Origin of the sequence: Pseudoalteromonas sp. P1-30 (genome assembly GCF_001400005.1) — a bacterium.
GTDB lineage: Bacteria > Pseudomonadota > Gammaproteobacteria > Enterobacterales > Alteromonadaceae > Pseudoalteromonas > Pseudoalteromonas atlantica.
Window position 1 is genome coordinate 57,672 of the sequence record NZ_LKBC01000012.1, and the last position, 48,273, is coordinate 105,944.

At 41.1% G+C, this 48,273-nt stretch carries 48 protein-coding genes, 2 tRNA genes and 1 pseudogene (1 of these 51 cut by a window edge); 19 read left to right on the forward strand and 32 right to left on the reverse strand.

Annotated elements, in window-relative coordinates:
- The 3 genes from AN395_RS15430 to AN395_RS15440 form a co-directional block, all read right to left on the reverse strand.
- Positions 1-707: the 5' portion of an endonuclease/exonuclease/phosphatase family protein gene (locus AN395_RS15430; RefSeq protein WP_054983512.1), read on the reverse strand. It extends 373 nt beyond the left edge of the window; 707 of the gene's 1,080 nt are visible here — the first part of the coding sequence; it begins with the start codon at positions 705-707; the stop codon falls past the left edge of the window.
- Positions 708-730: 23 nt separating this feature from the next.
- Positions 731-1,093 carry a hypothetical protein gene (locus AN395_RS15435; protein ID WP_054983513.1) on the reverse strand — a complete coding sequence of 121 codons (363 nt, stop codon included), beginning with the start codon at positions 1,091-1,093 and terminating at the stop codon, positions 731-733.
- Between the two features lie 76 nt (positions 1,094-1,169).
- Positions 1,170-1,418 carry a TIGR03643 family protein gene (locus tag AN395_RS15440; protein WP_054983514.1) on the reverse strand — a complete coding sequence of 83 codons (249 nt, stop codon included), beginning with the start codon at positions 1,416-1,418 and terminating at the stop codon, positions 1,170-1,172.
- Between the two features lie 117 nt (positions 1,419-1,535).
- Here AN395_RS15440 and AN395_RS15445 point away from each other — a divergent pair, with 117 nt between their 5' ends.
- From AN395_RS15445 to AN395_RS15455, 3 genes are all read left to right on the forward strand, one after another.
- Complete coding sequence (locus tag AN395_RS15445) at positions 1,536-2,228, forward strand: ABC transporter substrate-binding protein (protein WP_054983515.1); 693 nt, start codon at positions 1,536-1,538, stop codon at positions 2,226-2,228.
- Positions 2,229-2,239: 11 nt separating this feature from the next.
- The gene (locus tag AN395_RS15450; protein ID WP_054983516.1) at positions 2,240-2,896 is read left to right on the forward strand and encodes a YoaK family protein; all 657 of its coding nucleotides are present in this window, start codon (positions 2,240-2,242) and stop codon (positions 2,894-2,896) included.
- Between the two features lie 74 nt (positions 2,897-2,970).
- On the forward strand, positions 2,971-5,031 hold the full coding sequence (locus tag AN395_RS15455; protein WP_054983517.1) for a TonB-dependent receptor: 2,061 nt from the start codon (positions 2,971-2,973) through the stop codon (positions 5,029-5,031).
- A 15-nt stretch (positions 5,032-5,046) separates the two neighbouring features.
- Here AN395_RS15455 and AN395_RS15460 read toward each other — a convergent pair whose 3' ends face one another.
- The gene (locus tag AN395_RS15460) at positions 5,047-5,829 is read right to left on the reverse strand and encodes a helix-turn-helix domain-containing protein (protein WP_054983518.1); all 783 of its coding nucleotides are present in this window, start codon (positions 5,827-5,829) and stop codon (positions 5,047-5,049) included.
- A 101-nt stretch (positions 5,830-5,930) separates the two neighbouring features.
- Here AN395_RS15460 and AN395_RS15465 point away from each other — a divergent pair, with 101 nt between their 5' ends.
- Positions 5,931-7,133, forward strand: coding sequence for an MFS transporter (locus AN395_RS15465; protein WP_054983519.1), 1,203 nt, complete (start codon positions 5,931-5,933; stop codon positions 7,131-7,133).
- Here the strand turns inward: AN395_RS15465 and AN395_RS15470 are convergent.
- The 11 genes from AN395_RS15470 to AN395_RS15515 all read right to left on the reverse strand — a co-directional run bounded on the left by AN395_RS15470 (position 7,130) and on the right by AN395_RS15515 (position 16,500).
- Complete coding sequence (locus AN395_RS15470) at positions 7,130-7,354, reverse strand: hypothetical protein (protein WP_054983520.1); 225 nt, start codon at positions 7,352-7,354, stop codon at positions 7,130-7,132. The genes AN395_RS15465 and AN395_RS15470 overlap by 4 nt on opposite strands.
- Positions 7,355-7,471: 117 nt before the next feature.
- Positions 7,472-8,314, reverse strand: coding sequence for a glycosyltransferase family 2 protein (locus AN395_RS15475; protein WP_054983521.1), 843 nt, complete (start codon positions 8,312-8,314; stop codon positions 7,472-7,474).
- The gene (locus AN395_RS15480; protein ID WP_054983522.1) at positions 8,304-9,374 is read right to left on the reverse strand and encodes a glycosyltransferase; all 1,071 of its coding nucleotides are present in this window, start codon (positions 9,372-9,374) and stop codon (positions 8,304-8,306) included. The genes AN395_RS15475 and AN395_RS15480 overlap by 11 nt, the downstream gene beginning before the upstream one ends.
- Entirely contained in the window at positions 9,358-10,392 is a 1,035-nt protein-coding gene (locus AN395_RS15485; protein ID WP_054983523.1) for a glycosyltransferase, read from the reverse strand. The genes AN395_RS15480 and AN395_RS15485 overlap by 17 nt, the downstream gene beginning before the upstream one ends.
- Complete coding sequence (locus AN395_RS15490) at positions 10,389-11,408, reverse strand: glycosyltransferase (RefSeq protein ID WP_054983524.1); 1,020 nt, start codon at positions 11,406-11,408, stop codon at positions 10,389-10,391. Before AN395_RS15490 ends, AN395_RS15485 begins: the two co-directional genes overlap by 4 nt.
- Positions 11,405-11,989: a glycosyltransferase gene (locus AN395_RS15495; protein WP_054983525.1), complete on the reverse strand. Its 585-nt coding sequence runs from the start codon at positions 11,987-11,989 to the stop codon at positions 11,405-11,407. The genes AN395_RS15490 and AN395_RS15495 overlap by 4 nt, the downstream gene beginning before the upstream one ends.
- Positions 11,990-12,074: 85 nt before the next feature.
- On the reverse strand, positions 12,075-12,227 hold the full coding sequence (locus AN395_RS19490) for a hypothetical protein (RefSeq protein ID WP_024031649.1): 153 nt from the start codon (positions 12,225-12,227) through the stop codon (positions 12,075-12,077).
- A gap of 371 nt (positions 12,228-12,598) precedes the next feature.
- Positions 12,599-13,012 carry a GFA family protein gene (locus AN395_RS15500; protein WP_004588484.1) on the reverse strand — a complete coding sequence of 138 codons (414 nt, stop codon included), beginning with the start codon at positions 13,010-13,012 and terminating at the stop codon, positions 12,599-12,601.
- Between the two features lie 30 nt (positions 13,013-13,042).
- A complete protein-coding gene (locus AN395_RS15505; RefSeq protein WP_095206673.1) occupies positions 13,043-13,684 on the reverse strand; it encodes a TetR/AcrR family transcriptional regulator in 642 nt (213 codons plus the stop codon).
- A gap of 73 nt (positions 13,685-13,757) precedes the next feature.
- Positions 13,758-15,047, reverse strand: a complete 1,290-nt coding sequence (locus AN395_RS15510; protein ID WP_054983526.1) for a M20 family metallopeptidase — start codon at positions 15,045-15,047, stop codon at positions 13,758-13,760.
- Between the two features lie 19 nt (positions 15,048-15,066).
- On the reverse strand, positions 15,067-16,500 hold the full coding sequence (locus AN395_RS15515) for an amidohydrolase family protein (protein ID WP_054983527.1): 1,434 nt from the start codon (positions 16,498-16,500) through the stop codon (positions 15,067-15,069).
- A 135-nt stretch (positions 16,501-16,635) separates the two neighbouring features.
- On the opposite strand from AN395_RS15515, the gene AN395_RS15520 reads away from it, so the two are divergent.
- Positions 16,636-18,705: a bifunctional 2',3'-cyclic-nucleotide 2'-phosphodiesterase/3'-nucleotidase gene (locus AN395_RS15520; RefSeq protein WP_095206674.1), complete on the forward strand. Its 2,070-nt coding sequence runs from the start codon at positions 16,636-16,638 to the stop codon at positions 18,703-18,705.
- Between the two features lie 59 nt (positions 18,706-18,764).
- On the opposite strand, the gene AN395_RS15525 is transcribed toward AN395_RS15520, so the two are convergent.
- Both AN395_RS15525 and AN395_RS15530 read right to left on the reverse strand, forming a co-directional pair.
- Positions 18,765-20,504, reverse strand: coding sequence for an alpha-amylase family glycosyl hydrolase (locus tag AN395_RS15525; protein ID WP_054983528.1), 1,740 nt, complete (start codon positions 20,502-20,504; stop codon positions 18,765-18,767).
- 20 nt (positions 20,505-20,524) lie between these two features.
- A complete protein-coding gene (locus tag AN395_RS15530; protein ID WP_054983529.1) occupies positions 20,525-21,493 on the reverse strand; it encodes an aldo/keto reductase family oxidoreductase in 969 nt (322 codons plus the stop codon).
- A gap of 119 nt (positions 21,494-21,612) precedes the next feature.
- Here AN395_RS15530 and AN395_RS15535 point away from each other — a divergent pair, with 119 nt between their 5' ends.
- Entirely contained in the window at positions 21,613-22,488 is an 876-nt protein-coding gene (locus AN395_RS15535; RefSeq protein ID WP_054983530.1) for a LysR family transcriptional regulator, read from the forward strand.
- A 1-nt stretch (position 22,489) separates the two neighbouring features.
- Here AN395_RS15535 and AN395_RS15540 read toward each other — a convergent pair.
- Positions 22,490-22,831 (reverse strand): annotated as a pseudogene (locus AN395_RS15540) (LysR substrate-binding domain-containing protein); the annotation flags it as partial.
- 125 nt (positions 22,832-22,956) lie between these two features.
- On the opposite strand from AN395_RS15540, the gene AN395_RS15545 reads away from it, so the two are divergent.
- The 6 genes from AN395_RS15545 to AN395_RS15570 all read left to right on the forward strand — a co-directional run bounded on the left by AN395_RS15545 (position 22,957) and on the right by AN395_RS15570 (position 28,586).
- Positions 22,957-23,871 (forward strand): LysR family transcriptional regulator, encoded by a 915-nt coding sequence (locus AN395_RS15545; RefSeq protein ID WP_024031645.1) that lies wholly within the window; start codon positions 22,957-22,959, stop codon positions 23,869-23,871.
- Positions 23,872-23,979: 108 nt separating this feature from the next.
- Positions 23,980-25,935, forward strand: coding sequence for a TonB-dependent receptor domain-containing protein (locus AN395_RS15550; protein ID WP_054983531.1), 1,956 nt, complete (start codon positions 23,980-23,982; stop codon positions 25,933-25,935).
- 322 nt (positions 25,936-26,257) lie between these two features.
- A complete protein-coding gene (locus AN395_RS15555) occupies positions 26,258-26,725 on the forward strand; it encodes a DUF4405 domain-containing protein (RefSeq protein WP_054983532.1) in 468 nt (155 codons plus the stop codon).
- Positions 26,725-27,018: a hypothetical protein gene (locus AN395_RS15560; RefSeq protein WP_054983533.1), complete on the forward strand. Its 294-nt coding sequence runs from the start codon at positions 26,725-26,727 to the stop codon at positions 27,016-27,018. Before AN395_RS15555 ends, AN395_RS15560 begins: the two co-directional genes overlap by 1 nt.
- A gap of 78 nt (positions 27,019-27,096) precedes the next feature.
- Complete coding sequence (locus AN395_RS15565; protein WP_054983534.1) at positions 27,097-27,816, forward strand: GDSL-type esterase/lipase family protein; 720 nt, start codon at positions 27,097-27,099, stop codon at positions 27,814-27,816.
- Positions 27,813-28,586, forward strand: coding sequence for a polysaccharide deacetylase family protein (locus tag AN395_RS15570; RefSeq protein ID WP_054983535.1), 774 nt, complete (start codon positions 27,813-27,815; stop codon positions 28,584-28,586). Before AN395_RS15565 ends, AN395_RS15570 begins: the two co-directional genes overlap by 4 nt.
- Positions 28,587-28,841: 255 nt before the next feature.
- Here the strand turns inward: AN395_RS15570 and AN395_RS15575 are convergent.
- Positions 28,842-28,926, reverse strand: a tRNA-Leu gene (locus AN395_RS15575).
- Positions 28,927-29,232: 306 nt separating this feature from the next.
- On the opposite strand from AN395_RS15575, the gene AN395_RS15580 reads away from it, so the two are divergent.
- Complete coding sequence (locus AN395_RS15580; RefSeq protein ID WP_054983536.1) at positions 29,233-29,733, forward strand: RDD family protein; 501 nt, start codon at positions 29,233-29,235, stop codon at positions 29,731-29,733.
- A 298-nt stretch (positions 29,734-30,031) separates the two neighbouring features.
- Here the strand turns inward: AN395_RS15580 and lptG are convergent, their stop codons facing one another.
- Together lptG and lptF are read right to left on the reverse strand one after the other, a co-directional pair.
- Positions 30,032-31,099, reverse strand: coding sequence for an LPS export ABC transporter permease LptG (lptG, locus tag AN395_RS15585; protein WP_031289389.1), 1,068 nt, complete (start codon positions 31,097-31,099; stop codon positions 30,032-30,034).
- Positions 31,096-32,208, reverse strand: coding sequence for an LPS export ABC transporter permease LptF (gene lptF, locus AN395_RS15590; protein WP_024031637.1), 1,113 nt, complete (start codon positions 32,206-32,208; stop codon positions 31,096-31,098). The genes lptG and lptF overlap by 4 nt, the downstream gene beginning before the upstream one ends.
- Before the next feature lie 308 nt (positions 32,209-32,516).
- Between lptF and pepA the strand changes: the two genes are divergently transcribed.
- From pepA to AN395_RS15605, 3 genes are all read left to right on the forward strand, one after another.
- A complete protein-coding gene (pepA, locus tag AN395_RS15595) occupies positions 32,517-34,028 on the forward strand; it encodes a leucyl aminopeptidase (RefSeq protein WP_029772475.1) in 1,512 nt (503 codons plus the stop codon).
- 267 nt (positions 34,029-34,295) lie between these two features.
- Positions 34,296-34,742: a DNA polymerase III subunit chi gene (locus AN395_RS15600; protein WP_004588472.1), complete on the forward strand. Its 447-nt coding sequence runs from the start codon at positions 34,296-34,298 to the stop codon at positions 34,740-34,742.
- 55 nt (positions 34,743-34,797) lie between these two features.
- Positions 34,798-37,650, forward strand: a complete 2,853-nt coding sequence (locus tag AN395_RS15605; RefSeq protein WP_054983537.1) for a valine--tRNA ligase — start codon at positions 34,798-34,800, stop codon at positions 37,648-37,650.
- Between the two features lie 105 nt (positions 37,651-37,755).
- Here AN395_RS15605 and AN395_RS15610 read toward each other — a convergent pair whose 3' ends face one another.
- Positions 37,756-38,997 (reverse strand): outer membrane protein transport protein, encoded by a 1,242-nt coding sequence (locus AN395_RS15610; protein WP_054983538.1) that lies wholly within the window; start codon positions 38,995-38,997, stop codon positions 37,756-37,758.
- A gap of 281 nt (positions 38,998-39,278) precedes the next feature.
- Here AN395_RS15610 and AN395_RS15615 point away from each other — a divergent pair, with 281 nt between their 5' ends.
- Positions 39,279-39,602 (forward strand): hypothetical protein, encoded by a 324-nt coding sequence (locus AN395_RS15615; RefSeq protein WP_029772472.1) that lies wholly within the window; start codon positions 39,279-39,281, stop codon positions 39,600-39,602.
- Here the strand turns inward: AN395_RS15615 and AN395_RS15620 are convergent.
- Both AN395_RS15620 and AN395_RS15625 read right to left on the reverse strand, forming a co-directional pair.
- A complete protein-coding gene (locus AN395_RS15620) occupies positions 39,562-40,788 on the reverse strand; it encodes an HD-GYP domain-containing protein (protein WP_029772471.1) in 1,227 nt (408 codons plus the stop codon). The two genes, AN395_RS15615 and AN395_RS15620, sit on opposite strands and share 41 nt — an antisense overlap.
- 150 nt (positions 40,789-40,938) lie before the next feature.
- A tRNA-Arg gene (locus AN395_RS15625) sits at positions 40,939-41,013 on the reverse strand.
- Positions 41,014-41,247: 234 nt separating this feature from the next.
- Between AN395_RS15625 and AN395_RS15630 the strand changes: the two genes are divergently transcribed.
- Positions 41,248-41,430, forward strand: coding sequence for a hypothetical protein (locus AN395_RS15630; protein ID WP_024031630.1), 183 nt, complete (start codon positions 41,248-41,250; stop codon positions 41,428-41,430).
- Here the strand turns inward: AN395_RS15630 and AN395_RS15635 are convergent.
- From AN395_RS15635 to AN395_RS15645, 3 genes are read right to left on the reverse strand one after another with little or no spacing between them, the layout of a single operon-like run.
- Complete coding sequence (locus AN395_RS15635) at positions 41,427-42,233, reverse strand: phosphotransferase (protein ID WP_054983539.1); 807 nt, start codon at positions 42,231-42,233, stop codon at positions 41,427-41,429. The two genes, AN395_RS15630 and AN395_RS15635, sit on opposite strands and share 4 nt — an antisense overlap.
- A 3-nt stretch (positions 42,234-42,236) precedes the next feature.
- Positions 42,237-42,854: a nicotinamide riboside transporter PnuC gene (pnuC, locus tag AN395_RS15640; protein WP_004588465.1), complete on the reverse strand. Its 618-nt coding sequence runs from the start codon at positions 42,852-42,854 to the stop codon at positions 42,237-42,239.
- A gap of 41 nt (positions 42,855-42,895) precedes the next feature.
- Entirely contained in the window at positions 42,896-43,147 is a 252-nt protein-coding gene (locus AN395_RS15645) for a hypothetical protein (protein ID WP_004588464.1), read from the reverse strand.
- 98 nt (positions 43,148-43,245) lie between these two features.
- Between AN395_RS15645 and AN395_RS15650 the strand changes: the two genes are divergently transcribed.
- Entirely contained in the window at positions 43,246-43,485 is a 240-nt protein-coding gene (locus AN395_RS15650; protein WP_004588463.1) for a DUF2960 domain-containing protein, read from the forward strand.
- Positions 43,486-43,499: 14 nt separating this feature from the next.
- Here the strand turns inward: AN395_RS15650 and alr are convergent, their stop codons facing one another.
- The 5 genes from alr to AN395_RS15675 all read right to left on the reverse strand — a co-directional run bounded on the left by alr (position 43,500) and on the right by AN395_RS15675 (position 48,037).
- Positions 43,500-44,579: an alanine racemase gene (gene alr, locus AN395_RS15655; RefSeq protein WP_054983540.1), complete on the reverse strand. Its 1,080-nt coding sequence runs from the start codon at positions 44,577-44,579 to the stop codon at positions 43,500-43,502.
- Complete coding sequence (dnaB, locus tag AN395_RS15660; RefSeq protein ID WP_004588461.1) at positions 44,579-45,958, reverse strand: replicative DNA helicase; 1,380 nt, start codon at positions 45,956-45,958, stop codon at positions 44,579-44,581. Before dnaB ends, alr begins: the two co-directional genes overlap by 1 nt.
- 113 nt (positions 45,959-46,071) lie before the next feature.
- Positions 46,072-47,010 carry a DUF4097 family beta strand repeat-containing protein gene (locus AN395_RS15665; protein WP_054983541.1) on the reverse strand — a complete coding sequence of 313 codons (939 nt, stop codon included), beginning with the start codon at positions 47,008-47,010 and terminating at the stop codon, positions 46,072-46,074.
- A 9-nt stretch (positions 47,011-47,019) separates the two neighbouring features.
- A complete protein-coding gene (locus tag AN395_RS15670) occupies positions 47,020-47,496 on the reverse strand; it encodes a hypothetical protein (RefSeq protein WP_054983542.1) in 477 nt (158 codons plus the stop codon).
- On the reverse strand, positions 47,489-48,037 hold the full coding sequence (locus AN395_RS15675; protein ID WP_004588458.1) for an RNA polymerase sigma factor: 549 nt from the start codon (positions 48,035-48,037) through the stop codon (positions 47,489-47,491). The genes AN395_RS15670 and AN395_RS15675 overlap by 8 nt, the downstream gene beginning before the upstream one ends.
- Positions 48,038-48,273 lie beyond the last annotated feature (236 nt).

A 48,273-nucleotide genomic window follows, 5' to 3' on the forward strand; every position in this document is an offset into this window, starting at 1 on the left:
GTTGGCTTTTTAAGTGCTTTAGCGACCATTATTAGCTCTGAGTCGCGTGGGCGCGATGAGTCTTCTTCAGTGGGACTTGGTGGCGCGGGGTGTATAAAGTGCCCTTGCATTTCAAGGCCTTCATTGTTTTCGAACAGGATATGAATTGAAGGAATATCATCTTCAATGAGCTCACATATTTGCGCATCAAGAATTTTAAATTTACTGTATAAATGCATGCCGTAGCGGTTGTCTTTAGGGCATTCAATATAATAGGGGTAGTTTTTTTTAAGAACAGCTAATTTATTTTCCCACCAGCTGTCGCTTTCAAGGGTAATTAATAAGTCGGGCTGGTGTTTATCAACCAGTGAGATTAATTGCTCACTATTGTGGTTTGACATAAGCACATTAGCCGACATGATTCTAACACTGTGATCTTCGCTCACTGAGGCCGTTTTAACTTCTTTTTTAGCAAGCCAAGTGTATGGAAATATCCACTTACCTTGTAATGCCATGGTTAGTAATGCGGTTAAAGCAGTATACAAATACCCGCTATTGCCGCTTTGCCACAGTAAATAAAACGATATAATTGCAACAGCGCTGGCTATATAAAATACCTGTAGTCGAACAAAGTCGCAGCTGCGCACTAAGTAGTGCTGACTGTATGACATAGGTAACAAGGTCACTAATAAAAAAAAGCCAATGATTATAGCCAGTGCAATGAGCATTTAAATATCCTTATAAATTGTACTTAACGAGTTAAAATTGAAAGTATTTCTCGGGTATCGTGCACCATGTGTATAACTGTACTGTCTATTTTTATACTTACTGTACCATTATCTCTAGAACGTTCAATAACGCGGCCTTGTTTATATACATTGCGGTCTAGGTAATCGCCTCTATGGTAACGCTTACTTAACCCTGGTGGCGTCCACCCAGCACGCACTAACTTTTTTTGCTGCTTTTTAGATAGTTTCTTACTGCTTTTATAGTTGTGCTGCTGATGTTTATGGTGGCCATTTTTATGGCCGTGATTGTTTTTGTCGGGCTTTGCCTGTGCATTAACGCTAACCAAGGCACCCGCTAAAAAAACCGTATATAAAAACGCTTTCATAAATAATCTCTAATAATGTTAATAGCTAAAGATTATCAAACACGCCTGAACATCATATGAAACTGCAAGCAGCTATTTATCTCGGCTTGTACTGTGTTTTGCAATGGCTGCGCATTATGGCTGGGTCTCGCAGTTTTAAATGCTTGGTTTTACGCCCTGCGTGGCGTTTGCGCCACACTTTAAAACTACCCTTTGAAATATGCTCTCGCATAAACACGACCAGCTGTGAATAATTAAGCCCGTATAACTGCTCTATAGCCTCAAAGGGGGTTCTGTCTTCCCACGCCATTTCTATAATTCGCGATTGCTGCTCTGCGTTAAACATGGTTATCTCTTAAAATTTAAACTTATACGAGAAGAAAAAATACATAGATCATCACTCAAAACCGAATATCGCTGTATAATAAACACACTACCATAAGAAAAAATCGGATTTACATTTATGCGCACATTACTGCTGCTTTTAGCTTTTAGTTTTTCTTCGCTATTATTAGCCGCGCCTAATAAAACGCTGCGCTGTGCAACTACCCATTACCCGCCTTTTACAATTTATGACGATAAAACACATACCTTTACAGGCATAGACATAGACTATTTAGCTTTTATAGAGCGTAATTTGGAAGTAACCATTGAGCTGGTGCATTTACCGTGGGCACGCATTAAAAAAGAAATGAAGTTAGGTTACTACGATTGTTACTTTGCGCTGGCTAATAATACCGAGCGTGCGCAATATTTAGAATTTACCACTGAGCCGCTACACACCACTCAATTTGGTTTATTTAGCACAGAAAAAGCAACCCTTAATAATGACTTATCAAATTCACGTATTGCTATGCTAAGAGGCGTTAAATTACCCAATGTACTGGCAAAAGAATACAATATTAAACAAAGCAACTTTATGCATTCACTCTCCACTAAAGCCACGTTTGATTTGCTTGATAAACAGCGTGTTGACTACGCAATAACTAATTATCAAGCCGGCTTATGGTACTCAAAAGGTTATAAAAACATACATGCTAAGCAGCTTGAAGGCTACGCCCTACCTGTTTATATTGCTTTTAAGCACGGCGTGGTCAACATCGCACTCGTTGATGAGCAAATAAAACGCTATAAAGCGCAATTCGGTGTGCATTAATAAGGTAGGCAATGTTAACTAAATTACCAAAATGGGTTGAATACGGCGCGTTTGCGCTCGCTTTTATTGCTGGCATTGTGAATGCCGTAGGGTTATTAGGGTTTGAGCATCAGGCTATTTCACACCTTTCGGGCAGTGTTACTTTACTTGGTATAAAACTAATGAGCAGTACCTCTGCTGCGCTACTACTAATGAGTATAGTTTTAAGCTTTATGCTGGGCTCTGCCCTTTCTGGTTTTTTACTTACTGGCGGCTCGTTAAAGCTTGGCCGCCATTACGACACCCTATTATTTATTGAAGGCCTATTACTGCTTTTAAGCGCCTATTTACTCAGCCGCGCCCATGTTTATGGTATTACGCTTGCTTCTGCTGCCTGTGGTTTACAAAACGCCCTTGCCACTAACTACAGCGGCGCAGTAGTGCGCACCACTCATTTAACCGGTATTTTTACCGACCTAGGTTTAATGATAGGCAAAGCGCTAAAAGGTGAACCCTTTGATACCCGCAAAGGCGTTATGTTTTTACTTATTATTATTGGTTTTTTACTTGGCGGTATTACTGGGTTTATTTTATTTGAGTATTACTCAATACTCGCCTTAGCGGTGCCTGCACTAGCGTGCTTTGTATTATCAGTAACATATAGGTTATATAGAGTACGCGCACTTTAACGCAAGCAGTTTAAAAACTGTTTAAAACACCTTACCATGGCGTTAATAAAGCGTTACTCACCTTAAAGGAATGTATGAAACCTTATATTTTGCCGCTGTTATTACCACTCAGCCACGTTGCACTTGCTGATAATAAAAACGATGATGCAATAGAAACCATAACAACAACCGCATCACGTACAGAAGCACTGGCTACCCCCTATCCGCTCACTATTAGTACCTTATCTGAAGCGCAGTTAAATAGCATTGCACCTACTCATGTTGAAGAGTCGTTACAACGTATTGCAGGTGCTAACGTACAGCGCGGAAATGGGCAAGAATACCTACCGGCTCTTCGCTCGCCGGTGCTCTCGGGCGCGGCAGCCTGTGGCGGCATACTAACCCTTGAAGATGGCATTCCACTGCGTGCTGCAGGCTTTTGTAATATTAACGAGCTTTTTGAAGCGCATAGTGAAATGGCAAAGCGTATTGAAGTATTAAAAGGGCCGGGCTCTGCACTGTATGGCTCAAACTCCGTACACGGTGTAATTAACGTAATAACACCTGATACAACCCAAGGCGGTGGATTAGTCGGGCTTGATTATGGCTCATACGGGTATGCCCGTTATAAGCTTCGCGCTGGGCAAGACTACGGCAACAGTGGTATTGGCATAAACGCAAGTGTTACCGACGATACCGGTTACCGCGATGATGAAAGCGTTAAACAGCAAAAAATAAATATTCGTCATCGTTTTGAGCACTCAAACCTATTGCTTACCTCTGGCCTTACATACACAAATTTAGATCAGCACACTGCGGGCTTTATTACGGGTTTTGAAAGCTATAAAAACGAAGACATAGCACAGCAAAACTTTGACCCCGATGCATTTAGAAAAGCCCGCTCATTTAGAGCGTGGAGCAACGCCCAGTGGCAATTAAAAAACGGCAATGTGCTTTCTATTACGCCTTATGTGCGCGACCAAAGCATGGACTTTTTTAAGCATTTTTTACCTGGCACCCCGCTTGAAACCAACAGTCAAACTGGCATAGGTGTGCAATCGCTTTATCAACATAACTTGCAAAGTAATGTAAAAGTAAACCTAGGGCTTGATGGCGAATACACTCGCAGCGACTTTACTCAAAGCCAAAACGAGCCAACTCAAGGCTCTGCATTTTTAGTAGCTACAGTACCGCAAGGCAAACACTACGATTACGACGTAAACGCAACCCTGTATGCGCCGTTTGCATCAGTTGAGTGGCAATTAAATAAATGGTTTATTAGCGCCGGCCTCAGGTATGAGCATATGCAGTACGATTACACTAATAATATGCTCACAGGGCGCACAACAGAAGACGGCACAGAATGTGGTTTTGGCGGTTGCCGTTATAGTCGCCCAGCCAGTGGTAAAAATAGCTTTAGCAATACCTCACCTAAATTTGGCGTGAGCTACAAGGCCAACAAAAATAATACGCTATACGCTAACTTTTCGCGTGGCTACCGAGCGCCGCAAGCGGCAGAGCTTTACCAATTACAACGCGAGCAAACCACCGCCGATTTAAACCCCGAAATAGCCAATAATGCCGAGCTTGGTTTAAAAGGATATTACAGCAATGTAAGTTACGCATTGGCTGTGTATGCTATGAGCAAACACAATACTATTTATCGTGATAGCGACTTCTTTAACGTTAATGATGGCAGTTCACGTCACAGAGGTATTGAGCTTGAAGTAGATTATGCATTAAGCAAAACGCTTAACTTACAATTTGCAGGTACGCATGCAAAGCACACGTATACCAATAATCAGTTAATTAATGGGCTAAATATAAACGGTAACAACGTAGACACCGCGCCTCGCAATGTGGCTAACCTTGATTTGACTTGGCAAGCCTTTAATAACCTAGCGCTTGCACTGCAATGGCATAGCGTAAGTAGTTACTATACCGACCCAGAAAACCTACATAGCTACGAGGGGCATGATATTTTAAGCTTGCGTGCAAAGTGGCAAGTTACCAATAATTTAGAAGTGCTTGCACGTATAATTAACCTTACCGATGAAGCTTATGCAGAGCGTGCTGATTACACCAGCTTTACTGGCGATAGGTACTTCCCTGGTAAACCACGTAACGCCATGCTTTCAGCTACGTACACGTGGTAAAACCATGTATAAAGGTTAATTTAAATCGCCCATATATTTAGTGGGCGATTTTCCCATTACTTTTTTAAACATAGTTATAAACGCACTCACCGATTCGTACCCCAATAATGCCGACACTTGCTGTACAGTTTGCCCATCTGATAGAGCCTGCAGCGCTGTAATTATATGTAATTGCATTCGCCACTTACCAAAGGTCATACCGGTTTGCTTTTTTATAAGCCGTGCCAACGTCCGCTCGGTTAAAGCAAAATCGTGTGCCCATTGCGCAAGGGTTTTACGATTATTTGGCTGTGCGAGTAACTGCTGCCCCATTGCTTGAATAACCGCATGCTTAGATAACACAAAGTCGAGCGGCTGGGCGGGCATTTCAATTAATAAATCAAACAGTACCTGAGCTAAACGTGCTGTTTTAGTGTCTTCATTATAGGCTTGGTGTTCGCTCGCTAGTTTTAGCATTAAACTTTTTACCAGCCCCGTTATTGCTAATGTACAGGTATGCTGTGGCATGCCGTGCTTATTGGCATCAATAAATACAAAACATAATTTGGCGTTATCAGATGCGCGATTGCTGTGTAAGGTGTTTGCAGGTACCCAAATAGCACTGTGCGTTGGCACCATCCACATTTTATTAGCCGCTTCGCAGGTAACATAACCATCAAGCGCTAAAATTAGCTGCCCCTTAGGGTGAGTGTGTAACGGGTATTCTTTGCTGCCTTGCGCGGTATCTACTTTGGCAATTATAGGCTGTACCATGTGCTCGTAGTTTTGTAGGTATCCCCACCCTTTAGGCTCAAACATATTTTGTCAGTTTTTAGTTATTCAATGTCAGTATAGCTAAATTATAATACTGCTGATTTGTTTATACTAGCGCCAATAATTAGCTAACTTATTTTGTAATAATGACTCACACACCTCACAGCAATGCCGGTATGTCGCGCTTTTCAAGCGTATTGCTTGTAATGGGTATTTTACTTATTGCCGCCAATTTACGTGCGCCTTTTACAGGGGTTGCCCCTGTGCTTGAACAAATAATTGCGCATTTTAATTTAACCGCTTCGCAAGCAGGCTTTATTACCACGTTACCGCTAATTGCCTTTGCCATTATATCGCCTATGGCTGCAAGCCTGGCTAAGCGCCAAGGGCTTGAGCGCACATTGTTTTTTGCTGTATTTTTAATATTACTGGGTATTGCCGCACGGGTGGTTAATTCATCCATTATGCTATTTGTAGGCACAGCCATAATAGGCGCAGGTATTGCCATAGCTAACGTATTGCTACCAAGTATAATAAAACGCGACTTTGCGGCAAAAGTGGCGGTAATGACCTCTGCTTATGTACTCACTATGGGCATTGCCTCGGGTGGCTTTTCAGCATTAGTTTATCCGCTTAGCCAATATGAAGGGTTAGGCTGGCAGTTTGCATTAGGGGCTAGTGCACTCATTACAATTACCACTTTAATTGTGTGGATGGCGCAATTAAATAAACACACAAAACCGGCACAAACAGCACAGGCCTCAACACTTAATAAAAGCGTATGGCGCTACCTACTTGCTTGGCAAATTACACTATTGCTAGGTTTAAATTCGTTTTTAAATTACATCATTATCACATGGCTGCCTAGCATACTCACCGAAGCGGGCCAAAGCGCAACGCAAGCAGGCGCGTATCATGGTGCTTTTCAAATTGCGACCGCCATACCTGGGCTTGTGCTTATACCTTTGCTAGGAAAATTAAAAGATCAAAGTGCGCTTAGCTTTATACTCGCATCACTGAGTGCGTGCTGTGCGCTAGGACTACTTTATATGCCAAGCTTTGCATTAGTGTGGACGCTACTACTTGGCTTTAGCTCGGGGGCGTGTTTTATTTTAGGGCTGTCGTTTATTAGCTTACGTACCGATAACTCCACGCAAGCGGCTTCGCTTTCGGGTATGTCACAAAGTATTGGCTATTTGTTGGCGGCTATTGGCCCTATGGTAGCTGGGGCGCTACATACAAGTACCGGCAGCTGGAGTGCGCCGCTTTGGTTATGTGCAGGTGCAGGTGTGTTATGTGCTACATGTGGATGGTTTAGCGGCAAAAACACCACGCTTAATAATAGTTAACTTACTAGCTGCTGTAACCATGAAAACAAGCCCGTTGCTGGCTTTTTTACGGGGCGATGCTTTTGCTCAAAGCGTTTATTAGCAGCTTGTCGTTGCTCGCGGCGCAGCTGTGCTAAATTAGCTTTTGCAGCAAAACGCAAACGCTGCTCTTGGGTCAGTTCGTCATTAAAGTTAATGGCTGACTTTTTAACTGCTCGGCTGCTTTTCGGTGAACTACACATATTTTTCTCCAAATGACTGTCTTATAAATAGACAGTCATTTGGTTAAAAAAATTTCATTTAATAATCTTTGCTTATCATTTTATGCTGTTTAGCTTTTAGCATGCAGCACACCTCATTTAATACGGCGAGGTAGAGCGGCATGCTTCTATCTCATCGCGGGTCGGCTTTTTTAAAAATTTAACGCTGTGGCTCTTTTCGTCAATTTTAACTATATCCATAACGGCCATTTTTTTTAGCCAACCAAACATAGGTAAAAACTGCCATTTTTTTGCAAAGGTGTTGGCGTTATTACAAATATCTTCAGCGTAGTTTATAGGTGGCGTAAACTTGTCGTGGTATTGGTGCAGTACCCAATCATCAATGTAATTAAGCTTTATGTTGTTAACTTTACACTGCATAGCAAAGTCGGTGTCTTCAGCGCCGTAACCAATAAATTGCTCATCAAAGCCATTCACTTTATTAAAGTCACGTTTATTAATCGCAAAAATTAAAGACCAAAAAGTTAAAAAATCTACATTTTCGTTTATAGGCAGGCTTTTGCGTTTTGGATGATCAACAGCCTCCTCCACTAATAGCTCGTAGTTACCATTACAAGGCACATACGGTAAATACTTTGCCTTGGCACTTACCACTAATTTATGGGTTAATTTAGTCAGTAAGTTTTCAAAAAGTGTGGGAGAGCAAATACAGTCTACGTCTATAAATATAACGTTATTTTGCTGAGCATTTTTAACCCCAGTATTACGCGCTTTAGCGAGGGGTAAACCTATGCTTTGCATATATACATTTTTGGTTAAAAAAGAAGTGCTTGGGGTAACATTGTGGCTGTTTTTTTCATCCATCCACACCACCACCATATCGGTTGGGCGCAGCGTACTATTTTCTATACTATGAATAAGGTTAGCAAGTTGCTGGTGACGCCCTTTTACAATAGTAACGACTGAAAATTTATGGCTCAATTGCAACCTCCTCAACTAACGCAATAAATTCGCTAATAAACTGATCTGTATCACTTATTATTTGTGTTTTACTCATTTGGGTTTTTCTTGCATCAATTAATGCGGCCTCTATTAGGGCATTGTTTTGCTGTAAAAACGCTGAAAAAGGTAAATGCACGGCAAGATTATTTTTAGCTAACATACGCGCTTTTTCATCTTGCTCCTGGTAGGGTCGGTTTTCGGGTATAACAATCAGCTTTTTCCCCAGTGCTAACAACTGTGATACTGCATTATTGCCACCACTTGTAACTACAACGCTTGCAGTAATCGCTTGGTTTATATTAGCCACCATCCCTTTATAGGTTACTCCTTTAATAGGCTCGCCGTGGCAGCCAATAACCTCAACGTGATCTGTGTAATTAGTAAGTACACGTGCAATTAATGCCGCTCTTTGGGCATCTGTTATTAGCAAAGTAATATGATTGCCAAAACCTGTTTTTGAGGCGTTTTCACAATCTGTGAATTTTGATATAAACCCCAAATAATGGGTTTTATTAAAATAGCCGTAGTGAGGTGTTTCTAACTGCTTTGGGTACGGGGCGTATAATTTAGTCGCGCATTCATAGGCAAACACTTGAGTAGGGTCGCCACTAATATCACCCGAATGGCGCTGCATTAAAACAGGTATACCAATACTTCTGGCCATAATAGTGAGTTCGGCCGATACATCACTTATAAATAATACCGGTTTGTATTGCTGCGCTAATAAGTTAAAAGTTATAGAGCGCTCAAGTGGCGCTTCGCTATATTCTATTCCTTCAAACGCTGCGTTATAGCTCCTTTGCACTGAGCTTTGCCCTACCCATTTTGAAGGCAGCTTTTCAAAAACGCCCCGCTTACACACTTTATTTAAAGCCATTTTGACTTTTAAATCGCCATAGAGCACTACTACGTTATAGCTATTTTGAAGCTTATTTATAAGTAACTCAGCACGTGTAATGTGGCCCGCGCCATGATGATGAACATAAAAAAATACAGTCGGTAAATTTGGCTCATAATTTGGCTCATATAAGTGCTGCATATTCGGCCTCATAATTTGAAACAGTAACGTTAAAGTCGAAGTTTTTAGCAAATGATTGGCACGCTTGCGGCGTTATTTTGCCCAGCTTTTTAATGGCTGATACAGCTTCATCCACATTGTTTAGTGCGGTGCACACATTAGAAAATCGCAATTCTTCAGGTATGGCTGTTTTAAAGCCTACAACCGGTATGCCATGAGCAAGCGCTTCAATGGTTGTTAGGCCAAAAGGTTCGTGCCACTTTGAGGTTGCTAAAAATAAGCGAGATTTAGCAAGCTCTGCAAATAACTCATCATGTTTTAAATGCCCTAAATAACAAATGGAGTCTGTAAGTAAGGGTTCGACTTTAGCTTTAAAATATTCTTCATCTTCAATGGGGCCAGCTATAGATAAATTGCGCTGTAACTTTTGCGCTATTTGAATCGCCGATACTAGGTCTTTTTCGGCGTTAATACGGCCCATCCAAAACAAATCATGGGTTTTATTTTCCTCTAATACACATTCACTTTTGGGCATAGTAACACCATTTGAAATCACTTTAATTGCGCTACCAAGCTGAGACTCCCACTCTTTACACAACCGGTTAGACACGGCTATATAACGATGATCGCTACGCGCTTTATGCAGCTTATGTATTAAGCCAAGCTTTGGTGATACAGGGGCATGTAAAGTAATCACGCTTTTTATATTGTGCAGTAATGCAACATCATAAATCGCATGATAATAACTGTGGTAATGCACCACGTCGTAATACGAGTTGTCTATTAGCGCAAACTGGGCGGCCTGATACAGTTTTTGGCCTTCTTCTTCTGTGGTTATGTTGTCTTTCATGCGCAGGGGGGATTCATCTAACTGTAAAATGTTAAACTCGTTTTCTTCATCAGCGTCTTTACACAACACATCAACAGTGTGCCCTTTTTTACAAAGTGCGTTAGCTAAATTAGCAACAAAGGCCTCTGTACCCCCCTTAAAAGGTTGTCGCAAAGAAACTATAGGGCTTGCGACCATTAATATTCTCATGCAATTCTCCCTAATATATTGCTGTATTCGCTGCACATTTTAGCTATAGGGAAATTACGCGCGCTTTTAATTACATCATTTTTATTTAACGAAAAAGAAGCTTCAAGCGCGGCGGCTAAACTGTTTACGTTATTGCCTTTAGCAAGTACGCCTGCCCCTTCACTGACTATTTCAGCAAACGCACCGCGATTAAACGACACCACTGGCGTACCTGTTGCCATAGCTTCTAAAGTAGAAAGCCCAAATGGCTCATCCCAGCGGGTGCCAAATACAGCAGCTTTGGCATTTGCCAATTGGAGTTTAATACTGTGGTGATCAAGATGCCCTAAATAGCTATCGCAGGGCCTTAGCAAAGGCCGTACTACATCATCCATATAGTGTTTATCTGCGATGGGGCCGGCAAATTTAATAGCAATACCCATTTGTTGCGCTGTAGATATTGCTATATCAATGCCCTTACTCGGTAATATTCGGCCATAAGTAAACACATAATCTTGAGGGTTCTTTGTTACCTGCCAACGTTTAAGGTCTATACCATTGTAAGTAACTTCTACTTTGTCGTTTATAAAAGGCTTCCACGCCTCAGCTAAAGAATGCGACACTGCGGTGAAGTGTATAAACGGCGAGTAAGAAGCCAGCCCCACAACCGCTTTAAGTTTTGAATAAGGCGGCGTATGCAATGTGGTTAACATGGGAATGTTATGTTTACTGGCCCACAATATGGGGATGGGATTAAGAGAGTTATTATGTACTACGTCAAACTGCTCTTTAGTTATATCGGCCATTACCTTGAGCATAAAATCGTTTTCAACTATATCGGGATATTGTTGATATTGGCTGTTATCTATCTGAAACGATTTTAAATTACAGTTAACCTCGCTGTCTGGGTGAGCATACAAAGTAACCTCATACACTGATTGGTAGTATTCAACCAGTCCGCCAGTAAAGGCTTCTAGCCCACCAGCATAGGGCGATTTAATAGGAAATCGAGGGTGAGCTATAATCGCAAGTTTCATACTGCAAGCTCCTCGCGTCCGTGCGGCTTTTTATACAAAAGAACCAATGACGATTCCTTTTTACTTTTTGCAGTAAACATTTTTTTCATTAACAGCCAATCACTGCTTGGCGCTGTTTCAAAGGGTAAAAACTCTAATAAAGAATCTTTTTTAAATATTATGCTTTCCAGCGGCCTTTGATAGGTGCGATCTACTTTCTTTGTGTTATCAAAGTAATAAGGAGTAAAAACAAAGTCCTCTTCAAAGCCTTCGTTTATTAATTTAAAAGTGTGCTTTTCATCAAATACGTCATCATCTGTACGAAAAACCACAAAGTCACTCAACGTAGCTTGCAGCCCCACATTATAAGCCGCAAACCGACAGTTTAGCTGGTGATCAATATAAATAATGCTTGGGTCAATCGCCTTTAACCTTAGGCGTAAGTTATACCTTTGTTTGTACTTTTGCGTTGAATTATCAACAATGGTTATGATGCAGTTACTGGCGTATTTTTGTATTTCTTTAACCCGATCTATAACACCTTCATTGCAGTGGTAAGTTACTAACACAATGGCAGTTTTACAGTATCTTTTGCTTTTCATTATTCTTCCTTAGCCACATTTTTATTTAAAACCGCTTTAAACAAGGGCATTAATTTCCGTATCTATTACGCTAATAAATTAAGCGCTAACTTTTGTAATCGTTAAAATAAGCACTTAATTGCTTTAAGCGCAGCTCTAAGGCTAATTTTTCAGAGAGTTTCCAGTGTGGTAGTTTTTTTAAACGTGATTTGGCCGCTTCTAATTCAGCCCCCACTTCGCTTGTAGATAAAATTCTCATTTGTTTCACCTCATAATAAATATGCAGTCCATAAGAATTTATCAGCAAATAACAAGCCAAATAGGTACAGCTAAAAATCAAATATTTATTAATAAATATCAAAAGCTTATATTTTTAAAAAGTGGAAAGGTGTTTTTATAAAGGGGGGCATAGGCATATATTTCAATAAAATATGAAAATAATTCACAAAGCGCTTTAGCTTATAAATACTTAATCACTCGCGTTAAAAAAACGCTCTAAAGCAACAATAAACAGATTTAAATATAAAAAAGAATACAAAAGGAAGGGTAATTTAAATAGCTGCTAGTGGGACTCTCCCACTAGCAAGGCATGGCTAATAAGGCGTTTTATTTACTCAGCGCCCATTGCGCTTATGATTGAGGCGTAGTTTCAAAAGCCGGCACTTGGTGTAAATCGTTTAGCCATGTAAGCGTTGACTGCGACCAAATTTGCGCAGCTGGGGTAAACTCATCACGCTGATCAACTGCCCCTATGCGCAGGCCGTACACTCTATCGGCTTTTGCTTCGTTGGTTGCGTAAAGTGTAGTGCCGCACGTACCACAAAAACCTTGTGCGCGTTTATTACCGCTTTGTGCTGTTTTAACATACTCTTTTGGCTCGCCTTTAGTAAATACCACCGAGTTTGGCTCAGCCATAATTACGGCTCTAAATGGCCCACTCGACATGCGTTGGCAATCGCTACAATGACATACAAGTACGTTATTATTTTGCGACTGAGCTTGGTATTTAATTTCACCACAATAGCAGCTTCCGGTAATTTTCATTTTACTCTCCTTGAGTATGTTTAAAGGTGCTTAACCTAAATAAGCTAAAATAATTTTAGGTAGTTCTTGCGCGTATTGCTGCGCCGATAAATCACAGGCTATCGCAGGGGTTAAATCGTGATACAGCACTTTATCAAGCAATGAACTGACAATTAAAAATACTGCAGTACCTGCCGCCGTTTCGATCACTTTGGTATCTGTTTGGCTAATTAGTTGCGCTAACCGCTGATAAATTACTCGCCTGTTTATGTGTTTATCACTGCCTAATAACTCACTGTGTAAACGCGAATTTAAATGCAGGGTTCTAAATACCCCCTGCTGTGATGATAAAAACACATAGGTTTTATGGCATAAAGTGTTAACTACATCGTCTAAGTTTTTATAGTGCTGCGCCTCAAGCTCACTTACCCAGTTATCTAATGCAATACCAAAGTCTTGATACAGCATAGGCAGCAGCGACTCTTTATTTTTAAAGCGACGGTAAAACGTACCTACCGACACCTCGGCGTAATCGGCCAGCTCTTTTATACTTATGTGCTCAAAAAACTTACTTTTTAAACTGTGATGCAGCGCTTTTACTAGTTTTTCTTGGGTTTGTTGGCTGCGTTGTTGCTTAGGCGCCAAAAAAGGGTGTTCAGACATAAATTCAAACATGTTGAGTTGTAAACGCACGTACTGTGCAGCTTGTTAATATAAACAACAATACCCAGCCAGCAATTACATTACTCGCTGGGTAGTTATGTCGTTATTTTTGGCTATTTAAATAATCTACCGCTAATTGGCTAAGCGCTTTGGTACCCACTTTAAACGATGACTCATCGGCATAAAAATAAGGTGAGTGGTTACTTGCTACCGTTTTCAAGTCTTGATCGTCAGGCGTACCACCTAAAAATACAAATACACTAGGTATTTCTAGGGCATAAAACGAAAAGTCTTCTGCGCCGGTTATTTTACCCATTTCTTGCACGTTTTGTTTACCGGCTGCTTTTTCAAGGCTAGGTAACATTTGCGCAGTAAGTTCAGGGTTATTAACCGTTACTGGGTAACCTTCGTGAATATGCACATCGGCCGTTGCCCCCGATGATTTAGCAATATGTGTAGCGGTTGTTTTAATATTTTCAAAGATTTGCGCGCGATTATCCATATCAAAATTACGAATAGTGCCAACCATTTCAACTTCTTCAGGAATTATATTATTACGCACACCACCGGCAATTTTACCAAACGACACAATAGCAGGCTCTTTGGTTATATTTACTTGGCGGCTAACAATATGGTTAACGCCCGTTACAATTTGCGCAGCGGCAGCAATAGGGTCAACGCCTGTCCACGGTGCTGAGCCATGCGCTTGGCGACCATGTACAGTTATTTCAAAGCGATCGGCACTGGCCATAAACGGCCCACTTCGATAGCCAATTTTCCCCGTATGTAGGCTCGATGTAATATGCAGGCCAAATGCTACGTCAGGTTTATATTTTTTAAATATACCTTCTTTAAGCATTAGCTCTGCACCGCCCTCTTCGCCTAAAGGTGCGCCCTCTTCAGCAGGCTGAAACACAAACATGATGTTGCCATGCAATTCATCTTTCATATTTGCTAATACTTCGGCTGCGCCCATTAGCATAGCTACGTGCGTGTCGTGGCCACAAGCGTGCATTATGCCTACATCAACGCCACGGAAATTTGTGGTTTTGGTTGATTTAAATGGCACATCTGTTTTTTCTGTTACCGGTAGCGCATCCATATCGGCGCGTAGCATTACTGTAGGGCCAGGCTTTGCGCCTTTTAAAATACCAACAACACCGGTGTAAGCAATATCGGTTTGTACTTGCATACCTAACGACTTTAAATGTTTAGCCACAATGCCTGCGGTACGCGTTTCGCGATTACCAAGCTCAGGGTTTTGGTGAAAGTCGCGTCGCCATTCAATTACCTGCTGCTCTACATTTTTAACGTGTTGATCAAGGTTTGCCTGCGCGTTAAACGCACCAAGTGCAGCAAAACCTAATGCCACCGAAAGTAGTGATTTTTTCATCCTGATTTCCTTTATTATTTTAATGAAGCCCAACAACCGATTTAGTGTTATCGAAAAGTGCTGTTGAGTTATAGCCTACACCATTTTTAAATACAGTTTCCATATTACGGATAGCCGACGCATCTTTAGCAAAGTCGCCATTAACAATAACCAAGTCGGCATGTTTACCTACTTCAATACTACCTATTGTATTTTGCTTATTTAAATACTGCGCTGCATTTAACGTAGCTATTTTTATTGCTTGTGGCTGCATAAACCCAGCCTCTACGAGTAATTCAATTGCACGCTGGTTGGAAAAGCCAGCAATAACGCCGCCATAACCTGTTGGGTCGGTGCCCACCATTAATTTACCACCAGCGGCTACAAACATTTTTTCTAGCTGCATCATTTTTTTAAATACTAAAGGCCAACTAGATTCGCTCTGCTTTGCTATTTTTTCAAAGCGCGACTCGTACTGATCACGTACTTGCGGTATTAATGCATCAAGTGCTTTTGGGTAGGCTTTAGGGCGACCTTTAGTAAAGGTTTCAAATACAGTAAGTGTAGAGGTAAGTACTACATTTTTAGCCACTAAGTAATTTATTAGACTCGTTACTTCTGGCGAGTTTATATCTAACTCAACAAACGATTGCTGTACGTCTTTATTACTTGGGCATACATCTTTTTGTTTGTTTTTAACAAAGTCGGTGGCGGCAAAAAAGCCATGTTCTAGGTTATCAATACCTAAAGCGGCTGCTTCGCGGTATGTAACTGAACATAAATGAGCCGTTACTTTGTTATTTTGCTCGTGCGCTTTTTTAATAACAACATCAAGCTCATTTTGATTAATATGCATATACGCTTTATATGAGGTAACCCCCTCTAAGCCCCAGTAGTCCATCATTTTTTTAGCATCGTCTGCATCGCGTAGCGACTTTATTTTTAAAATAGGTAAACCGGGGCCATTTAAATACGGCGCCGTTACATCTATATCTGGGCCTAAACTTTTACCTGCGTTTACATCATCTCTTAATTTTAAATCAGCATATGGTGCAGTGGTGCCTGCAGTACGAATTGTGGTTGCACCGCCTGCTAAATATAAACGCGGAAAGCTGTAGAGCATTTCGGTGTAATGTGCTTTACCGGTAGGATAAAACATGTGCTCGTGCATCATCACCAAACCCGGAATTAATGTTTTTCCACTACCGTCAATAATATTCACACCTTTAGCGACGCCTACTTCTGCTGTGGCGCCTATATTCACAATTTTATTTTTATTTATTACAACCGTTTGATTAGTTTGTGCCGGTTTGCCGGTGCCATCGATTAACGTGATATTTTTAATTGCATAACGCCCCGCTTGATAACGTACAAATTGCTCATCAACTGCATAACTTGTAAAGCTAGTTAAAGCGCAAGCAATTAATAATAAAGATTTTTTAATTTTTTTAAATGCGTACATAGATATACTCATAGTGTGTGCTCATCTTGGTAGAAGACATTACTATAAATGCACCACCTAAAAATGTAAATCTGGATTCACATTTTAATTCATCATACTTTAATAAATCTTTTTTACTGTACTCTTTTTAAATTACACGGAATGACCATGAAAAATCGAATCGCTAAAAAGCACGTTTTAAAATCAACATTGGCACTGACTATTGCACTCGCATTGAGTGGCTGCGACATTGATGATGACGATAATAACGACCCTGTCGTTGTAGAAACACCAGAGCCTGCACCGGTTACTTTGCGCGTGATGGAAACAACCGACATACACATGTATTTATCTAACTACGATTACTTTGCACAAGCCCCCTCAGAAACCTTAGGGTTTGTTAATACCGCTACCCTTATAAAAGAAGCCCGCAATGAAGTGCAAAACAGTGTACTTGTTGATAATGGTGATTTAATTCAAAACAGCCCGCTTGGCGATTACGAAGCGATTGTACGTAAAGACGATATTTTAAATGGCGCAACCCATGTGGCCTTTAAAGCAATGAACTTGCTTGATTACGATGTTGCTAACTTAGGAAACCATGAGTTTAATTTTGGCTTAGAGTTTTTAGATGCCACATTAAGTGGTGCCGACTTCCCGTATATTAATGCCAATGTATACGTTGATGATGGTGATGATGACGACAGCAACGATGAAAACCGTTACACACCGTACTACCTTCAAGATAAAACCGTATTTGATATAAACGGCAACGAACAAACAATTAAAATTGGTTACTTAGGCCTTACCCCACCGCAAATTATGCAATGGGATAGCGCGCACTTACAAGGTAAGGTCATTGCTAAAGATATTGTTGCTACTGCTGAAAAGTTCATTCCACAAATGAAAGCACAAGGCGCCGATATTATTATTGCCATTCCGCACTCTGGGTTAACAGCCAGCGCCCAAGAAGACCTCGCTGAAAATACGGCCCTTTACCTGTCTAAAGTAGATGACGTAGACGCCATATTGTTTGGTCATAACCACCGTTTGTTTCCAGGTGATTCGTCGTACGATGGCTATGAATCGGCGGGTATTGATAACGTAAACGGTAAACTTAATGGCGTACCGGCTGTTATGCCTGGCTTTTTTGGCAATAACTTAGGGGTTATTGATTTAATTGTTGAGCCAAACGATGAAGGCGGCTGGGAAGTAACCAGCTCAAAAGTAGAAACCCGCGCCATTAGTGGTACAGATGAAAACGGCGACTTTGTTGATTTAGCTGCTGTAGATACCGATGTAGCTGCCGCAATTGAGCTTGAACACCAAGCAACGATTGATTGGGTGAGCGAACCATTTGCTGAAATTTCAAACCCAATTTATAGCTTTTTTGCTTTGGTACAAGACGATCCGTCAATTCAAATAGTATCAGATGCACAAATAGCGTGGGGTAAAGCGTTTATTCAAGGCACTGAGCTTGATGGCTTACCCGTGCTTTCGGCAGCAGCCCCTTTTAGAGCTGGCCGCAATGGTATTGAAGATTACACCAATGTAAAAGCAGGTGATATTACCTTACTAGATACCGTTAGTTTGTATGTGTTTCCAAACACTATTCGTATGGTAAAAGTAACAGGTAGCGATGTTAAAGAGTGGCTTGAACGCTCTGCAGGTCAGTTTAATCAGATTGATGTAAACAGCAGCGCTGAGCAAAACCTACTCGATACCACTTTTCCCACTTTTAACTTTGACATTATTGACGGCGTTACCTTTGAAATTGACGTCACTCAGCCAAAACGATACGACAACGATGGGGTATTAATAAGTGAAAACAATTCGCGCATTACTAACTTGCAATACCAAGGTGAAGCGATAGATTTAGAGGCAGAGTTTTTAATTGTAACTAATAACTATCGTGCATCGGGCGGCGGTAACTTCCCGGCGATTGACGGTACTAGCCGTGAAACATTTGAAGGCCCAGATGAAAACCGCGGTGTGCTGCGTAGTTACATTATTAGCGAAGCCGCTAAAAGTAGCACGGGCAGTATTGACCCTTCGGCCGATAATAACTGGCGCTTTAGCACCGTGACCACCAGCACAGAGCTAAACGTTGTGTTTAGAACATCACCGCTTGATGAAGTAGCTACTATTGCACAAACACTCCCTGCAGTTGCGCCTACCTCACCACTTAAAACAGACGAAAATGGTTTTGCGCTATACACCATAGATTTAAAGCAATAACCTTTAAGGCATAAAAAAGCCAGCTTAGCAGCTGGCTTTTACTTAACCTAAACCCTTAATTATTTAGCAATATACACACTATAGCTTAGCCCTTTTAAAGTGACCGTTAACTTGCCATTTTGTTGCTCAAGTTGCTCGGCAGCTACAAGAGGCGAAAAGTGTTTATACGGGCTATTAAACTCTATTGTTTGTGGCGTTTTTTCGCTATTAAACACAATAATATACGCCTGCTCTGCACCTTTTACTGTGCGTGAAAACGCAAACATGCCAGTGTTTTTAGCAAAAAATAAGTCGTTGTATTCACCGCGGCGAAGCCCTTCGTGATTTTTTCGTAACTTACTTAATTGCGCAATAGTTTTAAATAATGGGTGCTGCTGGTTAAAGTTATTATCGGCCGTTGTTTGCGTGGTGCCTATAAGGTTATTGTCGTTATAGCTTGCAACATTTGATGCAAACATATCTTCGCGTGCATCAATATCGTGGCCATCGCCTGTAAAACCTTGTTCATCGCCATAATAAATAACCGGTATACCGCGAGATAAAAACATAAATGCATGCGCTAATTGGCTGCGCTTTAATTTAAGCTCATCACTTTCGTGATCAAATGTTTGGTTTATAAATAAGCCAGGTCTGCCCATGTCGTGGTTCCCTAAAAAGGTCATAAGTAAATCGGCTTGGCTGTCTTCATCTTGGTATAGTGAGTCTTGTGCAAATAGCTCGCTAATGGCGCTTGGGTTCTGTCCTTTAAAAAACACATCGGCCGCTATTTTTTGAAATGCAAAATCAAGCACCGATGGAATTTTACCTTCTGTAGTAAATACACTTAGGTTTTTAGGATTAGGGTCGTACACCTCACCAAACACATGAAAATTTGGAATCCCTTGCGCTTTAGCGTAATCAATAATAGCAGGTGTAAATGTTTGCCAAAACTCAAGATTAACATGGCGTACGGTATCGATTCTGAAGCCGTCGGGCTTAAACTCTTTTATTAAATTTTGATAAATATCGACCATGCCGCTCACCACCTGCGGATGCTCTGTTTTTAAATCGTCTAGGCCGTTAAAATCACCATTAAGTGAGCTTTCACCACTAAAGGTGCTGTCGCCTTGGTTGTGATAATAATCGACATTGTTTAGCCACTGTGGGTACTTAACATTTTTTAAGTGCTCAGGAATAAATGGGCTATACGGCTTAGGGTTATTTAGCGCTTTATACTCACAATGCGTTAAACCTGCTTTAAATTGACCGTTTGGCATGTGGCATTCGTCGTAACGAATAATATCGGCTGTGTGGTTAGTAATAATGTCAAAAAATACTTTAATGCCTTTTTTATGAGCTGCATCAATTAGCTTTTTTAAAGAAGCATTCCCACCAAAATGCGGGTCTATTTCGCTAAAATCGACAATCCAATAACCATGGTGCGCAACACCGTCTGATTGAATCGCTTGGTTGCGTAATAAAGGCGTCATCCAAATTGCTGTAACCCCTAGCGCTTCTAAATAGTCGAGCTTTTGTTCAATGCCTTTTATATCTCCACCATGAAAACCACTGGTGGTTGTTAAATTTAACCCACCAGCCGAAATAGCATGCTCATTGCTGCCATTATCGTTTTGCGGATCGCCATTATTAAAACGATCAGGTAATACAAAATAAAATATATCGTCGCGTACATCGCGCTGTAAATAATTATCAGTGCTTGCAGTGTTTGCGTTATCGGCCGCTGGTGGCTGATTACTTTTACAGGCCGTTAATGTCACTACAGTGCTTAGTAAAAATGTTGTTAGTGTGTTTTTTATCATTTTAGTGCTCCTTTACTAAACTATGGCAACTCGCAACCTTTTACACTTTCGTAAAGTGCATACCAATGAGCGGCCGTTAATTGTATTTTGTTTACTTGTGCACACGCTTTAATACGCGCAGTGTTAGTAGTCCCTATAACAGATTGAATGTTTGTAGGGTGCCTGTTTAACCATGCCAGTACAATGGCTTCTGCACTTGTTTCGTACTGCGCAGCTAAGCTTTGTACTAATTGGTACGTGTTTTTAATACGGGTTTCAGCGCCGGTTATATCAGCACCCGAAAACAACCCTTGGCATAAACTTCCCCACGCCTGCAGCTGTATATTTTCGTGCTGGCAAAACTCGATTAAGCCCGGCGTAAAGTTAATATTTGCGCCTTGCGCGTTACCAGCATATATGCCCTCTTCAACCCAGTCATTTTTTAATAAGCTCATTTCTACTTGATTCAAAATAAGTGGCTCTGACAGGGCTTGTTGAATGGCTTTTATTTGATGTTGCTGCATATTAGACACCCCTAAAAAACGTACCTTGCCTTGGCTTTTTAGTTTTTTATAAGTGCTAGCAATTTCCTGAGGGCACATGAGTGGGTCGGGTCTGTGCAGAATAAGTACATCTAAGTAGTCTGTTTTTAGCTGCGCTAAACTTTTATTTACACTTTGCTCTATCCACTGTCCTGAAAGGTCATAACGCTTTGGGCCATGCTCATCTTCAAAGCGAATACCGCATTTAGATTGAATAATTAACTTATCACGGTCGGTGCGCGTTTTTAAAACTTCACCAAATGCCTGCTCTGCTTTACCAAAAGTATAAATATCAGCATGGTCAAAGTAATTAATGTTATTTTCAAGCGCTGCCTCTACTACTGTATGTGCTTGGTTTATATCGGCTTTGGTTATTGGGTTGTTATTCCAGCCACCACCCAAGCCCATACAGCCATAAATAAGTTCGCTAGCATTGGGTATAAATTGAGAAATAGTTTTATTGGTCATGAGTTATCGGTATTAAAAAAGAGTGACTTGTAGTTTACCGATTAAATTATTCAACTAAATACTAAAAATAAAACTCATTATTTGCTATAACAAACAATAAAAACACAGTGCTCATTTAAATGCTGAGAGAACATAAAAAATTTGAACGGTTATTTTTGTTTAACGAAGTAGCCAAACACTTAAGCTTTTCAAAGGCAGCTTTAGCGCTTGGGATCTCCCGAGGGTATTTGTCTGAGCAAATAAAAGCGCTCGAAAAAGAATACCAAAGAGCTCTACTTATTCGCACAACCCGCAGTGTAAAGCTCACCCCGCAGGGAAAGCATGTGCTTAGTTGTATGGGAAATATTAAAACCACATTATTAGAGCTTGAACGAACCTTAGCCCATGAACACGAGGCTATTGCCGGCAACATTAGAATTACCGCGCCGAGCCAATTTACCAATAGATACCTGCTAACTATTTGCGAGCAATTTAACCAAGAGTACCCTGATGTTAAATTTAATATAGACTGCAGCTACACCCCTCACAATTTGATTCAAAGCAATTACGATATTGCATTTAGATCAACCCTTAATCCGCCCCAAAACATGATTGCCAAAAAGCTATTTAGTTATAAACAGGTGTGCTGTGCCTCGCCTAGTTATATTGCTAAAAATGGTGAGCCAAGCGACGTTGAAGATTTATTAAAGCATAGCTGTTTAACCAGCACGCAATTTAGCCTGTGGCATTTTTCCGATAGGGCCATTGAGCTTGAAGGAAAGCTAAGCATTAACGATAACCACATGCTTAAAAACCTTGCACTGCAAGGTCAAGGAGTTATATACACCCCGGAGTATTTAGTAGATTTAGAAATTAACGCGCACACTTTAAAGCCGCTATTAACGCAGTTACAGTATCCGCAATCTGATGTGTATTTAATTCACCCTCAGCTAATTAACGAATCAGCACGTATTAGCCATTTTATTAAATTTACCACTAACTGGTTTAGAAACTAGCTTACCAATTACTTTGATATTGAGATAACTGGTTTACTAAATAATCTACTAAAGCTTTAACAGTTGGGCTTAACGATCGTTGAGACGGATAAAGTAAATTAATAGGCAGTGGGCTTGGCGCGTATTCACTTAGCACCTCTACCAGCTCACCGCTTTTAAGCGCTTGGTTAACGTAAAAATTAGGTAATTGCGCTACACCTTGGCTTGCTAAAGCAAACGCTTTTAAACTTTGTGAGTCGTTAACCTCTAAACTACCTGAGACTTTTACAATGGTATTCTTACCATCAAGCCTATAACTCCAACGCTTTGCGTTAGCGACAACCGTGTTTATAAGGCAATTAAAATTTTTTAGATCATATTAAAACAATTAAGCCTATTTCAGCACCTGAAAAATAAACATCTTTACCTACCTGACTAATTAAGTGCTAGGATAATGGCTTGAAATACTGATAACTTGCAAACCTAACTATGAATTTAAATCAGCTCGATCTAAACCTTCTTATTATTTTAAAGCAGCTTTTAAACGAAAAACATATTAGCAATACCGCCTTAACCTTAGGCATGAGCCAACCTTCTATAAGCCGCTCGTTAAGTAAATTGCGCTCCTTGTTTGACGATCAATTATTAATAAGAATGGCTGGAGGGTATGAGCTAACACCAAAAGCGCAATCAATTCAGCAAGACCTAAATTCTATTTTAAATATGGTAGAAACACTGGTTAATAAGCAAACCTTCGACCCTAAAACCAGCACAGCCACCATAAAACTGTTTGGCCTACCGCCGCAAATGCATTTATTTATAAAAACAATAATTAAAGATGTTCGCGAGCAAGCGCCTAACATCACCCTTGAAATAGACACCCTGCCTAAGCCGCAGTTTTCTGATTTGCTTAAAGGCGATACGCACTTTGTGATTACTGGCCACAAGCCCGCTAATTCAGAGGGTAAGTTATATCAACAGCCGTTGTTTGAGCGCGAGTTTAAATTAGTAATGGCTCGCTCCCACAGGCTGGCTAAACAAGAATTAAGCGTTGATTTATTGCGTGATTGTAATTTTGGGCAAATATCAATTCAGGGTGAAAAAGCATTAACTATTGCACAAAATTTTGCTGCGCTAGGCATTGATAATATAGCGACGCCAATACGCTTAAAAAACTTTTACAGTATTGGCAGCATTGCTGAAAACACTGATTTAATATTTTATGTGCCCAATCATTTTGCTGCAGATGTGTGCCAACAGCATGACGTAGTTGCCAGAACCCCGCCCCCAGAGCTTAGCTCAGAGTATGCACAAGTGGCTTTATACTGGCATCAACGCCACCATAATGACCCTGTATGTCAATGGTTTAGAGAGCTTGTAAAAAATAAAGTATTTGAAGTTTAAATAACTGTTATTCATGTAGGGTATGTATTTTAAATTGCCATTTAAGGCAGCGAACGGTTTAATACGAATCATTCTTAATAATATTAAAATTAGATAAACATACTCACCATGAAAAACACGCTCCCATTTAATAAGCACGCGCTTAACGTTGTTATTGGTACTTTGTGTACTGGTATGTCATTCATAAGCTTAGCGGAACAAGCTCCCGATACCTCTGAAACCATTGAAGTATGGGGCACAACAATTACTAATGACTCGCTACTACAAGACGATATTGAAAGAAAACAAGCCAACCATTTAAGTGATTTACTGCGTGACCAAGCTGGTATTGACGTAGGTGGCTCGCACTCTATTGTACAAGGTATTAATATTCGTGGTGTTGACGATTTAGACCTCAACATTACTGTTGATGGTATTAGCCAAAACAATAATATGTTCCACCACTCAGGAAACTTACTTATTAATGCTGATATTTTAAAAGCAGTAGATATAAAAGTAGGGACTAACTCGGTGCTAACTGGCGGCCTTTCTGGTGGTGTAGCCTTTGAAACCAAAGATGCTAAAGATTTACTAGAGCCAGGTGAAGATTTTGGCGCGCGCTTATACACAAACTTAGGTACTAATGATTACGCAGGTGGCTCTGCTGCGGTATATGGTCAGCTAACCGACAACATAGACGCCCTTGCCTACTACACCTACACCGACAGAAATAACTTTGAAAACGGCAATGGTAAAGAAGTTACAGGTAACGAAGGCCGCACGGTAGATGGCATATTCAAGCTCGGCTGGGATGTAAACGAGAGTAACCGTTTAGTGTTCTCATACGACAGATATAACGATGAAGGCGATTACTACGTAAAAACCAACTTTGGTGCTGGCTTTGCTGAAGATTCAGACGCGCAAACAGAAGATATTGACTACACACGTACCAGCACTTCACTTGCCTACGAGCTAGATAAAGGCGATGCCATTACCCTACGCGCTAGCGTTTATCGCAACGAACTAAGCTATATTGCACTAGGAACTGAGGGTAACTCTGAGCATACGGGCTACACTGCCCTTGCAACATCTAAAATTGCACTTGCTGGATTTAACCATACATTACGCTATGGCGGCGAGGGATATGAGCAAGTATCAAAACGTATCGAAAACCACGTACAAACCAATAAAGACACTGCCGACTCACACGCTATTTATATTGAAGACGAAATCGCTGTAACTGATCAGTTATTTGTAACCCCTGGCGTGCGTTACAACTACTTTAAAGTAGATATGTACTCAGCCGGTACTAACGATTCGTTAGATAAATCGTGGAACGAGTTAACGTTTGGTTTAGCGGCTAAATACCTAATTAACGATAACTGGAGTGTTAACGCAAGCTCTACAGAGCTTTTTCAAGGCCCTGGCCTGCGTGAAAGCTACGTTGATTACAGCACTAACTTTGATAAAGACCTAAAAGCAGAAACCGGTGTAAATAACGCCATTGGTTTTGCCTTTAAAGATCAAAACATTATGGGCTTAGACTCATTTGGTTTTTCATTAAACCTGTTTAAAACCCGTATTGAAGATTACATAGACAACTGGGCAATTGGTAAAGGTCGCCCAATTGGTACCTATGAAAACTCGGGTGATTACGATATAGATGGTTTTGAATCAACGCTTTCACTGCGTAAAGCGCTATTTAGTGCGCGTTTAAGTTACTCTAAGTCAGACTCTGAACAACTAGAGACAGGCGAGCAACTGCGTTATGAAGTAGGTGATAGCATTTCACTAAACCTTGGCTACGAAGTACCAAAATACGACTTGAAATTTAACTGGACCAGCCTAGTTAACAGAACTGATAACTCAGTATCAAGCGGTGCTGATATTCATAAAGTGGGTTATCAGGTTCATAACATCAGCATGCAGTGGCTACCAAGCCAGCTTGAAGCACTAAGCATGACCTTAGGTGTTGAGAATATTTTTGATAAAACGTATTACTCTCACGCTTCATACTCAAGCGACACAGTGCAAGATTACGAAGCGGGTCGTAATGTTAAATTAAGCGCGTCTTACGTTTTTTAATTTAATAATTTGCGCATGATTTAAGGCTCAATATTTTATTGAGCCTTTTGCTGTTTAAGGGGGGCGTACCTTAAATAGCGTCAACCATACCAATCCGCAATAATACTTAATCATTTTTAGGGGCTAAACGTGTCGCTATCTGCGTTAAAAAACTCTCATTTACGACTGCATGGATGCAGAAGATAGAGCAATGCAGGAGCAATTGCCGAGAACAACTAAATAGCGAATTTTTTGCCTTGCTATCAACACGTTTTTCCATCCTCAAAATAGTTCACTTAATTATGCGGATTGGTATTATAAATAAATTATTTCAGGGTCAATAATGTCTGATTGGAAACAAAACTTACAAAAGTTCCGTTATGTAATGGACACCTTACTGCTTATTAGCTTTATGCTAGTAAGTGCACCTCAAGCCACTGGCATCCCTTTACACGAATGGTTTAGCCTATTTTTTATTATCCCTTTTGTTATTCACTTACTACTGCACTGGGATTGGGTAACACGCAGCTTTAGCCGTTTATTTGCCAATATAACAGCACGCGAGCGCTTTAATATAGTGTGGGATTACCTACTTTATATAATGATGTTATTAGTATTTGTGAGTGGCTTTTTAGTGTCGGTGACTCTACTACCTGCACTTAATATTAGTTTAAACATTCAAGACTTTTGGTCGAAAATACATCACGATTCAGCCACCTTTATTATGCCCATGCTAGGTGTGCATTTAGCGCTTAATTTTTCTTGGATAGTAAAACTGACTAAACGCATGTTTGCCAAAGAGGCTAAATAATGAAGCACCTAAAACAACAGTGGAAAACCCGCACCAGCATTGTGTTAGTTGTATCTGTTTTAGTGAGCCTTTTACTGGTTAGTTTAGAGCTCACCGACTGGGCCGCACAAATAAATCAGCAGGGATACTCCCACGGTACAGCTGAGTGTGAAAAGCCGAAAATAGCCCCTATTTTGATGTACATTTTACCCTTTGTAAAAGAGCTTATTTTAATAGGCGTACCTATGTTACTTACTTTAGGGATTGCTAAACTATTAGGCTTAATAAAAAGGATGGTTAAAAACAAAGTCTGAATACGAATGCAACACGTATCAAAAACCGGCGTTTATAGATACATTGCTAAGTTAGTATGTCTATAAGCGCAGGTTTTTATGAGTTATAAACCAAGTAATTACACACTCCAACACATCACTTTTCTACTTGGCACATTAATTATAGGTGCTGTATTAATAAGCTTTAAAGCTAATGCCGAAAAGGCAATTCCTTTTCAATCGCAATGGCTAAAAAACCACTATGCTGAGCGTATAGCCCATTTTAAGCTACAACCTTTACGCAAAGGCGATATTGTATTTATTGGCGATAGCATTACAGAGCAAGGGCTAAATTGGAGCATACGGTTTAACGACCTACGCGTAAGAAACCGCGGTATTAGTGGCGATATGACCTACGGTGTTTTAGCGCGTTTAAACGAATTAAAAGCAGCCCCGCCTAAAGCTATATTTTTAAAAATTGGCGTTAACGATATTTTTAATTACCATTATATAAAGCAAGTTAAAGACTTAGCATCGGTAAGTGAAAATATCGAAAAAATAGTGACTCAGCTCAATAAATCACTCCCAAATACACAAATTTATGTACAAAGTATTTTGCCCGATCATCGCGATTTTATAACGCAAATGGCGCAAACGGTTAACCAACAAATTAAAGCAATTGAGCACGCAAATTTTACCTATATAGACTTGCATCCCGCATTTTTAGGCCCTCAAGGCATGCTTAATGAAACGCTCACTACCGATGGCACCCATTTGAATCAGGCAGGCTACGCCCTTTGGGCTAAACAGCTTGCACCAATAATGAAAACCTTAAAATGAAGAGTTTATTAATTGCTATATTAATGGCGGCAAGCTTTACGTGTGAAGCCAGTAAAGCACCTTTAAAAAGCTACCCTACCGGCGCGACTAAAGCTGTTATTTTTAGCTACGACGATGGTGTTATACAAGACAAAAAGCTCGTGGAACTATTTAATAAGTACCAGGTTGTTGGCACATTTAATTTAAACTCAGGTTTATTTGCTAAAAAGCTACCGTGGATGAAAGCCTTTACCGGTAAAGAGGGCGAATATATAAAGCAAAGTGAAGTAAAAACACTTTATAAAGGCCATGAAATAGCAAGCCACAGTTACTCACATCCGGGCTTTGCGGGCTTAGATACAGCAGAATTAAAATTACAATTAGCCCGCGATAAGCACATTTTATCGCCCATAAAAGGCAGCCCCTTACACTCTTTTGCATACCCTTTAGGCTCTTACTATAAAGCCGCGATGACATTAGTAAAGCAAGCAGGCTTTACTAATGCCCGAACAGTAAACGACGCCCTTAATTTTGAGCTCCCTACCAACTACATGGCATGGAACCCAACCGTTCACCACACAAACGCAATGCCATTAATAGAGCAATATATTGCGCTTAAAAGCAATAAGCTCACTGTAATGATGATTTGGGGCCATTCGTGGGAATATGACAAAAACACTAAAAATAATAACTGGGATTACGCTGAAAAGCTCGTTCAGACAATCTCAAATAAAGATGATATTTGGTATGTATCGGCTGGAGAGTTCATCGCGTTTTTAGAAGACAAATAAGCGTGCGCAGTGCTAAGTAAAGCTCATATAAGCCCATTTTAATGAAGTAAGAGTAATTAATTCATCCTGAAGCAGTATCCATCGTTAATCCATTAACTCACTTCGAGTAACTGCGAAACTTCGTTTCGGTTCACTCTTACCTAGCGGGCGGACTACCACTGATATTAGCGCCACTCTGAGTGGCGCTCGAGTCCGTCCCAACACAAATTTCAGGCATAAAAAAACCCTAACCAATTTGGTTAGGGTCATAAAAAGTGGTACCAGCGGCCGGGCTCGAACCGGCACGCCTTTCGGCAGGGGATTTTGAATCCCCCATGTATACCAATTTCATCACGCTGGCGTCATTTTTCTTTAACCTTCTAAACACGAGAAGATAAAGAAAAACCACTTTAGAGCTCAGGATTATTTATGTGCCTTCGTCTCTATGCCAAGCATTATACAAACAATAGGGGTGGCAGCAAGCGTTTTATGACATTAGCCTGATCAACCGCTTAACATTTAGACAGCCTGTGCAAAATGTCGTTTACTGGTTAAAGTATTAAATACAGCTAATAGTAACGCCAAGGTATATCACTGAACTATAGCGCTTAGTATTTGTGAGCTTTTTTGCTAAACTAGCGCGCATATTAACAGTGAGAGTGTATTTATGTCGGGTGAGTTTCCACGAGCTGGTTTTTGGCGTCGTTTTGCGTCGTTAGTTTATGATACGTTAGCTATTATTGCGTTTGCTATGTTAACGGTTGTGCTCTATTTGTTTGCCGTACAAGGGCTTATTTCACTTGATATTATTAGTTTAAATGGTGCTGAAGATGTATCGGCACTTATTCAAGAGTCACTGCTGCTGTCGAGTATTCGAAGCGCCCTACTTGTTAGTGTTACCTTAGTATTTTTTGGCTATTTTTGGACTAAAAGCGGGCAAACTATTGGCATGCGCGCATGGCGTTTAAAAGTACAAACTAGTGAAGGAAGCTTAATTAGTTGGCCACAGTCTATTGTTCGCAGCCTAAGTGCCCTGCTTGGCTTAGGTAACCTTGTGGTATTAATTGATTTTAAAAACAAAAAAGCGCTGCAAGACTATGTCTCAAAAACTGAGGTAATTACTCTTACAAAAGAAGAAAACAAACGTATTTACCGCGAGCTAGATTAATACCTATTTATACCAATGCGCAATAATACTTAATTATTTTGCTGGGCTAACTTGTCGCTACCTGCGTAAAAAAATGCTCATTTACGACTACATGGATGCAGAAGGTAGAGCAATGCAGGAGCAATTGCCGAGAGCAACTAAATAGCGATTTTTTTGCCTAGCTATCAACAGGTTTTTCCAGCCACAAAATTGATCACTTAATTAAGCTGATTAGTGTTAGTTTTTGAATAACGCATTATAAAAACAAAAAAGGTGACCATAGGTCACCTTTTTAGTATTAAATAAGCGCTTATAACGGCTATACCCGCTTATTCATCATGTACGTAGCAAAGCCTATAAATAGTATACTTGGCAGTACCGCGCCAATAATAGCGGGTATTTGATAAACCATTACCACAGGGCCAAATATCTCATTTATTAAGTGAAATACAATTCCCGTTACTACACCCATAATGATACGCGCACCCATAGTAACGGTACGTAACGGGCCAAATATAAACGACAGTGCAACCAGTAGCATTACGGCAACAGACACTGGCTGCATTAGCTTACGCCACAAGGCCAGCTCATAGGTGCTGGTATCTTGCTCATTTTGCTGTAAGTACCCTAAGTATGACCAAAGCCCTGTAAAGGAAAGCGACTCAGGCTTTACCGATACAACACCAAGCTTTTCGCCCGTTAATTGCGAAGGGTAAAACTCTTCATCAATGTGTTCACTGCTTATTTGCTCATCACTAATATGAACCTTGTTTACATCGCGTAATAGCCAACCTTCATCACGACCAATGGCCACTTTAGCTTTGGTTATTTGAGTTAAATCGAGTGACTTATCAAATTGATACATGTGCACACCGTTTAAACGGCCGTTTTGATCTACATCTTCAATATTAATAAAATTGTTGCCATCTTTAGCCCATACACCTTTTTGTGCATTGAATACATCGCCGCCATAAATTGCCTGATTACGCATTTCTTTGGCGTGTTGTTGCGCCTCTGGTGCGCCCCACTCACCAAGAGCCATCATACACACAGCCATAAACACGGCGGTTTTCATTACCGAGCCTATAATTTGCAAGCGCGACATACCCGCAGCTTGCATTACCACCAGCTCACTGTTTGAAGCCAGTGCACCTAAGCCTGTTAAGCCACCAATAAGCGCGGCCATCGGGAAGAATATAACTAAATCGCCCGGCATACTGTAAAAAGTGTAAAGCGTTGCGGTCATTAAATCGTAACTGCCACGACCAACCGACTTTAGCTGATCAATAAACTTAATTAATGTACTAATCCCTACTAGCACCAACAAAGCAAATCCGGTGGTTTGTAAAATGCTGCGGCCTAAGTACCAATCGAGTGTTTTCATCATGCGCTTAACTCCCGTTTTGTTACAACGGCTTTAAGCCAGGCGCCCAAAGGGCGACCTTTTATAATTAATAAACTACCTATAAATAAAGCGCTTAAGTGAATCCACCACAAACCAATTGAAGGCGGTATTTTGCCATCTTCTACGGCAAATTTTGCAGCATTGAGTAAGATAAAATAACCTAAGTACAAGCTAATGGCTGGCACTAATTTAGCAAACTTACCTTGGCGCGGATTAACCACACTTAGCGGTACTGCTATTAATGTTAGTAACGGAATAGAAAGCGGTATTGCAATACGCCACTGCCACTGGGCTATAGATTCAGAGGTATTGAGTGGCAATAGTTGATTAGTAGGTATTGCTTCTAATTTACGGCGCTGATGCTCTATTTCTTGCTCGCGTATTTGTACGCTGTAGCCATCAAACTGCGTTAAATTAAGAGCCGGTGTTTTGCCATCGGTTTCGTAGCGTTTGCCATCAGTTAGCACTAATTGTTGCTCGCCATTTATTGCCTCTACCACCACGCCTTGTTCGGCATACACTAAACGTGCAAGGTCATCTTTTTCGGTATCGGGCAGTTGCGCTACAAATACTTTGTTAAGCTCTTTACCGCCGTTTTCAATGTTATGAATAAACACCACGGCTTTTTCATTACCGGTTTGTTGAAACCGCCCAGCCCTTAACGCAGATAAACCCGCATCGGCTTTAGCTTGCTCTTTTAATTGGTACTCTTGCTCACTCGCCCACGGCGCAAGGTACATGGTGAGAGAGGCGGCTAATATAGCCAAACCCACACTCGAAATTAAAGTAACGCGTACCACATACCATTCACTCACCCCACAGGCTTTAAGAACGGTCATTTCGCTGTCGGCGTAAATACGGCTGTAGGCTAAAATAATGCCCAAAAATATACTCAATGGCAGGATCAGCGAAGCTAATTGCGGCAGTTTAAGCGCAATCATCGATAATACTAACTTGGCAGGAATGCTCCCTTCAGAGGCATCTCCTAAAATAACCACAAACTTTTGTGACACAAAAATGGTCATTAAAGTTAAAAATACGGCGACCTGCGATTTTAAAACCTCAGCGGTCAAATAACGAAAAATAAGCAATGCTCGCCCCTGTTAAACATAGAATTTCACTACAATAGTGATAATTTGATAATAAAGTAGCTATTTTACCCAGTTTTATCTGGTAAATAAGTCGTTATTATAAGCTAACAAAATTAATTATCCTACCTAAGTGCACGATATATTGTTGCATTAGTAGCCCTTAAACATATAAAGTTCAATCAAACAGAAAGAGTCAGAAAAAATCAGCTAAAATTAAGATTATCTCTACATAAGTTACGTAGCGAAGACTAGATTTTATTTTTTTAGCCCCAATTAATAACGTATATGACTCACAACCAGGAGTAACAATGGAATTTAACGTAAAAAGTGGTAGCCCAGAAAAACAACGCAGCGCGTGTATTGTCGTTGGCGTTTACGAACCACGTAGGTTATCCCCCATTGGTGAACAACTCGATAAAATCAGCGATGGTTATATCTCAAATTTACTACGCCGTGGCGACCTAGAAGGTAAGCCGGGGCAAGTGTTATTATTGCATCATGTACCTAACGTTTTAAGCGAGCGCGTATTGCTTGTTGGCTGTGGTAAAGAGCGCGAGCTTGATGATAAGCAATATAAGCAAATAATTTCTAAAACAATTAATACCTTAAACGAAACCGGCTCAATGGAAGCGGTGTGCTTTTTAACAGAGCAACACGTTAAAGGTCGTGATACCTACTGGAAGGTTCGCCAAGCGGTAGAAACAACACAAGATTGCCTATACACATTTAACCAGCTAAAAAGCAAAAAAGTAGACCCTCGTCGTCCACTTCGTAAAATTGTGTTTAACGTACCAACGCGTCGCGAGCTGACCATTGGTGAAAGCGCTATTGAGCATGGTTTAGCCATTGCCGCAGGTAGTAAGCTATGTAAAGACGTAGCCAACATGCCACCTAATATTTGTAACCCTGCTTATTTAGGCGAACAAGCGCAAGAGCTGGCTAGTAATTTTGACAACATCACCGTTGATATTATTGGCGAAGAGAAAATGGCCGAACTAGGTATGAACTCGTACTTAGCAGTTGGTCGCGGCAGTGATAACGAATCGGTTATGTCGGTTATTAACTACAAAGGTGCAAGCGATGAGCAAGCGCCTATTGTGCTAGTAGGTAAAGGCTTAACGTTTGACTCAGGCGGTATTTCAATCAAGCCAGGCGAAGCCATGGATGAAATGAAATACGACATGGGCGGCGCAGCCGGTGTAATTGGCGCTATGCGCGCACTGGCACAAATGCAGCTACCTATTAACGTAATTGGTGTTTTAGCCGGCTGTGAAAACATGCCAAGCTCTAACGCGTATCGCCCTGGCGATATTTTAACAACCATGTCGGGGCAAACCGTAGAAGTGCTTAATACTGATGCTGAAGGCCGATTAGTATTATGTGATGCGTTAACTTACGTTGAGCGTTTTGACCCAGATACAGTAATTGACGTAGCAACACTAACAGGCGCATGTATTGTTGCCCTTGGTGCACACGCAACAGGTTTACTGTCAAACCACAACCCACTTGCGCATGATTTATTAAAAGCGTCTGAGCAAAGTGGCGACCGTGCATGGCAGTTACCGCTGTGGGATGACTATCAAGATCAACTCGATAGCCCATTTGCCGATTTTACAAACTTAGGTGGGCGCTCTGCTGGTACTATTACCGCAGCGTGTTTCTTATCTAAGTTTACTAAAAAGTATAACTGGGCTCACTTAGACGTAGCCGGTACCGCGTGGCGCAGTGGCGCTAAAAAAGGCGCAACGGGTCGCCCTGTTCCTATGCTTACTCAGTATTTATTAAACCGAGCGGGTGTAAGCGAAGCTACGCACGACTAATAACCTAATTAACCTGAGCCTTATTTAGAAAAGTCGCTCAGCAGGTATTTTAGCGCTAACAGCGTTAAATTTATTTGCCATAGGCAAAAATATTTTAACCAGAGCTTAGGTTATTTAACTTGTATTAAGGCGCCATTTGGCGCCTTTTTTATTGCTGTAATTATCTGGGTATTAATTGAAGCAAACCCCGTTATATGGCAAAATCTGCCTCTTAATTTATGTGTATCAACTATGTGCACATTCAATGTCATGGGAAACCCCGATACAATGAACATGAATGCTCAATTTTTCGTTCTAAAGCAACAAGATGAATCTAAAGCGCAGGCTGATGATCATTTTGCTTTAGCAGCTCAAATTGCCGCAGAGCAGTATCGATTAGGGCATCGTGTATTTATTTTTGTAGATAACGAACACACCGCCTATGCCATTGACGAAACCATTTGGGCATTTGATCCCGACAGTTTTGTGCCGCATAACCTGCAAGGCGAAGGCCCTAAAGCCGGCGCACCAGTAGAAATAGGCACCACGCCTCCTGTTGGCAAACGTAACGTTTTAATTAACTTAGCTACTAACCTACCTGATTTTATTAGGCGTTTTAGCCAAGTTTTTGATTTTGTACCAGTAGAGTCTGTAGCTAAACAAGCCGCTCGTGAGCGCTTTAAAAAGCTGCGCCAACTTGGTGCCAATATCAGCACGCAAGAGATTAATAGCTAGCCGTTTAGGATAAAGCTAACCAACTAATTTAAGTACTTATTTAAGGTTCTGTGTAATGGATAAAACCTACAATCCGCAAGATATTGAACAGTCGCTATACCAAGACTGGGAACAAAAAGGCTACTTTAAGCCATCTGGCCAAGGCGTACCGTATTCGATCATGATCCCGCCGCCAAATGTCACCGGTAGCTTGCACATGGGCCACGCCTTCCAAGATACAATAATGGATACCCTTACGCGTTTTAAGCGTATGCAAGGTAACAACACATTATGGCAAGTAGGTACTGACCACGCGGGTATTGCAACGCAAATGTTGGTTGAGCGTAAACTACACGCTGAAGAAGGTAAAACACGTCACGATTTAGGCCGCGAAGATTTTATTAATAAAATTTGGGAATGGAAAAACGAATCTGGCGGTACTATCACTAAACAGCTTCGCCGTCTTGGCGCATCGGTTGATTGGGACCGTGAACGCTTTACGATGGACGATGGCTTATCTGAAGCGGTTAAAGAAGTCTTTGTACGTCTTCACAAAGAAAACCTTATTTACCGCGGTAAGCGCCTAGTAAACTGGGATCCAAAATTACACACCGCTATTTCAGACCTTGAAGTTGAAAACAAAGACAAACAAGGCCACATGTGGAATTTGCGCTACCCACTTGCTGATGGCGTTAAAACACAAGACGGCAAAGACTACATTGTCGTAGCAACAACACGTCCAGAAACCATGCTAGGTGACTCAGGTGTTGCAGTAAACCCAGATGACGAACGCTACACAGATTTAATTGGTAAAGAGATTTTACTGCCTATCGTAAATCGTCGTATCACAATTGTTGCAGATGAACACGCTGATAAAGACAAAGGCACGGGTTGTGTAAAAATCACCCCTGCACACGACTTTAACGATAACGAAGTTGGCAAGCGTCATAAAATGCCAATGATCAATATTTTCGATAAAAACGCAGCCATTCTTAGCCAAGGTGAAACATACACCTTTGACGGTAAAGAGCTTGAGTTTGATGCGCCAATTCCTGAGCGCTTACACGGCCTAGACCGTTTTGCTGCGCGTAAAGCGATTATCGCAGAATTTGAAGAACTTGGTTTACTCGAAAAAATCGAAGACCATGCGTTAACTGTACCTTACGGCGACCGCTCTGGTGTGGTCATTGAGCCACTCCTTACCGACCAATGGTATGTACGTGTTGCGCCACTTGCAGAACCTGCAAAAGATGCCGTTAAAAATGGCGATATTCAGTTTGTGCCTAAACAGTACGAGAACATGTACTTCTCGTGGATGAACGACGTACAAGATTGGTGTATTTCACGCCAGCTTTGGTGGGGTCACCGTATTCCGGCTTGGTACGACAGCGAAGGCAACGTTTACGTTGGCCGCGATGAAGCTGAAGTACGCCGCGACAACAACATTGCCGATGATGTTACGCTAAACCAAGACGAAGACGTACTTGATACCTGGTTCTCATCTGCGCTGTGGACGTTCTCAACGCAAGGTTGGCCAGAGAACACGGATGATTTAAAAACCTTCCACCCGTCTGACGTGTTAGTAACGGGCTTTGATATTATTTTCTTCTGGGTTGCGCGTATGATCATGATGACGCTGCACTTTATAAAAGATGAAAATGGTAAGCCACAAGTGCCGTTTAAAACAGTGTATGTTACTGGCCTAATACGTGATGACAACGGCGATAAAATGTCTAAGTCAAAAGGTAACGTACTTGACCCACTAGATATGATTGACGGCATCGAGCTTGAAGATTTAGTACAAAAGCGTACTGGCAACATGATGCAGCCTAAACTTGCCGCTAAAATTGAAAAAGACACGCGTAAAGTATTTGCAAATGGTATTGAAGCACACGGTACCGATGCGCTTCGCTTTACCCTTGCTGCAATGGCATCAACCGGTCGTGATATCAACTGGGATATGAATCGTCTAGAAGGTTACCGTAACTTCTGTAATAAACTATGGAACGCGAGCCGTTACGTATTAATGAACACAGAAGAGCAAGATTGTGGCTTCAACGATGCACAAAAAGAGTTCTCGTTAGCCGATCGCTGGATATTAGGTCAATTTGAAGCAACGGTTAAAACCTACACTGAGCACCTTGATAACTACCGCTTTGATTTAGCCGCTAACACACTTTACGAATTCACTTGGAACCAGTTCTGTGATTGGTACTTAGAGCTGACTAAGCCGGTATTATTTAAAGGCAATGAAGCACAGCAACGTGGTACACGTAATACACTCATTACGGTACTAGAAAGCCTACTGCGCTTAATGCACCCAATGATGCCATACATTACCGAAACTATTTGGCAGCGCGTTGCACCACTGGCAGGGCTTGAAACTAAAGGCACCAGCATCATGGTACAGGGCTTCCCTGTTTATAATGAAGCAAACGTTGATGCCCAAGCTATGGACGACTTAGAGTGGGTTAAACAGTTTATTTTAGCAATTCGTGTTATTCGTGGTGAGATGGACATCAGCCCGAGTAAGCCACTTAACGTGTTGCTAGCTAACGCGTCAAGCGATGATGTGCGCCGTATTAACGAGAACGAGTCATTTATTGCCTCGCTTGCTAAACTTGAATCGTTCACCCTGCTTGAAAACAAAGACGATGCACCAGCGTGTGCAACATCCTATGTTGGCAACCTTGAAATTATGATCCCTATGGCGGGCTTAATTGACGTTGAAGCAGAGCTTGCACGTATTAACAAGCAACTCGAAAAAGCAGAAAAAGGCCTAGCCCAAGTGCAAAACAAGCTGGCTAACGAAAAGTTTGTAAATAACGCACCAGAAGCCGTACTTGCAAAAGAAAATGCTAAATTAGCTGAATTCACTGATGCCAAAACCAAGCTACTTGAGCAAAAAACTAAAATAGAAAGCTTATAATTTTAGTTGCCTGCTAAAGCAATTTAGCAGGCATTAAAAAAGCCGCTCACTGTTAAAGTGAGCGGCTTTTTTGTGCCCTGCGATTAACCACAAGGCACAGCTACATTAGAACTTGTAGTTGTACTGAGCACCAACAAGTACAGCGTGGCCTTTAGACTCGAAGCCCCATTCGCTGCCTGAATCATCAGTTTCAGTAAAGTTTTGTGTTTTACCACGGATAATACTTACACCTAAATCAACGTTAGAATTTTGGTCTATTGTGTAGTTACCACCAAACGAGAACCAAAAACGGTCTGTATCAGGGATAGAGATTGATAAATGGTTTTTTGAAACTGGCGATTCATCAAACGCTACACCTGCACGAAGCAGTAAACTTTCATTTAGCTGGTAGTCTGTTCCGATTGAATAACGAAAAGAGTCAGAAAAATCTTCTGTTTTTTCAAAACCTTGCTCTGGTGGTAAATTAACGTCAGCTTCTAACTTGTCAAAGCTGCTCCAACCTGTCCATAAAACGCTGTAGTGTAAGCCTAGCTTTTCATCTAGTTGGTGTGAGCCAGAAAACTCAGCTATTGCAGGTAGCGTAATTTCAACAGATCCAGAACGCTCAGCAATACCTCGAGCGGTGCTTGAGTAAGTCCCTTCAAATGTGATGTCAGTTTCTGTTCTGTAATTAAAACCAAAACGGCTATTCTCATCTAATTGGTACATTAAGCCAACATTTAAACCATAACCAGTATCATCACCTTCAAGATTCACAACCTCTGTCTCAGCAGGGTAAGGTAATGGAGTAACGCCTAGATGACGAACTATTTCAGCTTCTGCATAAACCACATTTAAGCCAATACCGTAACTAAACTTCTCAGTAACTTTGTATGCAACACTTGCATTAAGGTTTACAGTAAATATTTCTGTGTTACCAGCAATTTGACCTGCTGAGTAATCATCTTCAAAGTCTGTAGATAAACCAAAGTTAGAAAACGCACCAAAACCAAGTGATACTTTATCGTTGTAAGGCATAGTAAAGTAAGCAGCTGGCACCACAGCACTTGGTGCAATGCTGTCGTCGTCTAATGATGACTCATCAATACCTGTTGGCGCACTTTCACCTTCTAAGCTCACATCTGGAATTACGCCAATAGCAGCAACACTTAGCTGCTTGTCTTTAAATAAAGTCATTAATGCTGGGTTGCGAGCAACAACAGACGCATCATCTGCTATAGATGCTTCACCAGCATATGCACGGCCTAAACCCGATGCATTTTGCTCTGATAATTGAAACGCGGCTGCAAAACTATCAGCCGAAACAAATGCAAGCGAAGCTGCAATAAGAGTTTTAGAAAATTTCATTGTTGTGTCCTTAACCAAACAAGCGTTTGGGTATCTATGTGTTGTTATTAGGATTTTAAACTTGGCTACACTACCTTAATTTTTTATAAAAAACTGTAACAAAGCGACAAAAAACACCAAAAAACACGTTTTTTAACTACATTTTAACAACTATTTAAAACTCATCGGAGCAGAAATGTGTTATTAGAGCTTATACTCTAATTGTAATTAATTATCATTTAGATTGACTTGTAATCCCCTGCATTTTAAACTCATTACAAAATCACAAAGGAAGCAAATAGGTGATCATTTTACTTATTATTGCAGGGCTCATTTTTTGTGGCGCCAGTGTGTTTTGTTTTTATAAAGCAAACTATTGTGCCTGCACACAAGCCGGCCAATGCGATAACCCCGTAAACCATTACTGGTTAGGGGCCATGCTAAATGCATTAGTGTCGTTAGCTTTTTGCTGTATTGCACTGCATGTACAGCAAGGAACATTATTATGGCTAACGTTAATGGCGAGTTGTTTTTTAGGCGCTTATATTTCTGCTAAACGCGAAAAACTTAAGCGCTGTAAAAAAGCTAATTCAACAAGTGCTCTTTTAACAAACGAGCCAAATTAATTTGATAGTCGAGTGGCTTGATACTCGACACTATTTTAATACTTTGATCAGGCTCATTTAAGTCTAAGTCTTTAGGGGTGACGTGGTGCCCGTGTTTAGCATTATAAAATAGCTTAACTTTAGGCTTGATGGGATTTGATTTATTGCCCTCGAGCACGAGAGCTAATCGCTCATTAGTTAATTTAACAATAGTGCCTACTGGGTGCACCCCTAAACATTTAATAAAGTGCTGTACTAGCTCTGCATCAAATAGCTCTTTGTTAGCCAACAAATAACGCAGCGCATTAATGGGTTCATCCCCTTCTTGATGCGGTCTATCTGCTGTTAGCGCATCGTACACATCAACAATTGCCATAATGCGCGCTGGGCGGCTAAGCTTTTCAGCTGTAATACCACGCGGATAACCTGAGCCATCTAATCGCTCATGGTGGTTAACTATCATGTCGAGTATTAGGGGGGTAATGCCTTTTTCACCTTTAACCAAACCTAAACCTTGAGCCACATGGCGTTTAATAATATCCATTTCGCTGCTAGTGAGTTTACTTGGCCTAGAAATAATCCCCTGGGGGAGTTTAGCTTGGCCTAAATCGTGAAGTAACGCGCCCATAGCAAGCTGCTGCACGGCTTCTTCTTTGTATCCTAAATATTTAGCAAATACGGCGGTGAAAATAGCGCAGTTAATCATGTGCCGCCAATTGTAGCTATGTTTGTCTTTTATGCGGGTTAAAATGGTCATTGCGCTGGTATTTCTAAATACCGAGCTGACTATATCGTTAGCCATTTCATCAATCACCTTTAAATTAACCGACAACCCTGTGGTTACATCGCCATACAAAGCTTGCAGCTTGCGATTATGCTGCTCAAAGTTAATGCTGGCTTTGGCAAATTCTTGCTCAAGGGTAATCGCAGGTTTTACCGCGGGTGGTTTTGTTTTACTGCTTGAAGTGGTGCTCTTTTGTGGCGGCGCACTCTTAGGTTTGTACTTATCGGGTATGGCGGCATCGCCTTTGGTAAAGTCGATAAGCAGCTCTAAAACGCCTTCGGTTACTAAGCGTTTTATAATTGCCTGGTTTCGCACTAAGCCACTGGTTTTTATTTTTATACTGTTGAGCCCTTCATGCTGTTTGGTAACACTGTCAACAAACATACCTGGGGTGAGCTCTGAAATGGGTAACGCGATGAGCATGGCAGAAGCGTTTTCTACAATTAAATATGCCTACTAAATAGCATTATTTAACCCTAAAAGTCTACTTTTTGAGTTGAGGGCAATACCATATAACTATAAAGGACTACTAAAATGAAGGTAGACGTAAACAGGAAAACAATAAAAAGCAAATGGCGCTCTTGCTAGGAATCGAACCTAGAACTTAGCCTCCGGAGGGCCACGTGATATCCATTTCACCACAAGAGCACATTTGTTGCCAAAACACTAACTCGCGATATCAATGCTTTAGCACTGGCAATAATAAAGAGATCTTTAAATAAATACCAGCATCATTGAGTTATATGCCTATAAAACAAACTGTTTGTGATAAAACACTTCACAACTAGCCAAAAACAAGCTATTTATTGGTATTCGATAAAAAAATAGTAACCGTTTGGCAACATGTTCTGAATGCTTACGGATTATATAGAGGATGTAATTATGAGTTTAATGTCGACTGAGCAAGTGGCTGAGTTTTTAGGTGTAAAAGCCGAGCGGGTAAAACGCCTTGCTCGTGAGAGCTTGCTTATTGCCAAGTCTGAAGATGAAAACGGTGAGCCCCAATTTGATGCTGACGAAGTAGCAAAGTACAAAGAGCTTGCCGCGCGTTTTGGCGGGCTTTAATCTTTTATCTCGTTTAATAACTTATTTAGCTGCGCGCGTAATGTGCTTGCCTTATTACTTATGTCGCGCTGCTCATACCACCCTATACACAACACCAAAAACACCACTTTAAAGTAACGTAGCTTGTCATAAGCGCAATAAAACTCACTGGGTATTGCTTGCTGGGCGCTATATTGCTCAAGCAAAGTGTGCTCTGCGTGCGCATTTAGCTCTAAGCTAACCGCAAGTGCCGCTAAATCAAAATACACGTCGTTTGTTTGCGCATATTCAAAGTCAATCAAATACATGCCACTTGAATTTACTATTAGGTTATCTTTAACTAAATCGTTATGACAAAAGCCACTGCTGTAGGGCATATCACTAATGGCGCTTAGCGTATCTTCAATTAAGCGGCTGTGCTGTTGATATATATTGCTATTAGCGTAATACACAAGCTCTTTTGCAATATCCATTGGCTGTGTAGCTAGAGGGTAACTATGAACGCGTGCCAACTTCTCAACTAGGTCAATACTGTAATTATTAGTAGCGATATCACCACAAATATAGCGAAATGCAGCTCGCCTGTTAGCCTTATCGAGCCAAATGGGTTTAGGGCAAACGTTATGCTGGCTAAGTGCAGTTTGGGCTTGTAGCCCTATTTTAGGCCAATGCGATTTGTAGCATTTTAATAAGTAGTTTTGCTGTGCGGTTTTTATTAGGTAATTGTCGTTACTTAAACCATTCACTAATTTAGTGGTTTGTAGCACGTGCTCAGGTGCCATAAACTCACTACATAACGCGGCAATATTTGGATTACGGTGCATGCGTTATAATTGCGCTAATGGCTTAGCTTGGCTTTGCTCGTACTCTTCGTACCAGGTTTTAAATCCCCACGCGGCCATAATAGTGTAAAAAATAAATAGCGCGAGCGTTGGGTAATAGCCTTTTTCGTAATACAAATACATAGAGGCCGCATCAATAACAATCCAATACAGCCAGTTTTCGAGTACTTTTTTAGCAACCAAATACGTGGTTACCACCGCAAAACAGGTTGTAAAGCTATCTAGGTAGGCAAAATCGGCGTGGGTGTAGTTTTGCATTACATAGCCAATAATAATGGCCGCTAAGCTCGTAGCGCCTATAAGAATGGCGTGGCGTTGTGTAGACCATGAGGTAATACTAATATTATCTGCTTTGCCTTTGCGCCATACCATCCAGCCGAATACAGCCATGTACATGTAATAAAAATTGAGTAGCGACTCCATAAGCAGCGCGCCATTCCAGTACATTATGGTGTAAATAAGCGTGCTAAAAAAAGCGGCAGGCCAGCACCATAGGCTTTCTTTTATTGCCAGTAATAAATAAGCAATAGACAACCCTACCGCAATATATTCCCAATGCGACATTGCTGTAAAACCACTTAAGGTTTGTGTTAAAAAATCCATGTGTGTGGTTACCGTTTTTAATACACGTTAAATAAAGGCGATTACTCTGGAGATAAATCGCCAGATAAAAACTTACAAACAAAAATAGCCTTACCAAACTCTTCGTACGAGCGTTTAATTTCAGTGTTTAGCACTTGCATTACTAAATCGTAATCGCCAAAAATTTGTGTAGAAAGCGTATTGGTGATCACTTTTAAGTTGTCGTATTCGTTTAAACGGTCAATAAAGCCCTTAATAAACGGGATGTAATCTTGATGAAGTGGGTATTTACTGATCTCTACTGATAATTTCATTTTAAACTCTACTTTTAATTATTTGATTTCAACAAATCGTTCAATGCCAGTTCAATACAGTGTAAAATTACACTCACACTCAATTAGCTGAGCTTATTATGGCACGCAGAATAACCTATACATTTAAAAACCAACCGCGCGAAATTAACTTCGCAAAAGACAAATACCACGACATGTATCAAGCTATTGCCGCTGCCGAAGGTATTGATTTAACTAACTACTTAAACATGGTACGCCAAATAGAAATGACCTCAAAAGGCTCTTCGGCTGTACGTAACTTTCGTGACCAAGAATTTGCCCGCATGGGCTTTAGTGATATTTACTTTATTAAAGAATAAATATCACTTGTTAACTATCGCTGGTACTCGTAACTTACGCGCGGTGTAATATTACACAGTAATTCGTAAGGGATAGTATCGGCGCAGTGGGCTATTTCTTCAACCGGAAGCTCCGGCCCCCACATTGTAACGCTGTCGCCTACTTTAACATTGTGCTCGTTTTCGCCTATATCAATGCTTATCATATCCATAGACACACTGCCTACAATACCGTAACGCTGCCCTGCAATCATAACCGGTGTGCCTTCTTTGGCATGACGCGGATAGCCATCGCCATAACCCATAGCCACTACCGCTAATTGGGTCGGTTTATCACTTTGCCAACGGCCTCCGTACCCTACTCGCTCATGTGCGGCAACATCACGCACTGCAATCACCTTTGTGGTTAAACGCATGACCGGCTTTAAATTGTGTTCTTGCCCTGTGCAGTTTGCCATTGGCGACACCCCATAAAGCATAAGTCCTGGGCGTATCCAATCACCGTGTCCTGCAGGCCAAGCTATAATACCGGCCGAGTTTGATAAACAATGCGCTTGTTCTATGCCCTTTACAAGCGTATCAAATAAGCTAATTTGCTGCGCCGTTTTAGTATTGTGCGTATCATCGGCACACGAAAAATGGGTCATCAAATTAATGGTGCTTTTAGCATTGGGTGTGCGCTGCAAGCGGCTATAAAATGCGTCAAACTGCTCAGGTGCTATGCCTAATCGGTGCATGCCGGTGTTTATTTTTAGCCAGCAAGTAATTGGCGCATCTAAGGTGGCATTTTCTATTGCTGCAAGCTGGTTTTCGTCGTGCACAATAGTTTGAAAATTATTAGCCAATAAAATAGGTAAGTCGGCTTTATTAAAAAAACCTTCAAGCAGTACTATTGGCTTTGTTAAACCACCGGCGCGCAGTGCGAGGGCTTCATCAATTCGGGCAACAGCAAAAGCATCAGCACTATTTAAGTGCTGGGCAATTTTTACTAAACCATGTCCATACGCATTGGCTTTTAATACCGCCATTATTTTGCTATTTGGCGCAAAACGTTTTACCTGCGATAAGTTATGCGCAAGGGCAGTTAAGTTAATTTCGGCTGTGGCTAGGCGCATTAGTATTCATCATCAACTGCTGGCCCCGCGTAATTATCAAAGCGAGAAAATTGCCCTTGGAAGGTTAAGCGCACTTTACCAATTGGGCCGTTACGCTGTTTACCTATGATAATTTCGGCGATGCCTTTTTCTGTACTGTCTTCGTTGTATACCTCATCACGGTATATAAACATGATTAAATCGGCATCTTGCTCTATCGAACCCGACTCACGTAAATCTGAGTTAATTGGGCGTTTATCGGCACGTTGCTCTAGCGTACGGTTTAGCTGCGAAAGCGCAATAACCGGGCACTGTAACTCTTTAGCGAGCGCTTTTAATGAACGCGATATTTCGGCAATCTCTAAAGTACGATTATCTGATAAACTAGGTACGCGCATTAACTGAAGGTAATCGACCATGATCATACTAATACCACCGTGGTCGCGCGCTATACGTCTTGCACGTGAACGCACATCGGTAGGTGTAAGCCCCGATGCATCATCAACATACATTTTGCCTTTTTCCATCAACAGCCCCATAGTTGATGAAAGGCGTGCCCAATCGTCATCATCTAGCTGGCCAGTACGTACCTTAGTTTGGTTAATACGACCAAGTGATGCCAACATCCTCATCATAATTTGTTCAGAGGGCATCTCTAATGAGTAAATAAGCACAGGCTTGTCTTGCGTCATTGCGGCGTGCTCAGCAAGGTTCATCGCAAAGGTGGTTTTACCCATTGAAGGACGTGCTGCAACAATAATTAAATCAGAAGGCTGCATACCTGCTGTCATTTTATCTAAATCAGCATACCCAGTGCTTACACCGGTTACACCGTCTTGCGGCGACTGGTATAGCTCTTCGATTTTATCGACGGTTTTTTCAAGAATGTTATGAATGCTTTGCGGGCCTTCGGTACTTTTTGTACGTTGCTCAGCAATTTTAAATACTTTACTCTCGGCAAAGTCTAATAAGTCGTGGCTGGTGCGCCCTTCTGGGTTAAAACCAGCTTCGGCTATTTCATTAGCTACGCCAATCATTTCGCGTACTACCGCGCGCTCACGCACAATATTGGCGTATGCATCGATATTCGCAGCACTTGGGGTGTTTTTAGCTATTTCGGCCAAATACGCAAAACCACCAATGCCTGCTAGTTGGTTATTTTTTTCAAGACTTTCTGAAATTGTGATTAAATCTATCGGATCGCCCACTTCAGCAAGCGCGGTCATGGCTTCAAAAATAAGCTTATGGGTGCGGGTATAAAAGTCCTGCGCAACAACCAGCTCTGCTACGCGGTCAAAAGCTTGGTTATCAAGCATTAAGCCACCTAAAACAGATTGTTCAGCTTCTATTGAATGGGGAGGAACTTTAAGGGTATCGACTTGCTTATCTGGTTTGGCCATAACTTCACAGTACTAAAATTGAATGGCTCTATTCTATCGACTTGGCGGGGCTGTGCAAATAGCAAAGCAGGAAATCTTTTCCTGCTTTTTGTAATCATTAACGCTAATTAGCGTTATTTAGTTCGCAGCTCAATTCGCCCGCTTATCGTATCCATTTCAACACTTGCGCTGCCACCATTGGCACTAAACTCTAAATCACTAGAAGGGCCATATTTAGCTTTAGTCACTTTATCGCTGGTAACTTTATTAATAATTTTACCGTTGGCGTGCGCTTTAATCTCAAACTGAGCCGACACGCTTTGCGGGAAGTAAAAATCAGCATCACCACTTACCGACTCATAGCGAACATCAGCCCCTTTTAGCAACTCACTGATGTGTATTTCAGCTTCGCCGTTTACAGTATTAATACGTAAGCTTTTTATGCTCGATAATGTAAAATCGATATCGCCATTTACGTTTTCTAATCGTACGTCGTTTGCGGTTGTGCTTGATTTAATATCGCCATTTACAGCACTAAAACGCAGCTCGCCACTTGATTGCCTATCGTTAATTTCACCGTTTACGGTTTCAAATTGAATATTGCCGCTTAAGTTCTGTGCGTTTACATCGCCATTTACGGTGCTTAATTTAACAGTGCCGCTAATGTCATTTACCGTAATTTCACCATTAACAACATCAACCTCAGCGCCTTTTTTAAGTGTTTTTGCAGTCACTGACACATTTACGCCAGCAAATTCTAAGCGACTGCTTTTTGGCATAAATACTGTTAAGTTAGAGCCATCTCCATTGTTACCCCATCCCAAATTGCGTGGCATTTTTACTATAAATTCGGTTTTATCATCTCTCGTTTTAAGCTCAAATCCTTCGGCCTTGTCATCAAGCTCGCCTGAGACTTTAAATTCGTTTTTATCCCAGCCGGTTATGTTTACATCGCCACGTTGGTTTTCAATAAAAATAGTGCCGCCGCTTGGCACCTCTATTTGCTTATCTATTTTTTCGCCCGCTAAAACGCTCAGTGGTAATAGGCTTAGCCCAAGTAAAATTGCTTTCATGTTATTCCCCTATATTTGCTGCCAACGCGGTGCATGCACCTTGTTAATTAAGTCGAGTTGTTGCTGGTAAACTTGCGCCAACATGGTCAGTAATGCCTGATTTTGTGGCTCGTTTTCAAGTGCCTGTTTAATTGCTTGCTCTGCTTCTTCAAGCTCTTGTAACTGTGCTTGCCAGTTATTAGTAAGTGCATCCTGGTTTTTGTACTGCACTAATAAACTTTGCTTTTGCGCTTTAAAATAATCGCTCATAGCAGCCACTTGGCTTGGCTCGTTATTGCTCATAAATATATTTATTGCTAATAACGCCGCTGCACTGCACGCAGCAATAGCGCTCAATTTAGGCCATAATGGCGCTTTAACAGCAGGTGGCTTAGCTGTAACTATGGCGTGCTCAATGCCCTGCCAAAGTGCTTTATTGGGCGCTATGTCTTTATTTACATTGTTTAAAGACTCGTTTAAGTAGTCATCAAAATTTTGTTTACTCATACTCGTACCACTCTTGTAATAACTGCCTTGCACGATGATATTGCGACTTACTCGACCCCACTGCCATTCCCAATTGCTGGGCTATTTCTTCGTGGCGGTAGCCTTCAATAGCATATAAAACAAACACCATGCGGGCGCGCTCTGGTAGGCGAACAATTAATTTATCTAACCCGTTTAATCCCTTACAACTTTGCGCGCTTTGCTCATCCATACCGCTTTGTTCTATGCTCACAACTTTGTTTAACCAGCTTTTGTGCTTGCGTACATAACTAATCGCAATGTTGCTTGCTACGCTATATAGCCAAGTAGAAAATTGTGAGCGCCCGTCAAACTGCGCTATTTTATGCCACACCTGCACAAACACCTCTTGGGCGGCATCTTCAGCGTGCGCTTCGTCGGCCAATAAGCGCAAACATAAACCGTAAACACGCTTTATATGCAGCTCATATAATGCCTTATAAGCATTTTGATCCCCCGCTTTAACACGCTCAATGAGTGCAAGGTCGCATAGGGGCGTGTGCTCGGGTTTTGTGTGTAACATCCGTGATGTCGCCTTTTAATTATTTTTATTTAAAAACGTGTATTAATGAGTGTATTGATTACTAAGACGCAAAGACAGACAAGAAAGGTTTAAACTAATAATAAAAATAGTTAAATAATTTTATATAGAGCTATTAGATGGGTATTAAAGAGGAATTGTCCCGTCCTGAAATAGGTTGACGGTTTTAATGAAAGACTTGGTGCGAAATCGCCAGGTCTTTTTTATGCACTTGATTT

Bases quoted from the DNA above. Each gene is read 5' to 3' on its own strand.
- AN395_RS15450 (WP_054983516.1), top strand. From the start codon at position 2,240: ATGTTAACTAAATTACCAAAATGGGTTGAATACGGCGCGTTTGCGCTC.
- AN395_RS15445 (WP_054983515.1), top strand. From the start codon at position 1,536: ATGCGCACATTACTGCTGCTTTTAGCTTTTAGTTTTTCTTCGCTATTA.
- AN395_RS15580 (WP_054983536.1), top strand. From the start codon at position 29,233: ATGTCGGGTGAGTTTCCACGAGCTGGTTTTTGGCGTCGTTTTGCGTCG.
- AN395_RS15510 (WP_054983526.1), bottom strand. From the start codon at position 15,047: ATGAAAAAATCACTACTTTCGGTGGCATTAGGTTTTGCTGCACTTGGT.
- AN395_RS15495 (WP_054983525.1), bottom strand. From the start codon at position 11,989: ATGAAAAGCAAAAGATACTGTAAAACTGCCATTGTGTTAGTAACTTAC.
- AN395_RS15570 (WP_054983535.1), top strand. From the start codon at position 27,813: ATGAAGAGTTTATTAATTGCTATATTAATGGCGGCAAGCTTTACGTGT.
- pnuC (WP_004588465.1), bottom strand. From the start codon at position 42,854: ATGGATTTTTTAACACAAACCTTAAGTGGTTTTACAGCAATGTCGCAT.
- AN395_RS15500 (WP_004588484.1), bottom strand. From the start codon at position 13,012: ATGAAAATTACCGGAAGCTGCTATTGTGGTGAAATTAAATACCAAGCT.
- AN395_RS15465 (WP_054983519.1), top strand. From the start codon at position 5,931: ATGACTCACACACCTCACAGCAATGCCGGTATGTCGCGCTTTTCAAGC.
- AN395_RS15555 (WP_054983532.1), top strand. From the start codon at position 26,258: ATGTCTGATTGGAAACAAAACTTACAAAAGTTCCGTTATGTAATGGAC.
- AN395_RS15600 (WP_004588472.1), top strand. From the start codon at position 34,296: ATGAACATGAATGCTCAATTTTTCGTTCTAAAGCAACAAGATGAATCT.
- AN395_RS15440 (WP_054983514.1), bottom strand. From the start codon at position 1,418: ATGTTTAACGCAGAGCAGCAATCGCGAATTATAGAAATGGCGTGGGAA.
- AN395_RS15610 (WP_054983538.1), bottom strand. From the start codon at position 38,997: ATGAAATTTTCTAAAACTCTTATTGCAGCTTCGCTTGCATTTGTTTCG.
- AN395_RS15650 (WP_004588463.1), top strand. From the start codon at position 43,246: ATGGCACGCAGAATAACCTATACATTTAAAAACCAACCGCGCGAAATT.
- pepA (WP_029772475.1), top strand. From the start codon at position 32,517: ATGGAATTTAACGTAAAAAGTGGTAGCCCAGAAAAACAACGCAGCGCG.
- AN395_RS15490 (WP_054983524.1), bottom strand. From the start codon at position 11,408: ATGAAACTTGCGATTATAGCTCACCCTCGATTTCCTATTAAATCGCCC.
- lptG (WP_031289389.1), bottom strand. From the start codon at position 31,099: ATGATGAAAACACTCGATTGGTACTTAGGCCGCAGCATTTTACAAACC.
- AN395_RS15630 (WP_024031630.1), top strand. From the start codon at position 41,248: ATGAGTTTAATGTCGACTGAGCAAGTGGCTGAGTTTTTAGGTGTAAAA.
- AN395_RS15550 (WP_054983531.1), top strand. From the start codon at position 23,980: ATGAAAAACACGCTCCCATTTAATAAGCACGCGCTTAACGTTGTTATT.
- AN395_RS15605 (WP_054983537.1), top strand. From the start codon at position 34,798: ATGGATAAAACCTACAATCCGCAAGATATTGAACAGTCGCTATACCAA.
- AN395_RS15435 (WP_054983513.1), bottom strand. From the start codon at position 1,093: ATGAAAGCGTTTTTATATACGGTTTTTTTAGCGGGTGCCTTGGTTAGC.
- AN395_RS15645 (WP_004588464.1), bottom strand. From the start codon at position 43,147: ATGAAATTATCAGTAGAGATCAGTAAATACCCACTTCATCAAGATTAC.
- AN395_RS15480 (WP_054983522.1), bottom strand. From the start codon at position 9,374: ATGCAGCACTTATATGAGCCAAATTATGAGCCAAATTTACCGACTGTA.
- AN395_RS15530 (WP_054983529.1), bottom strand. From the start codon at position 21,493: ATGACCAATAAAACTATTTCTCAATTTATACCCAATGCTAGCGAACTT.
- AN395_RS15470 (WP_054983520.1), bottom strand. From the start codon at position 7,354: ATGTGTAGTTCACCGAAAAGCAGCCGAGCAGTTAAAAAGTCAGCCATT.
- AN395_RS15485 (WP_054983523.1), bottom strand. From the start codon at position 10,392: ATGAGAATATTAATGGTCGCAAGCCCTATAGTTTCTTTGCGACAACCT.
- AN395_RS15460 (WP_054983518.1), bottom strand. From the start codon at position 5,829: ATGTTTGAGCCTAAAGGGTGGGGATACCTACAAAACTACGAGCACATG.
- AN395_RS15670 (WP_054983542.1), bottom strand. From the start codon at position 47,496: ATGAGTAAACAAAATTTTGATGACTACTTAAACGAGTCTTTAAACAAT.
- AN395_RS19490 (WP_024031649.1), bottom strand. From the start codon at position 12,227: ATGAGAATTTTATCTACAAGCGAAGTGGGGGCTGAATTAGAAGCGGCC.
- AN395_RS15455 (WP_054983517.1), top strand. From the start codon at position 2,971: ATGAAACCTTATATTTTGCCGCTGTTATTACCACTCAGCCACGTTGCA.
- AN395_RS15675 (WP_004588458.1), bottom strand. From the start codon at position 48,037: ATGTTACACACAAAACCCGAGCACACGCCCCTATGCGACCTTGCACTC.
- AN395_RS15515 (WP_054983527.1), bottom strand. From the start codon at position 16,500: ATGAGTATATCTATGTACGCATTTAAAAAAATTAAAAAATCTTTATTA.
- AN395_RS15635 (WP_054983539.1), bottom strand. From the start codon at position 42,233: ATGCACCGTAATCCAAATATTGCCGCGTTATGTAGTGAGTTTATGGCA.
- AN395_RS15620 (WP_029772471.1), bottom strand. From the start codon at position 40,788: ATGCTCATCGCGTTACCCATTTCAGAGCTCACCCCAGGTATGTTTGTT.
- AN395_RS15525 (WP_054983528.1), bottom strand. From the start codon at position 20,504: ATGATAAAAAACACACTAACAACATTTTTACTAAGCACTGTAGTGACA.
- AN395_RS15560 (WP_054983533.1), top strand. From the start codon at position 26,725: ATGAAGCACCTAAAACAACAGTGGAAAACCCGCACCAGCATTGTGTTA.
- AN395_RS15545 (WP_024031645.1), top strand. From the start codon at position 22,957: ATGAATTTAAATCAGCTCGATCTAAACCTTCTTATTATTTTAAAGCAG.
- dnaB (WP_004588461.1), bottom strand. From the start codon at position 45,958: ATGGCCAAACCAGATAAGCAAGTCGATACCCTTAAAGTTCCTCCCCAT.
- AN395_RS15565 (WP_054983534.1), top strand. From the start codon at position 27,097: ATGAGTTATAAACCAAGTAATTACACACTCCAACACATCACTTTTCTA.
- AN395_RS15535 (WP_054983530.1), top strand. From the start codon at position 21,613: ATGCTGAGAGAACATAAAAAATTTGAACGGTTATTTTTGTTTAACGAA.
- AN395_RS15520 (WP_095206674.1), top strand. From the start codon at position 16,636: ATGAAAAATCGAATCGCTAAAAAGCACGTTTTAAAATCAACATTGGCA.
- AN395_RS15665 (WP_054983541.1), bottom strand. From the start codon at position 47,010: ATGAAAGCAATTTTACTTGGGCTAAGCCTATTACCACTGAGCGTTTTA.
- alr (WP_054983540.1), bottom strand. From the start codon at position 44,579: ATGCGCCTAGCCACAGCCGAAATTAACTTAACTGCCCTTGCGCATAAC.